54 protein-coding genes (2 of these 54 running past the window's edge) are annotated in these 56,358 nt (G+C 59.7%); 18 read left to right on the forward strand and 36 right to left on the reverse strand.

Annotated elements, in window-relative coordinates; all coding sequences use genetic code 11:
- The 3 genes from C9E91_RS11670 to C9E91_RS11680 form a co-directional block, all read right to left on the reverse strand.
- Positions 1–2,434, reverse strand: the 5' portion of a protein-coding gene (locus C9E91_RS11670; protein WP_107108423.1) for an AsmA family protein. 1,274 nt of this gene lie to the left of the window's left edge; the window shows 2,434 of its 3,708 coding nt (coding positions 1–2,434); the start codon lies at positions 2,432–2,434; its stop codon lies off the left edge, out of view.
- A 252-nt stretch (positions 2,435–2,686) separates the two neighbouring features.
- Positions 2,687–4,099, reverse strand: a complete 1,413-nt coding sequence (locus C9E91_RS11675) for an FAD-binding oxidoreductase (RefSeq protein ID WP_107108424.1) — start codon at positions 4,097–4,099, stop codon at positions 2,687–2,689.
- A gap of 143 nt (positions 4,100–4,242) precedes the next feature.
- Positions 4,243–5,022 (reverse strand): hypothetical protein, encoded by a 780-nt coding sequence (locus tag C9E91_RS11680; RefSeq protein ID WP_107108425.1) that lies wholly within the window; start codon positions 5,020–5,022, stop codon positions 4,243–4,245.
- 306 nt (positions 5,023–5,328) lie between these two features.
- On the opposite strand from C9E91_RS11680, the gene C9E91_RS11685 reads away from it, so the two are divergent.
- The 4 genes from C9E91_RS11685 (at position 5,329) to C9E91_RS11700 (ending at position 8,195) form a co-directional block, all read left to right on the forward strand.
- The gene (locus C9E91_RS11685; protein WP_245407479.1) at positions 5,329–6,102 is read left to right on the forward strand and encodes a transporter substrate-binding domain-containing protein; all 774 of its coding nucleotides are present in this window, start codon (positions 5,329–5,331) and stop codon (positions 6,100–6,102) included.
- 62 nt (positions 6,103–6,164) lie between these two features.
- Positions 6,165–6,836, forward strand: coding sequence for an amino acid ABC transporter permease (locus C9E91_RS11690; protein WP_107108427.1), 672 nt, complete (start codon positions 6,165–6,167; stop codon positions 6,834–6,836).
- Positions 6,833–7,492 carry an amino acid ABC transporter permease gene (locus C9E91_RS11695; protein WP_107108428.1) on the forward strand — a complete coding sequence of 220 codons (660 nt, stop codon included), beginning with the start codon at positions 6,833–6,835 and terminating at the stop codon, positions 7,490–7,492. Before C9E91_RS11690 ends, C9E91_RS11695 begins: the two co-directional genes overlap by 4 nt.
- Complete coding sequence (locus C9E91_RS11700; RefSeq protein ID WP_107108429.1) at positions 7,470–8,195, forward strand: amino acid ABC transporter ATP-binding protein; 726 nt, start codon at positions 7,470–7,472, stop codon at positions 8,193–8,195. Before C9E91_RS11695 ends, C9E91_RS11700 begins: the two co-directional genes overlap by 23 nt.
- Positions 8,196–8,215: 20 nt before the next feature.
- On the opposite strand, the gene C9E91_RS11705 is transcribed toward C9E91_RS11700, so the two are convergent.
- Positions 8,216–9,118, reverse strand: coding sequence for an AraC family transcriptional regulator (locus C9E91_RS11705; RefSeq protein ID WP_414124046.1), 903 nt, complete (start codon positions 9,116–9,118; stop codon positions 8,216–8,218).
- A 14-nt stretch (positions 9,119–9,132) separates the two neighbouring features.
- On the opposite strand from C9E91_RS11705, the gene C9E91_RS11710 reads away from it, so the two are divergent.
- Positions 9,133–9,540, forward strand: coding sequence for a DUF2000 family protein (locus tag C9E91_RS11710; protein ID WP_107108431.1), 408 nt, complete (start codon positions 9,133–9,135; stop codon positions 9,538–9,540).
- A 71-nt stretch (positions 9,541–9,611) separates the two neighbouring features.
- On the opposite strand, the gene C9E91_RS11715 is transcribed toward C9E91_RS11710, so the two are convergent.
- Complete coding sequence (locus tag C9E91_RS11715) at positions 9,612–10,280, reverse strand: YiaD family glycine zipper/OmpA-like lipoprotein (RefSeq protein WP_107108432.1); 669 nt, start codon at positions 10,278–10,280, stop codon at positions 9,612–9,614.
- 203 nt (positions 10,281–10,483) lie between these two features.
- Positions 10,484–11,497 (reverse strand): flagellin N-terminal helical domain-containing protein, encoded by a 1,014-nt coding sequence (locus tag C9E91_RS11720; RefSeq protein WP_107108433.1) that lies wholly within the window; start codon positions 11,495–11,497, stop codon positions 10,484–10,486.
- 456 nt (positions 11,498–11,953) lie between these two features.
- On the opposite strand from C9E91_RS11720, the gene C9E91_RS11725 reads away from it, so the two are divergent.
- The gene (locus tag C9E91_RS11725; protein ID WP_107108434.1) at positions 11,954–14,416 is read left to right on the forward strand and encodes an ATP-dependent helicase; all 2,463 of its coding nucleotides are present in this window, start codon (positions 11,954–11,956) and stop codon (positions 14,414–14,416) included.
- A gap of 68 nt (positions 14,417–14,484) precedes the next feature.
- Here C9E91_RS11725 and C9E91_RS11730 read toward each other — a convergent pair whose 3' ends face one another.
- The gene (locus tag C9E91_RS11730; protein ID WP_245407472.1) at positions 14,485–15,396 is read right to left on the reverse strand and encodes an amino acid ABC transporter substrate-binding protein; all 912 of its coding nucleotides are present in this window, start codon (positions 15,394–15,396) and stop codon (positions 14,485–14,487) included.
- A 376-nt stretch (positions 15,397–15,772) separates the two neighbouring features.
- Between C9E91_RS11730 and pncA the strand changes: the two genes are divergently transcribed.
- Positions 15,773–16,396 carry a bifunctional nicotinamidase/pyrazinamidase gene (gene pncA / locus C9E91_RS11735; RefSeq protein ID WP_107108435.1) on the forward strand — a complete coding sequence of 208 codons (624 nt, stop codon included), beginning with the start codon at positions 15,773–15,775 and terminating at the stop codon, positions 16,394–16,396.
- A gap of 81 nt (positions 16,397–16,477) precedes the next feature.
- A complete protein-coding gene (locus tag C9E91_RS11740) occupies positions 16,478–17,563 on the forward strand; it encodes a glycosyltransferase family 4 protein (protein ID WP_107108436.1) in 1,086 nt (361 codons plus the stop codon).
- Here the strand turns inward: C9E91_RS11740 and C9E91_RS11745 are convergent, their stop codons facing one another.
- On the reverse strand, positions 17,564–18,961 hold the full coding sequence (locus tag C9E91_RS11745) for a polysaccharide biosynthesis protein (protein WP_107108437.1): 1,398 nt from the start codon (positions 18,959–18,961) through the stop codon (positions 17,564–17,566). It lies immediately after the preceding gene.
- 183 nt (positions 18,962–19,144) lie between these two features.
- Here C9E91_RS11745 and panC point away from each other — a divergent pair, with 183 nt between their 5' ends.
- The 3 genes from panC to C9E91_RS11760 all read left to right on the forward strand — a co-directional run bounded on the left by panC (position 19,145) and on the right by C9E91_RS11760 (position 21,682).
- The gene (gene panC, locus C9E91_RS11750) at positions 19,145–20,020 is read left to right on the forward strand and encodes a pantoate--beta-alanine ligase (RefSeq protein ID WP_107108438.1); all 876 of its coding nucleotides are present in this window, start codon (positions 19,145–19,147) and stop codon (positions 20,018–20,020) included.
- Position 20,021: 1 nt separating this feature from the next.
- Complete coding sequence (panB, locus tag C9E91_RS11755; RefSeq protein WP_107108439.1) at positions 20,022–20,843, forward strand: 3-methyl-2-oxobutanoate hydroxymethyltransferase; 822 nt, start codon at positions 20,022–20,024, stop codon at positions 20,841–20,843.
- An 83-nt stretch (positions 20,844–20,926) separates the two neighbouring features.
- A complete protein-coding gene (locus C9E91_RS11760; protein ID WP_107108440.1) occupies positions 20,927–21,682 on the forward strand; it encodes an aminoglycoside phosphotransferase family protein in 756 nt (251 codons plus the stop codon).
- Between the two features lies 1 nt (position 21,683).
- On the opposite strand, the gene C9E91_RS11765 is transcribed toward C9E91_RS11760, so the two are convergent.
- A complete protein-coding gene (locus C9E91_RS11765; protein ID WP_107108441.1) occupies positions 21,684–21,953 on the reverse strand; it encodes a DUF2164 domain-containing protein in 270 nt (89 codons plus the stop codon).
- A 140-nt stretch (positions 21,954–22,093) separates the two neighbouring features.
- On the opposite strand from C9E91_RS11765, the gene C9E91_RS11770 reads away from it, so the two are divergent.
- Both C9E91_RS11770 and C9E91_RS11775 read left to right on the forward strand, forming a co-directional pair.
- Positions 22,094–22,816: an AzlC family ABC transporter permease gene (locus tag C9E91_RS11770; RefSeq protein ID WP_107108442.1), complete on the forward strand. Its 723-nt coding sequence runs from the start codon at positions 22,094–22,096 to the stop codon at positions 22,814–22,816.
- Positions 22,817–22,818: 2 nt separating this feature from the next.
- Positions 22,819–23,130, forward strand: a complete 312-nt coding sequence (locus C9E91_RS11775; protein ID WP_107108443.1) for a branched-chain amino acid transport AzlD family protein — start codon at positions 22,819–22,821, stop codon at positions 23,128–23,130.
- 53 nt (positions 23,131–23,183) lie between these two features.
- Here C9E91_RS11775 and C9E91_RS11780 read toward each other — a convergent pair whose 3' ends face one another.
- Positions 23,184–25,019: an aminopeptidase P family protein gene (locus C9E91_RS11780; RefSeq protein ID WP_107108444.1), complete on the reverse strand. Its 1,836-nt coding sequence runs from the start codon at positions 25,017–25,019 to the stop codon at positions 23,184–23,186.
- Positions 25,020–25,357: 338 nt separating this feature from the next.
- Here C9E91_RS11780 and C9E91_RS19800 point away from each other — a divergent pair, with 338 nt between their 5' ends.
- On the forward strand, positions 25,358–25,498 hold the full coding sequence (locus tag C9E91_RS19800; RefSeq protein WP_181316075.1) for a hypothetical protein: 141 nt from the start codon (positions 25,358–25,360) through the stop codon (positions 25,496–25,498).
- A 239-nt stretch (positions 25,499–25,737) separates the two neighbouring features.
- Here C9E91_RS19800 and C9E91_RS11785 read toward each other — a convergent pair whose 3' ends face one another.
- From C9E91_RS11785 to C9E91_RS19655, 4 genes are all read right to left on the reverse strand, one after another.
- Positions 25,738–26,616, reverse strand: coding sequence for a 50S ribosomal protein L11 methyltransferase (locus C9E91_RS11785; protein WP_107108445.1), 879 nt, complete (start codon positions 26,614–26,616; stop codon positions 25,738–25,740).
- Between the two features lie 20 nt (positions 26,617–26,636).
- Positions 26,637–27,785, reverse strand: coding sequence for an FAD-dependent oxidoreductase (locus C9E91_RS11790; protein ID WP_107108446.1), 1,149 nt, complete (start codon positions 27,783–27,785; stop codon positions 26,637–26,639).
- 9 nt (positions 27,786–27,794) lie between these two features.
- Positions 27,795–28,397 (reverse strand): SCO family protein, encoded by a 603-nt coding sequence (locus C9E91_RS11795; RefSeq protein ID WP_107108447.1) that lies wholly within the window; start codon positions 28,395–28,397, stop codon positions 27,795–27,797.
- Between the two features lie 174 nt (positions 28,398–28,571).
- Positions 28,572–28,835, reverse strand: coding sequence for a hypothetical protein (locus C9E91_RS19655; RefSeq protein WP_146143995.1), 264 nt, complete (start codon positions 28,833–28,835; stop codon positions 28,572–28,574).
- Here C9E91_RS19655 and C9E91_RS11800 point away from each other — a divergent pair.
- Positions 28,815–29,279, forward strand: coding sequence for a chemotaxis protein CheW (locus tag C9E91_RS11800; RefSeq protein ID WP_028752375.1), 465 nt, complete (start codon positions 28,815–28,817; stop codon positions 29,277–29,279). The two genes, C9E91_RS19655 and C9E91_RS11800, sit on opposite strands and share 21 nt — an antisense overlap.
- A gap of 265 nt (positions 29,280–29,544) precedes the next feature.
- Here the strand turns inward: C9E91_RS11800 and C9E91_RS11805 are convergent, their stop codons facing one another.
- The 5 genes from C9E91_RS11805 to C9E91_RS11825 form a co-directional block, all read right to left on the reverse strand.
- Positions 29,545–30,039: a CreA family protein gene (locus C9E91_RS11805; protein ID WP_107108448.1), complete on the reverse strand. Its 495-nt coding sequence runs from the start codon at positions 30,037–30,039 to the stop codon at positions 29,545–29,547.
- Between the two features lie 110 nt (positions 30,040–30,149).
- Complete coding sequence (locus C9E91_RS11810) at positions 30,150–30,596, reverse strand: SRPBCC family protein (protein WP_107108449.1); 447 nt, start codon at positions 30,594–30,596, stop codon at positions 30,150–30,152.
- A gap of 51 nt (positions 30,597–30,647) precedes the next feature.
- Positions 30,648–30,971 carry an ArsR/SmtB family transcription factor gene (locus tag C9E91_RS11815; protein ID WP_107108450.1) on the reverse strand — a complete coding sequence of 108 codons (324 nt, stop codon included), beginning with the start codon at positions 30,969–30,971 and terminating at the stop codon, positions 30,648–30,650.
- A 118-nt stretch (positions 30,972–31,089) separates the two neighbouring features.
- Positions 31,090–32,079: an NAD-dependent epimerase/dehydratase family protein gene (locus C9E91_RS11820; protein ID WP_107108451.1), complete on the reverse strand. Its 990-nt coding sequence runs from the start codon at positions 32,077–32,079 to the stop codon at positions 31,090–31,092.
- Between the two features lie 15 nt (positions 32,080–32,094).
- On the reverse strand, positions 32,095–33,306 hold the full coding sequence (locus C9E91_RS11825) for a glycosyltransferase family 4 protein (RefSeq protein WP_107108452.1): 1,212 nt from the start codon (positions 33,304–33,306) through the stop codon (positions 32,095–32,097).
- 383 nt (positions 33,307–33,689) lie between these two features.
- Here C9E91_RS11825 and C9E91_RS11830 point away from each other — a divergent pair, with 383 nt between their 5' ends.
- On the forward strand, positions 33,690–34,226 hold the full coding sequence (locus C9E91_RS11830) for a GNAT family N-acetyltransferase (RefSeq protein WP_107108453.1): 537 nt from the start codon (positions 33,690–33,692) through the stop codon (positions 34,224–34,226).
- 9 nt (positions 34,227–34,235) lie between these two features.
- Here C9E91_RS11830 and C9E91_RS11835 read toward each other — a convergent pair whose 3' ends face one another.
- The 3 genes from C9E91_RS11835 to ligA are packed head-to-tail and all read right to left on the reverse strand — an operon-like array spanning position 34,236 to position 37,117.
- Positions 34,236–34,613 carry a helix-turn-helix domain-containing protein gene (locus C9E91_RS11835; RefSeq protein ID WP_107108454.1) on the reverse strand — a complete coding sequence of 126 codons (378 nt, stop codon included), beginning with the start codon at positions 34,611–34,613 and terminating at the stop codon, positions 34,236–34,238.
- Positions 34,613–34,909, reverse strand: coding sequence for a type II toxin-antitoxin system HigB family toxin (locus tag C9E91_RS11840; protein WP_107108455.1), 297 nt, complete (start codon positions 34,907–34,909; stop codon positions 34,613–34,615). The genes C9E91_RS11835 and C9E91_RS11840 overlap by 1 nt, the downstream gene beginning before the upstream one ends.
- A 54-nt stretch (positions 34,910–34,963) precedes the next feature.
- Positions 34,964–37,117: an NAD-dependent DNA ligase LigA gene (gene ligA, locus C9E91_RS11845; RefSeq protein WP_107108456.1), complete on the reverse strand. Its 2,154-nt coding sequence runs from the start codon at positions 37,115–37,117 to the stop codon at positions 34,964–34,966.
- Between the two features lie 223 nt (positions 37,118–37,340).
- Between ligA and C9E91_RS11850 the strand changes: the two genes are divergently transcribed.
- The gene (locus tag C9E91_RS11850) at positions 37,341–38,147 is read left to right on the forward strand and encodes a class I SAM-dependent methyltransferase (protein WP_245407473.1); all 807 of its coding nucleotides are present in this window, start codon (positions 37,341–37,343) and stop codon (positions 38,145–38,147) included.
- An 81-nt stretch (positions 38,148–38,228) separates the two neighbouring features.
- Here the strand turns inward: C9E91_RS11850 and recN are convergent, their stop codons facing one another.
- From recN to aqpZ, 8 genes are all read right to left on the reverse strand, one after another.
- Positions 38,229–39,902, reverse strand: coding sequence for a DNA repair protein RecN (gene recN, locus C9E91_RS11855; RefSeq protein ID WP_107108458.1), 1,674 nt, complete (start codon positions 39,900–39,902; stop codon positions 38,229–38,231).
- A gap of 12 nt (positions 39,903–39,914) precedes the next feature.
- Complete coding sequence (locus C9E91_RS11860) at positions 39,915–40,784, reverse strand: outer membrane protein assembly factor BamD (RefSeq protein ID WP_181316068.1); 870 nt, start codon at positions 40,782–40,784, stop codon at positions 39,915–39,917.
- A gap of 289 nt (positions 40,785–41,073) precedes the next feature.
- Positions 41,074–42,030 carry a UDP-3-O-acyl-N-acetylglucosamine deacetylase gene (gene lpxC / locus C9E91_RS11865; RefSeq protein WP_107108460.1) on the reverse strand — a complete coding sequence of 319 codons (957 nt, stop codon included), beginning with the start codon at positions 42,028–42,030 and terminating at the stop codon, positions 41,074–41,076.
- 330 nt (positions 42,031–42,360) lie between these two features.
- Positions 42,361–44,112 carry a cell division protein FtsZ gene (ftsZ, locus tag C9E91_RS11870; protein WP_107108461.1) on the reverse strand — a complete coding sequence of 584 codons (1,752 nt, stop codon included), beginning with the start codon at positions 44,110–44,112 and terminating at the stop codon, positions 42,361–42,363.
- Positions 44,113–44,222: 110 nt separating this feature from the next.
- The gene (gene ftsA / locus C9E91_RS11875) at positions 44,223–45,554 is read right to left on the reverse strand and encodes a cell division protein FtsA (RefSeq protein ID WP_104823556.1); all 1,332 of its coding nucleotides are present in this window, start codon (positions 45,552–45,554) and stop codon (positions 44,223–44,225) included.
- On the reverse strand, positions 45,551–46,483 hold the full coding sequence (locus C9E91_RS11880; RefSeq protein ID WP_107108462.1) for a cell division protein FtsQ/DivIB: 933 nt from the start codon (positions 46,481–46,483) through the stop codon (positions 45,551–45,553). Before C9E91_RS11880 ends, ftsA begins: the two co-directional genes overlap by 4 nt.
- Complete coding sequence (locus tag C9E91_RS11885) at positions 46,471–47,397, reverse strand: D-alanine--D-alanine ligase (protein WP_107108463.1); 927 nt, start codon at positions 47,395–47,397, stop codon at positions 46,471–46,473. The genes C9E91_RS11880 and C9E91_RS11885 overlap by 13 nt, the downstream gene beginning before the upstream one ends.
- A 298-nt stretch (positions 47,398–47,695) precedes the next feature.
- A complete protein-coding gene (gene aqpZ, locus C9E91_RS11890) occupies positions 47,696–48,382 on the reverse strand; it encodes an aquaporin Z (protein ID WP_107108464.1) in 687 nt (228 codons plus the stop codon).
- A 260-nt stretch (positions 48,383–48,642) separates the two neighbouring features.
- On the opposite strand from aqpZ, the gene C9E91_RS11895 reads away from it, so the two are divergent.
- Positions 48,643–49,974 (forward strand): MFS transporter, encoded by a 1,332-nt coding sequence (locus C9E91_RS11895; RefSeq protein ID WP_107108465.1) that lies wholly within the window; start codon positions 48,643–48,645, stop codon positions 49,972–49,974.
- A 92-nt stretch (positions 49,975–50,066) separates the two neighbouring features.
- Here the strand turns inward: C9E91_RS11895 and murB are convergent, their stop codons facing one another.
- The 6 genes from murB to mraY all read right to left on the reverse strand — a co-directional run.
- Entirely contained in the window at positions 50,067–51,041 is a 975-nt protein-coding gene (gene murB / locus C9E91_RS11900; RefSeq protein WP_107108466.1) for a UDP-N-acetylmuramate dehydrogenase, read from the reverse strand.
- Positions 51,038–52,453: a UDP-N-acetylmuramate--L-alanine ligase gene (murC, locus tag C9E91_RS11905; protein ID WP_107108467.1), complete on the reverse strand. Its 1,416-nt coding sequence runs from the start codon at positions 52,451–52,453 to the stop codon at positions 51,038–51,040. The genes murB and murC overlap by 4 nt, the downstream gene beginning before the upstream one ends.
- Positions 52,450–53,571, reverse strand: a complete 1,122-nt coding sequence (gene murG / locus C9E91_RS11910; protein WP_107108468.1) for an undecaprenyldiphospho-muramoylpentapeptide beta-N-acetylglucosaminyltransferase — start codon at positions 53,569–53,571, stop codon at positions 52,450–52,452. The genes murC and murG overlap by 4 nt, the downstream gene beginning before the upstream one ends.
- 177 nt (positions 53,572–53,748) lie before the next feature.
- On the reverse strand, positions 53,749–54,903 hold the full coding sequence (ftsW, locus tag C9E91_RS11915) for a putative lipid II flippase FtsW (RefSeq protein ID WP_107108469.1): 1,155 nt from the start codon (positions 54,901–54,903) through the stop codon (positions 53,749–53,751).
- A gap of 1 nt (position 54,904) precedes the next feature.
- Entirely contained in the window at positions 54,905–56,317 is a 1,413-nt protein-coding gene (gene murD / locus C9E91_RS11920) for a UDP-N-acetylmuramoyl-L-alanine--D-glutamate ligase (RefSeq protein ID WP_107108470.1), read from the reverse strand.
- A gap of 7 nt (positions 56,318–56,324) precedes the next feature.
- Positions 56,325–56,358, reverse strand: partial view of a phospho-N-acetylmuramoyl-pentapeptide-transferase gene (gene mraY / locus C9E91_RS11925; RefSeq protein ID WP_107108471.1) — the 3' end only. Its footprint extends 1,088 nt past the window's final position; only the last 34 of its 1,122 coding nucleotides appear in the window; its start codon lies off the right edge, out of view — the gene reads right to left on this strand; it ends in the stop codon at positions 56,325–56,327.

Here is a 56,358-nt window from a genome sequence, read left to right on the forward strand (position 1 = left end):
TGAGCGCGCCCGAAACATTGTTGTCGGCAAGCTGGCCCTTCATATCGGAAAAAACGACCTTGTCGGCATCGAGCGCAGCGTTTGCCTGGAATTTGACCGGCAAGCCCGTGCCCATTTGCGGTATGCCGATGCCGTTCATGACGAAATAGGGATCGATATCCGCACTCTCGAGCGATAGCGCGATCTTGCCGTTAAGGAAGGTGGCTGGACGCACGTCGACCTTGCCATTCGCGGTAAACGACGTCTTGTCGGTGGCAAAGGTCAGCGCCGCATCCGCCGGATCGGCGCCGTTTGCCGTCACCTTCAGCGTCAGGCGGCCATTGGCATCGGCTTCGACGGGCAACGGATCGAGGCCCGCCTGTCCGAACAGAATCGAGGTCACGGAATTCTCGAGCGTCGCCTCCAGCGTCGTCGTCCCTTTTCCGGTCAGCGCCAACAGGTCGGACATGCGGTAGTCGAGATTGACGCGGCTGCCGTTGGAGACGCCGGCAAGCGTTACCGCCAGTCCATCGGCCTGGTCCCCGCCAAGCGTCAGCGCGCCGCGAAGGGCCGTATTCCCATACCAGGCAGCGTTTCGCACAAGCCGGTCCATCGCCGGATGATGCGGCAGATGCTGGCTCAGCATATCGAAGAAGGGACCGGGATCGGCCGCCTTGAAGGTGATTTCGCCAGAACCCTTGTAGTCCAGTAGCGAACCGTTGGCACGGCCGGTTGCGGTAATCTCGGCCCCGGCGACATTGCGCACGGCAAGCTTGTCGAGCGTCAGCGCGCCATCGGCGATCGAAAACGACGTCTCGACATTATCGGCCTGCACGCCGAAAGCCGCAAATTGATCCGCTTTCAGATGCGCCGTAATCCGGTGATCGAGCAATGTTTCGCCGGCATCCTGGCCGGTAAACAGGCTTGTGAGTGCCCTTAGCGCATCGAGATCAAGCGCATCGCCACTAAGATCGACGGCGAGCCTCGGCGCTTGATTATCGGTCGGCGCCTGCCGGTCGAGCTGGCCCTTAAGCGTTGCAGAGCCGACGGCGATTTCAAGATTTTCGAAACGCTGCTCCTCGTGGCGCAGGCTGACATCGGCGGAAAAACCGGCCTGACGCAACTGCCGGATCGCCGGATCGACCGAACCCACCAGCCAGGATGCCAGGCCGGATGGCTGGTTGGAAGCGACGACGATATTGCCGCTGAAATTTGGATCGCCCTGCAGCATCAAATTGCCCCTGGCCTCGACCTGGGTGCGACCCGGCAGCATGCCGATCGCATGATCGATCTTCCAGCCGGTTCCGGCCGGCTCCAGGTCAAGCTGCACGTCGCGGATGGTCGTGTCGCCGGCAACAATTGCCGGCAGGCGGAAAGTCGCCTTGCCAGGCACCTGCGGCACAGGGATTTCGGCGGCAATGGCAATCAGGCTGTTCAATCGCTGGCGCGCCGAAATGGTGGGATTGCGGTTGGTCTTGCCGTTGGTGCCTTGAGTATTGCCGAGGCGGTTGACATCGATCTGCTGGCCGTCGGCCGTCAGCAGGAACTCCGGCTTGGTGCCGGTGTCCAGCGTCGCCTCCCCGGTCACCACATAGGGATCGTCCGCCGCCCCCACCTCGAGGCGATATTCCGGAATCCGTATGCGCTCATTGGTAAGCTCGAAGCGACCCTTGACGCGAGGCTGAACCTGCTCGTCGGCGGGCTTATGTGTCTGCTTGTCCTCAATCCCCGCCGTGAACATGCCGATATAGTCCGGCTTGCTGCGGACCAGCTTCAACTCGCCGTCGAGATCGACGTTGATGGGATGGCGGTCCGGCAGCAATCTGGTGCGGACGCGCAAGACGCCGTAATCGTCAGGCTGGCTGCTGGAGATGCTGAAATTGCCATGCTCGCCGTCGAGCGCCGCATCGCCATCGATTCGCCAGGGGCCTGCTAGCGACCGGGCGGACATTTGCGCGTTGAGGCCGGTAATGTGCCGGGTGCGGCCGGATTGCTCATCGATGAACTGGATATCGCCACCATCGACATGCACGCCTTCGAGCACCACCGACTTGGCGGGGATTTCCGGCTGGCTGCCACGCATCCAGTCGAGCGTCCCATCCTTCAGCAGTCGCAGACGCACTTTCGGCTCGGAAATGCGCATATCGAAAATCAGAGCTTCGCCGGAGAGAAATGGCGCCAGCTCGGCATCCATGGAGAATTGGGCGATCTGCACCAGCGGTGTTCCGTCGGCTTCCTGGCCGACGCGGACATCATGCAATGTCACGGAAGGAAAAGGCAGAAGGCGAGCGTCGACGGTGCCATGAACGGTCACCTTCTTGCCGATGATCCGACTCGCCTGATCCTCGAAATTCTTGCGAAAATCGGTCCAGTCTATGAAGAGCGGAGCAAGCAGCGCCACGAACAGCACTACTACGAGCACTCCCCCCAGAAAAACCAGGACCCTACCTAACAATGCACACCGTCTCCATTCAGCATTCCAATTACGATATCAAGGCGCCACATAGCGAGGCGGACACGCAAAAGACATTCCAGATCTTCAGCCTAAGCCTGCTTCCTTATCCGAAAACTGCTTCGCAATTTTTGGACCATGCTGCAAATCTAGGGCATCTTCACCGCTTTCCATGACGCCATATGAAAACGGGATGGTCTAGCCTAACGCCATTCACGCCGGGGGCAAGCCAAGATCTTGGCAATATTCCATTTTTCAATGAACATGGAATATCTTGCCGGGGTTGAAAATCGCGTCGGGATCGAGCGCCTGTTTGACCTGGCGCATCAGATCGACGGCGCCGCCAAGCTCCTGCTCGAGAAACGACATCTTGCCCTGCCCGACCCCATGCTCGCCGGTGCAGGTGCCCTCCATCGCAAGCGCCCGTGCGTTCAGGCGCGCAACGAAGGCCTCGACGACAGCGATACCTTCCGGCGTCTTGTCATCGAAGAGCACCAGGACGTGGAAATTGCCATCGCCGGCATGACCGACGATCGGCGCCAGCAACCCATGCTCCTCGATATCAGCCTGAGTTGCCGCCACGCATTCGGCAAGTTTCGAGATCGGCACGCAGACATCCGTCGACAATGCCGCCAGTTCCGGCGCCAGAGCCCGCGACGCCCAATAGGCGTCATGACGCGCTTTCCATAGCTTGTTGCGCTCTTCGAGATTGCTGGTCCAGGCGAATTCACCGCCACCGCATTCGGCTGCGATCTCGGCGAATTGCGCTGACTGCAGCGCGACCGTCTCGTCCGTACCGTGAAACTCCAGGAACAAGGTCGGCTGCTCGTCATAGGTCAAGCCGGAATAACGATTGCAGGCCCGCATCTGGACAGCGTCCAGGAGTTCGATGCGAGCGACAGGAACGCCCATCTGGATGGTCATGATGACCGCATCGCATGCTGCCTTCACGCTCGGAAAGGCGCAGGCACCGCCGGCGATCTTCTGCGGAATGCCTTGCAGGCGCAACGTCACCGAGGTCAGGACCCCCAGCGTTCCCTCGGCACCGACGAAGAGTCTGGTCAGGTCATAGCCGGCGGAGGATTTTCTGGCGCGGCGGGCGGTGCGGATCTCCTCGCCATTGGCGGTGACCGCGGTTACGGCAAGCACATTGTCCTTCATTGTCCCGTAGCGCACCGCATTCGTGCCCGAGGCACGCGTCGAGGCCATGCCGCCGATCGAGGCATTGGCGCCGGGATCGATCGGGAAAAACAGGCCGGTATCGCGCAGATAATTGTTGAGCTGCTCGCGGGTCACGCCAGGCTCGACCGTGCAATCGAGATCTTCGGCATTCACTTCAAGCACACGATTCATCCGGCTGAAATCGATCGAAATTCCGCCCTGCGGCGCGTTCACCTGCCCCTCCAGCGAAGACCCCGTGCCGAAGGCGATCACCGGCACCTTGTGTGCGGCGCAAGCCTTGACGACCGCTTGCACATCCTCACTCGTCTCAGCGAAAACCACGGCGTCGGGTAGCTGGGCCGGGATATAGGTGGTCGTGTGGGCATGCTGGGCTCGAAAGCTCTCGCCGGTCTGGAAACGCTCGCCGAAGGCCTGCTTCAGGATGCCGAGCACGGCAGCAATGCCCGCCTCGTTGCGTATCCCCGCCTTCGCATCAGCCAGAGCCATCTTTCCGATCTCCCTTCGCAAGTCCTAAAGGGATGTTAACCCTTTTCGCGGTTCTATGGGACATCAGGGCGGCGCTGTCCAGTCACGAAAACAACCCGCGTTTCCGCAAAGCGGCTATATCAGCGACGTCAAATCGATCCGCTTCAATTGCTCCCAGCGAGCGGCCGCATCTGTAGATCGAAACTCGACTTCACCACATTGTTGGAAACGATCGCGAGCGTGCTTTTTCCCTGCTGGCAGAGGTCGCTCGCAAGACGATATTCGTAGCCGTTGTTGAGAAACGAAAACTGTCCGGCCATCACGCCGGCCTTGCAGAGATCGGCACCTCCCGCCGGCGCTGCAGCCAAGGGCGCATAGTGGCCGCCGATCTGGATGGCGTTCGATGTCTTCTTGTCGACGCCGATATAGTTCAGGTCGCAAGAAGTCGTGATGCCCGCAACACTGCTCGCGCCGTCTGCATTGCAGGCGCTGTAGATATAGACGTAGTTTTTGTCCGATTCGAACGCGACGCCATTGTTGAACTTCACGTCGCTGGCCTTGCCGTTGAGCTGCGACGGAGTGCCGTCCTGGGATATGCTGAGATTGCCGCCATTGTATTTGAACGCATAGCCGGAAACATGGCTCGGCGAACCGTCCGCCTCATGGCCGTTGACCTCATTGCCGCTATAGATATCCGCCTTGTCGTGCTTATCGTTGAGCACCACCAGCTTCACATCCTTGCAGTCATAATCGCCCCCACAGCGGTCGACGATAAAGGCTTCATGTCCTTCGACTTGCAGGGAAAAGGCGGGACTGCTTGCAAGAAGAGCGGCTGACGATGCAGCGACGGCGAGCGCATGGCGCGGCCTAAAACCAGCACGAAAATTCGCCAGTGCGATACCGGCCTCGCGACCCCTGCCCGCCATCATGCCCATCAAAGCCATCGCATCGATCTCCCTCGCCTGCATGGGTTGTATGGGGCAACAGCCGGCCTGTCCAGCGAGGGATATCGAAGGAAACGAAATACGGCCAGGCGTTGTCATCGATAGGCGATGGCAGATTAGGCGAAGTGTAAGATCTGCAATTTTTTTGAGCATAATTCGATTTACGCAGCACAAAGCGCCCGCAAAAACTGCGCGCTTGACGAGAAATTATGCTCTCCCGCGACTGGCACATGACTTGCGTTTTGCCCGGCAGCTTTGACATAGCCACGATTGGAAGGACATTCGATGAAGCGCAGACAATTGCTCATGGCACTCGGTATGGCGATGCTGACGATGGGGTCACTTTCGAGCCCGCACGCAGCCCGGGCAGACGCCTTGAGCGACATTACTTCGCGGGGCACGCTCCGTGTCGCCGTTCCTCAGGATTTTCCTCCTTTCGGCAGCGTCGGGGCGGATATGGCGCCCATGGGCTACGATATCGACATGGCAAACCTGATCGGCGAAAAGCTCGGCGTGAAAATCGAACTTGTGCCGGTCACCAGCGCCAATCGCATCCCCTACCTTCAGACGAACAAGGTCGACCTCGTCATTTCGAGCCTCGGCAAGAATGCCGAGCGCCAGGCCGTGATCGACTTCACCGATGCCTACGCACCCTTCTTCAACGGCGTCTTCGGTCCCGCCGACGTGACGGCTGCCAAGCCGGAAGATCTTTCCGGCAAGACGATCGGAGTTACTCGTGGCGCCATCGAGGATCTGGCGCTGACGAAAGTCGCGCCGCAGGACGCGACGATCAAGCGCTACGAAGACAACAACGGCACCATCTCCGCCTTCCTCTCGGGCCAGGTTGACCTGATCGCTACCGGCAATGTTGTCGCCGCGGCCATTCTCGCCAAGAACCCGCCAAAGAAGCCGGAGATGAAATTCCTCATCACGAACTCGCCCTGCTTCATCGGCTTGAACAAAAACGAGCCCGCCCTGCAGAAAAAGGTCAACGACATTATCGCCGCCGCCAAGGCCGATGGAACATTGACCAAGATATCGCAGAAGTGGCTGGGCGCCGACCTCCCCGCCGGCTTCTGATCCACGAAGTACCGGCCTTGCCATCTCCATATGGCAAGGCCGGCCGAGCGAGGCACTCTCTTATGCGCTATCACTTCGATTTCGGCTGGCTTGCCGAATACTATCCCGTTCTGATCAAGGGAATTCTCATCACCATAGAGCTGACTATCGTCGGTGCGGTCGTTGGTATCGCCGTTGGCATCGCTTGTGCCTGGGCGCGTGCGCTGGGTCCGCGCTGGCTCAAGCCCTTCGTCGCGGCCTATGTCGAGCTGATCCGCAATACGCCGTTCCTGATCCAGCTTTTTTTCATCTTCTTCGGCCTGCCCGCCGCCGGCATTCACATGAACGAGATCGCCGCCGCCAACCTCGCGATGGTCGTCAATCTCGGCGCCTATAGTTGCGAGATCATTCGTGCCGGCATTCAGGCGACGCCACGCGGTCAGTTCGAGGCGGGAGCCAGCCTCGCTATGACGCCATTCGAGACCTTCCGTCACGTTATCCTCGTCCCCTCGCTCCAGCGCATCTGGCCGGCGCTGTCGTCACAGGTCGTCATCGTCATGCTCGGCTCCTCCGTCGTCTCGCAGATTGCCGCCGAAGACCTGACGTTTGCCGCAAATTTCATCCAGTCGCGCTCCTTCCGCGCCTTCGAAGCCTATTTCGTTTCCACGGCAATCTATCTGGTTCTCGCAGTCATCCTACGGCAGTTGCTTGCTGCCGCCGGCAGGCTGATCTTCCCGCGCAGGGTTCGCCAATGATCCAATTCACCACCTGGGACGTTCTGCGCGGCCTGCTTCTCGCCACACGCTGGACCATTCTGCTCTCGCTCGTTTCCTTCATCGGCGGCGGTGCCGTCGGCGCAATCCTGCTATTCCTGCGCATCGGCAAAAACCGAGCAGCGCGTATCGCGGTCAAGTATTTCGTCGAACTCTTTCAAGGCACGCCCCTGCTGATGCAGCTCTTTCTGGCCTTCTTCGGCCTCGGCCTCTTCGGCATCGATGTGCCGGCGTGGCTGGCCGCCGGCGTTGCCCTGATCCTCTGGTCTGCAGCCTTTCTCACCGAGATATGGCGTGGCTGCGTCGAGGCCGTGGCGAAAGGCCAATGGGAAGCCTCCGCCAGCCTCGGCATGGGCTACATCCAGCAGATGCGCTACGTCATCCTGCCGCAAGCGCTTCGCATTGCCGTGCCGCCGACGGTCGGTTTCTCCGTGCAGGTGGTCAAAGGCACCGCTCTGACCTCGATCATCGGCTTCGTCGAACTTTCGAAGGCCGGCACGGTCATCACCAACGCGACGTTCCAGCCGTTTACCGTCTACGGCTTCGTCGCCCTCATCTATTTCGCCCTATGCTGGCCGCTGTCGAAGAGCAGCCAAATCCTGGAAAGGAAACTCAATGTCGCTCATCGAGGTCACTGAAGTCCGCAAGAGCTTTGGGGCGAACGAGGTACTGAAAGGCATCAACCTCGATGTCGAGCCCGGCGAAGTGATCGCCATCATCGGCAAAAGCGGCTCGGGCAAATCGACGCTGCTGCGCTGCATCAATGGGCTGGAAACGATCGACGACGGCGCAATCTCGGTGGCCGGCGCGCAGCTCCTGCCCGATGATGTGCATCTGAAGGCATTGCGGCTGAAGGTCGGCATGATCTTCCAACAGTTCAATCTCTTTCCGCATCTGAGTGCCGGTCGCAACGTCATGCTGTCGCAAATGGTCGTGAAGAAGGCCACCAAGAACGATGCCGAGGCGATGGCCCGGCGCATGCTCGATCGTGTCGGACTCGGACACAAGTTCGACGCCTATCCCGACGAACTCTCGGGCGGTCAGCAGCAACGCGTCGCCATTGCCAGGGCGCTCGCCATGCAGCCGATCGCGCTCCTTTGCGATGAGATCACCTCGGCGCTCGATCCCGAACTGGTGGCTGAAGTTCTCGCGGTTGTCCGCGAACTTGCCGGTGAAGGGATGACGCTGTTGATGGTGACACACGAAATGAAGTTCGCTCGCGACGTCTGCTCGCGCGTCGTCTTCATGCACCAGGGCCGCGTCCATGAAATCGGCCCGCCGGGCGATGTCTTCGCCAATCCGCAAACACCGGAGCTCAAACAATTCCTCGGCATGCATTGAGAATTGCCGGAGGGTTCCGGCTAGCCTCGCGGCGGCACCCCTGCGGTCTCCAGCATGCCAACCCAAGCGCCCGGCGCCATGCCGAATGCCTTCTTGAAATGCCGGGTCAGATGGCTTTGGTCCGCGAACCCGGTGGCGGCTGCGACTTCGGCGATCGGTTCGCCATCGGCGATCATCGCCTTGGCCCGCTGCAGCCGCCGCATCAGCAGGAAGCGATGCGGGCTGGTGGCGAAAGCAGCACGGAAATGACGTGAGAGCGCAAAGCGGTCGAGGCCGGTGATGCGCTCCAGTTCCTCCGAGCGGACGCCACGCATGGCATGCGCTTCCAGATAATCGCGCGCTGTCTTCACTTGGCTCCAGGCAACGCTTCCCAACGGCTTTTGCGGCAGGCGCGCATGTGAGGCGAGCCCTGCAGCAACCCGTGAGACGAAATCATCGACGAAGAGTTCATCCAGCTCGCGGTCGAGTTCGCCAAGTGCTGCCAGCAGCAGGCCGGCGAGACGATCATCCTCGACCACGGGATCATCGACAAAGGGCAGGCCGATGCGCGCCGCTTCGAGACATTGCATCAGCATCGACGGTTCGAGATAGAGCATGCGGTAGAGCAATCCGTCGTCGGTCGCGGCACCGCCATCATGCAGCTCGTCCGGATGCAGGACGATCACCCGGCCCGGCAGGCTGTAGCGCCGCTCGCCGCGATAGCTGAAGGCCTGCACGCCGCGGATGGTGACGCCGAGCGCATAGGTATCGTGCCGGTGCGGCTCGAACGCGTCGCCACGAAATTGCGCCTGAATGCGCTCGATACCGGGATAAGCGGGTGCGGATACGATGCGGTTTGCTTCCGGCATCGTGCACGAACGTTCAAGACCTTCGAAGATATGGCCGGCAACATCCTCGCGCAAAAGCTCATTCCCAGACTGCATAAGAGAGATCACCAATGTTCAATACCAAAATCGCGATCATTCTGCGAAGCAATCTTGCATCCTGGCAAAAACTGAACGTGACCGCCTTCCTATCGAGCGGCATTGTCGGTCAGTTTCCTGACGTCATCGGCGAGCCCTATCGAGACCGCGCCGGCAACCTCTACAACGCGCTATCGATCCAGCCGATGATCGTCCTATCCGCCGACGAAGAGATGATGAGCACGATTCATCGCCGGTCGCTGGAGCGAAATGTCACCTCCTCGATCTTCATCGAGGAAATGTTTTCGACCGGTCATGATGTCGCCAATCGCGCCGTCTTCTCCGAATTTGCGCCCGAGGACGCCAAAGTGGTCGGCATAGCATTGCGCGCGGACAAGAAGATCGTCGACAAGATCACCAAGGGCGCGACGATGCATTCGTGAATGGGTTGCAGTGAAAACAAAACGGCCGGGTCGCAAAACCCGGCCGTTTTGTTGGAATAGCCAATGTCAGATCAGCCGTTCTGGGTGATCGGCGCGATCTGGATTTCGACGCGGCGGTTCTGCGAACGACCGGCCTCGCTGGCGTTGGTGGCGACCGGCTGGCTCGGGCCGAAGCCGACGGCGGACATGCGGCGCTGGTCGATGCCCTGGCTGCCGAGGTAGCTCGCAACCGAATCGGCGCGGCGTTCGGACAGATCCTGGTTATGCTGCAGGCTGCCGGTCGAATCCGTATGGCCGTTGACGTCGATCAGCGTCCGGTTGAACTTGCGAAGCACGATCGCGACCGAATTCAGCGTCGAGAAGAATTCCGGCTTGATCGCATCCTGGTCGATGTCGAAGGTAATGGCCGACGGCATGTTGAGGATGATGCGGTCGCCGACGCGCGTCACCGAGACGCCCGTGCCCTGCAACTGCGCACGCAGCTCAGATTCCTGCTGGTCCATATAGTTGCCGATGCCGGCACCTGCGAGCGCGCCTACGCCGGCGCCGATCAGCGCCGCATTGCGGCGCGATGCCGGCGAGTGGCCGATGAGGAGGCCGGCAACCGCACCGACGCCAGCGCCGATCGCGGCACCGCCCGCCGTGTTGGATACTTTCTGCTCGCCCGTATAGGGGTCAGTTGTCGTACATGCATTGAGAAAGGCTGCCGAGACGGCAAGGATGGCAAATTTCTTGATCATAGAATCGTCGCTCTCCGGTTCGATGGTCCGCAGGAGATATGAAGCATTGCGGCAATATGATGAAGCGGAATCTTCGCCTACCCACTGCCGATCTGCCGGCACCTTGTTCCGGAGCGTTTTCTCCCCAATTTATGGCTTGCAGGGAACAGGATTCGCTTCGCCGATCCCTCTCTATTCCCGTTGAAATCCAAAGCGTTACGTGATTAGAGGTTCTGGAAGAGCTGTCTCAACGTATCGAAGCTCGCATTGGCAATCGACAACGATTGCAGCCCCAATTGCTGCTGCGTCTGCAGCGCCAATACCCTGCTTGATTGCTTCTCCATATCGGCATCGACCAGCTTGCCGACGCCGCTGGTGAGCGAATCACTGAGATTGCTGGCAAATTGGCTTTGCAGACTGACACGCGATTCCAACGAGCCGAAAGCCGATCCAATAGTGTTCAGTTGATTCAGCATGGCGGTGACCGTGTTGACCATGTCGGTCAAAGCGCCCTGCGTCGTATTGGCGTCGAGCGAGATTTGCACCTGCCCGCTAGTGTCGCCGTTTTGGCTGCTGATCAGCACATAGTTTTGGGCCGCTCCCGCTTCCGTCGCAAAAGCGGTGGAGGTAAGCACGCCATAGCCGCCGGTGCCACTTGACTGATCGTCGATCAAGTATCGTGCATCCGCCGATACGATGGTGCCGCTGGTGGAGCTGACACCCTCATAATTCAGCATGCCGATCGAAACCGTGCCATCGGTATGATGGATGAGGGAGCCCGGGATCTCATGCGGCTCGGTCGGATCCTCACCGTCCTGGAGCACGACCCAGTTGACTCCGTTGAAGCTCGTGGACTGGCCGACGCTGCGAAGCTGGTCCTTGAGTTCGCTGATCTCGTCGTTGAGTTTGGTCTTATCGACGCTGCCCTCGTAGGCCGTCACCAATTTCGACCTGATCTGAGTGACGATGTCGATGGCGCTGTTGACGCCCGTGGAAGCGGTACTGACAGTGGCCGTGGCAAGCCCAAGTGCGTCCTGCACGGCTGAGACGGCGCCGATATCTGTGCGCGTCAGTGTCGAGATCGTCCAATAGGTGGCGTTGTCCTTAGCAGTCTGCACACGCAGACCGGACGACATCTGGCGCTGTGCGACATTCAGATTCGCCTGTGTGTTTCGAAGGACTTCAAGGGCTGTATTGACAGGGGAACTCACCCTTATGAAGGTCGAAAAAATACTCACGACACATGAACTCCGGACGCAACGATACGCAACAAGTACAAGGAGACATTGGAACCATGCCGCGGGCGCTCATGCGCGCGGGCCGACCAAGGTCGGCGAAGGTTGAGCCCGGCAAAAAACAGCGCCTGAAACTCGAGCGGTTACAGGTGCCTATGATTAGCAATCACGCTTAATAAAGCGATAATTGAAACAGACAATTTACCATAAATCGCCCCTCGACCCGAAAATGGTTATCTCGTTCAGGTTGCGATCATTCCACCGCCCTGAGCTTGGCCGCCCTTCGCGCGCAATGCGGAGGCCAACATCTCTTCGCGCAACCGCCGCCCCTCCTGCGACGGCGATTTCGGGCTGCCAAACGGTTATTGAACGGCCGGAACACTCAGAAATGTGCACTTTTTGTTCTATTTACCGGCCGTTTCTTTTGCCTTTCAGGGCAGAATCATTACATTGAGCCGCATGACTATCGGACATGACGACATTCCCTTCTTTGACGAGGAGCCGGAGCACCTGGCCCCGCGTCGGCCTGCCCCTGCCCCCAGCGCCGGTGGCGGTATTGCGGCCCGCGCCATGGCTGCGCGCGATAGCGGCCGCCGGCCCGACTATCTCGCTGGCCTCAACCCGGAGCAGGCGGAAGCGGTCGAGACGCTGGATGGGCCTGTGCTGGTGCTCGCGGGCGCCGGCACTGGCAAAACGCGGGTGCTGACGACCCGCATCGCTCATATCCTGTCCACCAACCGCGCCTTCCCCTCGCAGATCCTCGCCGTCACCTTCACCAACAAGGCCGCCCGCGAGATGAAGGAGCGTATCGCCCTGCTCGTCGGCGGCGCTGTCGAGGGCATGCCGTGGCTCGGCACGTTCCATTCGATCGGCGTCAAGCTGCTGCGCCGTCACTCCGAGCTGGTCGGCCTCTCCTCGAGCTTCACCATTCTCGACACCGACGATGTCGTGCGTTTGCTCAAGCAATTGATCCAAGCCGAGGGCCTAGACGACAAACGTTGGCCGGCTAAGCAATTTGCGGGGATGATCGACACTTGGAAGAACAAGGGCCTCAGCCCGGCCGACATTCCGGAAGGCGATGCACGCGCCTTTGCCAACGGCAAGGGCCGCGAACTCTATGCCGCCTATCAGGCCCGCCTGAAGACGCTGAACGCCTGCGACTTCGGCGACCTTTTGCTGCATCCGATCAACATGTTCCGGCAGAATCCTGATATATTGAAGGATTATCACCAGCGCTTCCGCTACATCCTCGTCGACGAATATCAGGACACCAACACGGCGCAATATATGTGGCTGCGTCTGCTGGCGCAGCGGCCGAAGGGCGAACTGCAAAACGTCTGCTGCGTCGGCGACGACGACCAGTCGATCTACGGCTGGCGCGGCGCTGAGGTGGACAATATCCTGCGCTTCGAAAAGGATTTTCCCGGCGCCAAGGTGATCAAGCTTGAGCGCAACTATCGCTCCACCGAACATATTCTCGGGGCTGCCGCGCATCTCATCGCCCATAACGAGGGTCGCCTCGGCAAGACGCTGTTCACCGACCGCTCCGACCCCGACGATATCAAAGTGCAAGTGCACGCCTCCTGGGATTCGGAGGAAGAAGCGCGTGCGATCGGTGAAGAGATCGAGCAGCTTCAGCGCAACAAGCATAATCTCAATGATATGGCGATCCTCGTGCGCGCCTCTTTCCAGATGCGCGAATTCGAAGATCGTTTCGTCACGCTGGGCCTGAACTATCGTGTCGTCGGCGGCCCTCGCTTCTACGAGCGCCTCGAAATCCGCGACGCCATGGCCTATTTCCGCCTCGTCTGCCAGCCGGCCGACGATCTTGCCTTCGAGCGCATCATCAATACGCCCAAGCGCGGCCTCGGCGACACCACCGTTCGTGCTTTGCACGATTATGCCCGTGAGCGCGACATTCCGATGCTGGCGGCAGCGGCCGATATCATCGAGACGGACGAGATGAAGCCGAAGGCGCGCAAGGCGCTGTTCGACGTCGTGCAGTCCTTCCGTCGCTGGCAGGGCCTGCTTGAAAACACACCGCATACGGAGCTTGCCGAGCAGATTCTCGAAGAATCCGGCTACACCGACATGTGGAAGAACGACAAATCGGCGGAAGCACCCGGACGGTTGGAAAACCTGAAGGAACTCATCCGCTCGATGGATAGTTTCGAATCCATGCGCGGCTTCCTCGAACACGTCGCCCTCGTCATGGACACTGAACAGAACGAGAATCTAGACGCAGTCTCGATCATGACGCTGCACTCCGCCAAGGGTCTGGAATTCGACACCGTTTTCCTGCCCGGCTGGGAGGAAGGCCTTTTCCCGCACCAGCGCTCGCTTGACGAAAGCGGCCGCGCCGGTCTGGAGGAAGAACGCCGCCTCGCCTATGTCGGCCTCACCCGCGCCAAGCGCCGCTGCCACATATGGTTCGTCTCCAACCGCCGCATCCACGGCCTCTGGCAATCGACCATCCCTTCGCGCTTTCTCGACGAACTGCCGGAAACCCATGTCGAAGTCGCGGAAGTGGAGCAATCCTATGGCGGTTACGGCCGCGGCGGCTACGGCCAGTCCCGTTTCGACAAGGCCGATCCCTTCGCCAACTCCTATTCTACCCCCGGCTGGAAACGCGCCCAGGCCAACAAGACCGACGCCACCCGCGACAACTGGGGCTCCCGCTCCGGCCACGCCGTCGAACGCATCGGCTACGGCGAAAGCGGCCCCAAAACCCGCACCATCGACGGCGAACTCGTCGCCAAATCCACCTCCGCCGAACCCTCCCGTTTTTCCATCGGCGACCGCGTCTTCCACATCAAGTTCGGCAACGGCAATGTCTCGGAGATCGAAGGCAACAAGCTGACGATCGATTTCGATCGCGCCGGGCAGAAACGAGTGTTGGATGGTTTTGTGGAGCGGGTTTGAGGGTTGTTGCAGGCATCTGCCGCATCAATCATCTGCTTCGTCAACGCAATACACTTTGCCCCGCCGACCTAGGGTACATGCTCCATCATGATTTGCGTGTGCAACATCGGCGCTTCGCTTCCAAAGTAAGTCTTCAGTAGCGGCAGAAAATCGTCTGATAGATAAAAATCCGTGAGCGCACGGTCGACCACTAGGCGGAAGTCGGCATCGTCGCGCCTCAGAGCGATTGCATATGGTTCGTGCGTGAACAGGCGATCGCCGACTTCGAGCAAGGACGGATCGTGCGCGCGCTGGGCCAAGCTCATCAACAGCACCCGATCGGCAAAATAGGCGTCGATCTTATGTTCCTCCAGCGCCTTAAGTCCGTCTTCGTGCGTGTCGAAATCGGCGATCCGAGTTTTCGACGTCTCGATGCTGCGCGCCTCGCGCAATATTGCATCCGTCGTGGTGTTTGCGCGCACACCAATGACGCTGGTGGATGCGGCACGCTGGCTGACGGAACGAACGGCGGGCGTGTCGAGAAATAGCGCGTGCAGATAGTCGGGCGAGTCCTTGCGCAACAGGGCGCTCGCCCCGGTCAGGAAGATTGGCTGTGAGAAATCAACGAGTTTCCGCCTCTCCAGATTGACGGTGATAGCCCCACAAAGCAGGTCGATCTGACCGTTCTTGACAGCGTCGAAACCATTGGCCAGCGTCATTTCTACATATTCGCGCTTTAACTGCGGAACCGCATGCTCGATTTCGTCGGCGACCTTGCCGCAGAGGTCGATGGCATATCCCGTCGGCTTTTCATTCGGCTTGCTGGAGGAAAACGGTGCCTCGTCGGCGATGTAGCCGATGCGCAGGGTTGTATGCTGGTGAAGCGTGTCGAGCGTCCCGGCGCTGGCTCCGCAGACCGAAAAGAAAACGGCAAGGCCCGTCAGCAGCAACCTTCTCATGCGCTTGGCCAGACCTGTATGCGGGGGCAACGGCACCAGCATTATCCTCGTCTCCGAAAAACGGATGATCGCAAGAGCTGAAAAAGCAGATTATGGCTTCGCGTTCATTTGTCAATCGCGGACACCTCAGCGACGTTGGTGGGAAAAACACCTCTGTTTCCCGAGATTCACCAGATGTCTTCGATGTCCGGCATGTCGCCGCGGACCGTCAGCAGCCTCGACATCTGGCGCGTCGCCACATACCGCCCCGATTGTCCGGCGCACTTCAAGCATTCCCGGGGACCGCCCAAGCCACAAGCCCGCATAGCCCCTCGAAAACCATCGCGCCCCACCTTATATTCAGTGTGAGCATAAAAAGCTTGATCCCCAGCGCAACGCTTGGCATCGTTGCAATGCAACAAAGATGGAAAGACTGGCCATGAAAGCACTGCTGCTGATCGACATCCAGAACGGTTTCTGCCCCGGCGGCAATCTGCCGGTGCCCGATGGGAATCGGGTGGTGCCCGTCGCCAACAGGCTGATCGACAGCGACAAATACGATATGGTCCTCGCTTCGCAAGACTGGCATCCCGCCGGCCACGGCAGCTTTGCCTCCGCCCATCCCGGCAAGAAGCCCTTCGAAATGGGCATACTCTCCGGCAAGCGGCAAATGATGTGGCCGGATCATTGCGTCCAAAATACCGAAGACGCCATGCTTCATCCCGAACTGAATGCCGACGGAATCGACTTCATCCAACAGAAGGGTCAGAATCCTGCTGTCGATAGCTATTCCGCCTTCCGCGACAATGATCACACGGCTTTCACCGGTCTTGCCACGCATCTGCTCGCCGAGGGCGTTACCCAGCTCGACCTCTGCGGGCTCGCGACCGATTACTGCGTGAAATTCTCGGCTCTGGACGCCGTTGAAATGCTGCCGGGTGTAAAGGTCCGCTTCATCGAGGATGCTAGCCGTGGCATCGATCCTGCCGGCGTTGAGGCTGCGATCGACGAAATGCGGACACGCGGCGTTGCCATCATCGACAGCAAAGAAGCGCTTGCCTAAAATTCCTCCTATCGAGCTAAACCTTCCCTAAAGAAAATAGCGCAAACTATTCCCGGTATTGAAGATATTGGGACATTTCGCGTGCAGTCGATCACCATCAACGGTCGTTTCCTCAGCCAGCCTTTGTCGGGCGTGCAACGTTTCGCCCGCGAGCTGACACTGGCGCTGGATCGCAAGATCGCCTCCGGCGCCGTTCCGGCGGCGCTGAAGGGCATCAACTGGCGGCTCGCCGTGCCGCGCGATACGCCCGTCGATATCGGGCTCTCGGCCATCTCGGTCGACGCCTTCAGCTCCGGTCCCGGCCATGTCTGGGAGCAGACGGCGCTGCTCGCCCGTTCCCGCGGCGGCCGGCTGATCGGCTTCGGCGGCAGCGGCCCGCTGTTGCATCGCCGCCAGGCCGTGGTCATCCATGACGTCACGATCTTCCGTCATCCCCAATCCTTCAAGCGCAGCTATCGCCTGCTGCACGGCGCGCTCGGCTCGGTTCTAACCCGCACCGCAAAGATCGGCACCGTGTCGGAATTCTCGCGCAAGGAATTGGCCTCCGTCTTCCATGTTCCTACCGACGGCATCGATGTCGTCTACAATGCCGTCGATCATTTCGCCGCCATCGAGCCGGACGAGTCGATCATCCGGCGCCTGGGCCTTAAAACGAACGGCTTCTTCCTGCTGGTCGGGACGATGAAGCCGAACAAGAACCTCGATTTCGCCATCCGCGCCTTCGAAGCTCTGCGCGATCCCGATCAGAAGCTGGTGGTCGTCGGCGGCACCGCGCCGACCGTGTTCAAATCGGATGGCCCCGAATCGAACGATCACATGCTCTTTCCCGGCCGCCTGAGCGATGCGGAAGTCGCCGCTCTCGAACGCCATGCCACCGCTTTCGTCTTCCCAAGCCTCTATGAAGGTTTCGGCATTCCGCCACTGGAGGCGATGACGCAGGGCTGCCCGGTGCTCGCCGCCGATATCCCCGCAGTACGCGAAGCCTCCGGCACCGCCGCACTCTATTTCGATCCAACGCAACAGGATGAGCTGGTTGCGGCCATGCGCCGGATCGCTGGCGACGAAGCATTGCGTGAAGACCTGCGGCAAAGGGGCCGCGAGAATGTCGCCCGTTTCTCCTGGGACCGCAGCGCCGACCGCGTGCTGTCCATGCTGGAAGATCTTTAGTTACGACACGGCCTGCCGGCGGAACATCTTGACGAAATAGCTGTAAAGGCCAAGCAGACAAAAGGCCGCCCCGCCGGCCATTCCGGCGCCGACTGAAATCCACAGCGAATAGTCGAAGCCGGCTGTTGCCAGCACCGGCACGGCGAGCCCGACTGCTGAAAGCACGACCGGCTGCCAAACAAAATCGAAGGGCAGCGCCATCAGCACTTTCACGCCGATCACCATCGCGATCAGAGCCCCGATCATCGCTCCGGCCATCAGCGCGCCGTCACTGAAGGAAACGAGATAACCGCCCGCGAGTGCGCCGACGTTGAGCAACACGCAATCCACCACGGCCAGCAGAAAGATCGCCAGCAGCCGATGGCGCAGATGCGCCGGCGTTGGCAGCATGTTGAGCGTCAAAGCCCGGCAGACTGACAGGCCGGTGACCAATGGCGCCGCGTGAAGAAAGCCATCGCGCAGGCTCAGAGCGATGACGAAATGACCGACCGGCTGCAGCAGGGCAAAGATCCCCGCCGCCGTCATCAAGGTGAAACCCGTGAGCAGCGAATAGTAGCCGCCGAGCTGCCGCCGGAACGCCACTGTTGCGCCCTCGCGGTCGTAGGTTGCGACCACATCGGGATATTGGATGGCCTGCAGAGCCGAGACGATGAGCACGAAAGGCCGCTGCAGCAAGTCAAGCGCCAGCAGCGCCCCCGCCGCACCGCCCGCGCCCAAAGCCGCCGTCAGGATCGATTTCAACCCAAGCGGCGCCAAAAGCCCGATAACCGAGGCACCGGCCGCAACGCTGCCATAGACAAAATGCTTTCGCATCAGCGGCAGTTGGAGATCCGCTGCCTCTCTCAGGCTGTTGCGGGTCAGGAACATTGCTAGTCCGCTATAGGCGACGTAACCTGCGAGCAGGCCGGCGACCGCATAGGCAAAACTCGGCATGATCGCCGCGCCAGCCAGCGTGCCAACCGCCAGAATGGTGGCCCGCGAACCCTGCAGCCGCGAAAAAGCGCGAAACTCCTGGCGGAAACGCAGCATAGTCAGATGCAGGTCGCTGCCACCCTGAAAGATCGCCACCAGACCGCCAAGCACCGCGATCTCCTTCGGTACTGCGAAGAAGGTCGATGCAAGGGCAGCCAGGATGCAGATCACGGAGCAAGCGGCAAATTCGACGGTTAAAGCCGTACGCTCCGCTGCCTCGCTACCCGGCGCCTGGCCCGGATAGAAACGGCTGCAGGCGAAACGCACCCATTCGAAACAGAAGATCGCCGCGAACTGGCTGATGGAAATGAACAACGAATAGGCGGCATAATCCGCCGGCGACAGCAAATGCGCGACCGCGATCAGCAGCCCGAAAGCCACCGCCGCCTGATAAAAATATGCCGCCAATGCTATGATCTTTGCCATGCCGGCAGCTAACAGCAAAAAGCTGAGAAAAGCGCTAAGCTATATGCGCAACATATAATGGACTTGGGCCGCAGGGGCCTCCCGTGAATTGCCTTTTTGCACCGCACACGTTAGAAGAACCCGCGAAATCAAAGGGGAGACGGAAGGGCGTTGGGCGGCGCCGGTCCGTGGAGGAGTGTCAGCATGGAAACCATCAGCACAATAGCCGCATTGCGCGAGCGCCTTTCCGCTTATCGCAAAGCCGGAAAAAGCATCGGCCTGGTGCCGACCATGGGCTATCTGCACGCCGGCCACATGGAACTGGTTGCCCGCGCCAGGGCCGAAAACGACATTGTTGTCGTGTCGATCTTCGTCAATCCGCTGCAATTCGGCGCCAACGAGGATCTTACAAAATATCCGCGCGATCTTGAGCGCGACAGCACCATGCTGCGCGATGGCAAGGTCCATTTCCTCTTCGCTCCAACCGTGGCTGATATGTATCCGCGACGGATGGAAACGCTGGTCGATGTGCCGAAGCTCGGGATGGAATTGGAGGGCGCGGTTCGCCCGGGCCATTTCTCCGGCGTTGCCACGGTCGTCACCAAGCTTTTCAACATCGTCCAACCCGATAGCGCTTACTTCGGCGAGAAAGACTATCAGCAGGTGGTGATCATCCGCCGCATGGTGGACGATCTGGCCCAGCCGGTCCGCGTCGTGCCGGTACCGACCGTGCGCGATGCCGATGGCTTGGCGCTGTCTTCGCGCAACGTCTATCTCTCGAAGAAAGAACGCGCCGCCGCGGTCATCGTGCCGAAAGCATTGGCCGAGGCCGAGCGGCTCTACGCAGAAGGTGCCGACGATCCAGCCGCTTTCGAGGCGGCACTGCGCGCCTTCATCGCCAACGAGCCGCTGGCGACACCCGAAGTCGCTGCTGTTTGCCATCCCGAAACCCTGGAGCCGCTGACGAGACTGCAGGGACAGCCTATCCTCGTTGCCCTCTTCGTCCGCATCGGCGCTACCCGCCTGCTCGACAACCGCGTCATTGGCCTCAAGCAGGCCGTCAGCGACAAGGCCGCCTGAGATGAGCACGATCGGACAGACAAAGCGTACCACACCCACCCAGATCGAGGCGATGAAGGGCACGCGCCCGATCGTCAGCCTCACGGCCTACACGACACCGATCGCCCGGCTTCTCGACCCGCATTGCGACCTGCTTCTGGTCGGCGATTCCCTCGGCATGGTCCTTTACGGCATGGAAACGACGGTCGGGGTTACGCTGGAGATGATGATCGCCCATGGCCAAGGCGTCATGCGCGGCGCTCAAAAGGCCTGTGTTATCGTCGACCTGCCTTTCGGCTCTTATCAGGAATCGAAGGAACAGGCTTTTCGCAATTCGGCACGCATTTTGAAAGAAACAGGCTGCAACGGCGTCAAGCTGGAGGGTGGCGAGGAGATGGCCGAGACGGTCGCATTCCTGACCAGCCGCGGCGTTCCGGTCTTCGGCCATGTCGGCCTAATGCCGCAAAAGGTCAATACGAGCGGCGGCTATCGCTCGCTCGGCCGCTCCGACGAAGAAGCTGACAAAATCCGGCGCGATGCCAAGGTGATTGCGCAAGCCGGCGCCTTTGCGCTTCTCGTCGAGGGCACTGTGGAGCCCCTCGCCCGTGAAATCACCGCCTCGATCGATATCCCGACCGTCGGCATCGGCGCGTCGCCGGCCTGCGATGGCCAGATTCTAGTATCGGACGATATGTTCGGCCTTTTCAGCGATTTCAAGCCGCGCTTCGTGAAGCATTTTGCCGAGCTGGCGCCGACCATTTCCAAGGCGGCAGAAGCCTATGCAGAGGAAGTGAAGGCAAGGACGTTTCCGGGTCCGGAACATACGTTCCAGGTGAAAAAGTAGCGGGACACGCTACTTGTCGTCCATTGTTCCCAGCTCTTCCGATAGAACGCCTACGAGGCGACAATCGAAACGAGGCCAGTTCAATGATCGGTGTGGAACGTGGAAACCTCCTTGGTGCTGGCAAAGAGGCGGAAGTCTATGAGAGCGGCACGCTGGTTCTAAAGCTATACAAGACGCCCTCATCCAAGGCGTCAGCATTTCGAGAGGCGGCAATCCTCGCAATCCTCGAAGATCTGGGCGTCAACGCTCCGAGGGTGCAGGAAGTCGGCGAAATTGAAGGCCGCTGGGGCCTGACCATGACACGAGCCGAAGGCGGGACATTCGGCGAAGCAATCACCCTGCGGCCGCTGAAGACGCCAGCCTATCTGGATGCTCTGGCGGCCATACATTGCAAAATCCACGAGCATAGCGGCGTCAGACTTCCAAGTCTGAAATCGCGCTTGTCTCACAATATTGAGCGAGCGGCGCAGTTGCAGGAGATCCAACGGCAGCATCTCTTGTCCGGGCTTCGTCGCATGCCAGATGGCGACAGGCTTTGTCACGGAGACTTTCACCCTTGGAATGTGCTTGGATCTCTTGAGCGCGCAGGTACGGTCGATTGGCTTGACGCCTGCAGCGGAGACCCATTTGCAGATGTCTGCCGAAGCTACGTTCTCATACATCACTATGATCGCGACCTGGCCGCAGCTTATGTCGATGCCTATGCGGGTATAAGCGGCGGGAGCCGTGCGGCCATTCTCATCTGGCTTCCTTATGTTGCAGCAGCCCGATTGTCCGAGGGCGTTCCCGATGAGGTCGAGAGTTTGATGAGGATGGTCGAGGGCAGCGCACTGCGCTAAGTCACCGCCTCCCCGGTTGCGAATGGCTTACTGCTTCTCTTTCCAGCAAATAGATCGCCTCGCCAAAATCCTCCATCTTCGTCATCAGCGCCGCATGGGCGTCGCGCAGGCCCTGATTGTAGAAATGCGGCCCGATTTCGGTCGTGAAGAAATCGAGCAGGAATTCCGCCGGCAGCGCGCCGAGCGTCTGGTCGAGTTCATCGGAGAAATATTGCTGAAGGCGGGCGACGATCGCGGCTTTTTCCTCTTTCGGAAAGGCAATCTCTTTCATCTATGATACCCCGGTGTTTTACGAGCAAATCCAATCGGCTAGATCAACGAAATCAATTGTCCTATCAAGGAAATTGAATTGCCGACACTCCGCCCGCAGCTTACAGCTCCATCAGTTTTCCATAAAGGACAGAGCGGGCCATGAGTCGCGGGGATTTTTTTGAAGGCTTGAAAGCGGGCATCCCCATCGGCCTCGCGGCGGCGCCCTTCGGCGCATTGTTCGGTGCTCTGGCGAGCGACCAGGGCATGTCGCTCGGCGAACTCACCCTGATGAGCGGCACCGTCTATGCCGGCGCCAGCCAGATGGTGGGCATTGAGCTATTCGGCCATAATGTCCAGGCGTGGCTGATCGTTCTGTCGATCCTGGCGGTCAATTTCCGTCATGTGCTCTATTCGGCCGCGATCGCCCGTTACATCAGGCGCTTCTCGCCCGTCGAAAAATTCTTCACTTTCTTCCTGCTGGTCGATCCGCAATTTGCCGAAACCATCAAGCGCGCCGAAAGCGGCAAGCCGGTCACCTTTGCCTGGTACTTCGGTTTCGCAGCGATGATCTACGTTCCCTGGGTGGTGATCAGCCTCGTCGGCGGCATGCTTGGCAGCCTGGTCGGCGATCCCAAGACGATCGGCCTCGATATTTTACTGCCAATCTATTTCCTCGGCATCGTCATCGGCTTCCGCAAACGCGACAATTTCCTGCCCGTGGTTATCGCCAGCACCGCCGCCTCGGCCATTGCCTATCGCTATGTCGGTTCGCCCTGGCATGTCAGCATCGGCGCCTTTGCAGGCGTTGCCCTCGCCGCCATGCTGCCGCCGCTCAGATCGAACCGCAAGCCCGACCTCGCCACCGAAAATCACGAGGTCTGACCATGACCGATTTCAATCCGCACATGGTCCTGCTGATTTTCGCTGCCGCTGTCGTCACCTTCCTCACGCGCATCGGCGGCTACATCCTCATTACCAAGATGACCCGCATCCCTCCCCGCGTCGAGGCCGCGCTGAACGCGGTACCGGCCGCCGTCCTCACCACGCTCGTCGCACCCGCCTTTTTCATCGGCGGCTGGGATACGAAGGTGGCGATGGCCGTGGCGCTATTGGTGGGCTTGCGCTTCTCGCCGACATTCATGCTCATCGCCGGCTGGGTGGTCGTGATGGTCTGGAGACATTTCCTCGGCATCTAGCCCGAAGGAAAGCGATGCCTATCCTGCCCTTTACGGGCAGAATAGGCCACTCCTCAGCGACTGAGTTCCAGGGTCGCATTTTCCAGCCAAGCACGGATCTCCTTGTCGTGGATCAGCGGCATCAGCGCTTCGCGGGTTCTGACGTGATAATCGTTCAGCCATTGTAATTCGTCGCGGGTCAGCAGTTCCGGCAGGACGAGGCTACGGTCGATCGGGCAGAAAGTCAGCGTTTCAAAGCCGAGCATCGGCATGTCGCCACCTTCAATCTCCTCCGCATCGCGAATGTAGATCAGATTCTCGATGCGGATGCCGAAATGGCCTGGGCGGTAATAGCCCGGCTCGTTCGACAGGATCATGCCGGGCAGCAGCTCCTGCGTCGATAGCCGCGAGATGCGCTGCGGGCCCTCATGTACCGAAAGATACGAGCCGACGCCATGGCCGGTGCCATGGGCAAAATCCACACCGGATTTCCAGAGCGCGATACGTGCCAGCGGATCGAGATCGCAACCGCGCGAGCCCTTGGGGAAGCGCGCCGTGCTGATGGCGATCATGCCCTTCAACACCAGCGTGAACAGGCGCTTCTGCTCCTCGGAAACAGCACCGATGCCCACGGTGCGGGTAATGTCGGTCGTGCCGTTGATATATTGAGCACCGGAATCGATCAAAAACAGCTCGCCGGCCTGGATCAGCCGATCGCTCGCCGTCGTGACGCGATAGTGCATGATCGCCGCATGTTCACCTGCGCCAGCGATGGTATCGAAGGAGATATCCTTGAGCGGGTTCTGCATGCTCTGACCGACGCGCACGCGGCTTGCCTCCAGCCGTTCGGCAGCGGCGATTTCCGTGATCGTGCCTGGCTTACTGGTCTCCAGCCAATAGAGGAATTCGACCATAGCTGCGCCGTCCTGCAGATGGGCAGCGGCCGAGCCGTTGATTTCGGCGGCATTCTTGCGCGCCCGCGGCAGCCGGGCCGGATCGGTGCCCTCCACCACCTCTCCGCCCTCGCGACGGATGAGGTCGGTCAGCGCATAGGAAGCGAGATCGGGATCGACGAGAATGCGCCCGCCATTTGCGGAGGCGGTAGCCAGTTGCTTGGCGAGATCGGAAGGCGGCAATTGTCTGCAGATCTGCGCTAGATAGGCCTCCGCCTCGACCTTGGTCTTGCGCTTGTCAAGGACGAGCTCCGCTTCGCCCTCGGCATAGATGATGGCGCGGGCCAGAGGATGCGGCGTGTGCGGCACATCGTTGCCGCGAATATTGAAGATCCAGGCGACCGAAGACGGATCGGTGATCAGCGCGGCCTTGAGCTTCTTGGCCTTCAGATCGGCCGCGATGGCTGCCAGCTTGTCCTTGGCGAGAACACCAGCCTGCGCAATATCCTGAATGATGACGGCGCCCAGCGGTTCGGCCGGCCGGTCGCTCCAGAGCTTGTCGAGCGGATTATGCGGCAGGAAGACAAGCTTGCCTCCGATTTCCGCCAGTGCCTTTTCCAGCCGCCGCACCTCCGCGCCGGTGTGCAGCCACGGATCGATGCCGAGCCTGAAGCCCTTGGGCGCATGGCGCGGCAGCCAGACATGCGGCGGCTCGTCGACCAGATCGCCACCGGTAAAGACCGATCCGTCCACCTGCTCGGCAAGCTGCGTCACATAGCGGCCATCGACGAAAACCACGGCCTGCGACTGTGTCACAAGCGCAACACCCGCAGAGCCAGTGAATCCGGTCAACCAGGCCAGACGCTCCGAGCACTTGGGCACATACTCGCCCTGATACTCATCGGCACGGGGTACGAGGAAGCCGTCAATGCCGAGATCGCTGAAGGCGGCCCGCAGACCGGTGACGCGCTCGCGGCCGAATTGCGGGGTGGAAGTGACGTCGAAAGACTGGAACATGGCTTAATCCGAATATGACCCGAGAATCCGCGAAACTGAGCGGCGACAGCATGTTAGAGCATGAGCCCGAGAAGTGTGAAACGATTTTCAGGCCCGATTGCGCACTATTGATCCGAAGAGAACTCCGACCGACGCCCTCAAGGTAAGAGAATCGGACGTTAACGAATTCGCCCATTTCGTGAGCAGGCAGGTTGAATTGTGACATCATCACGACGCGAATTATGCATCAACTGCATAGCTCCCATGAAGCATGCCCCCTGCCACGCAAAAAGGCGAGTCGCTATATGGAGCGCATCAAACGGGGTTCACGACGAACCCACTCAAAAAGGACTATGAAAATGCCTATCTCTCGCTCCGTATATGTTAGCCCGGCGCTGGCAGGCGAGCGTCGCACCGTACGTCACTCCATCGGCGCGCTTCGTCAGCTCGAAGTCGAAACGTCGAAGGCAATCGGCGCAAACCGTGGCGGTCGCCACTAACAGTTACAAGACTACGCGTTCGTATTGGATCGCGGTCCGGAACTCCTCCTCCCTCCCCGGATTGCGACCTGAACGGTAGAGCCCGCTTGAGCACTCCTCCACACGCTCGCGGGCAGGATCGGTCAGATACCGGTCTGCAGGGCGGTGCTTCGGCACCGCCTTTTGCGTTTTAGGTCTCCCACAATAAGGTCTGCTCTCCCCGCGTGCGGGGAGAGGGTTAGGGTAAGCGGCGAAGGATTTTAAGGCCGGTCGAGATGGATGGTGACCCAGCCATTGCGCCAGATGGTGCGCACATGGCGCATCCTTACACCGTTATAGGCGGCCAGCACCTTCCAACGCTGCTGGGCGAGGATGCCGGAAAGAATCACCGAACCGCCGGGCGCGAGATGGGCAACCAGTTGCGGCGCCATTTTGATCAGCGGCCGAGCAAGAATATTGGCGATGATCAGGTCGAAAGGCCCGTGGCGGGAAAAGGCCGTGGAATGAAAGCCGGGCGCCGTCTCCAGCGCGATACCGGAGGCTATGCCGTTGCCGCGAACATTTTCACGGGCAACACGAACCGCAACCGGATCGATATCGGTGGCGAGAACCGGAATATTGCGCAACTTGCGCACGCCGATCGCCAGGACGCCGCTACCCGTGCCGAGATCGAGCGCGTTGCGCACCCGGCGGCTGGCGAGCACTTTTTCGATCGTCTCCAGGCAACCCGCCGTCGTACCGTGATGGCCCGTGCCGAAGGCTTGGCCGGCATCGATCTCGATGGCGATATCGCTGGGCTTCACCTTGTCGCGATCATGCGAGCCATGCACCAGGAAGCGCCCTGCCCGAACCGGCTTAAGCCCCTCCAGCGACTTTGCGATCCAATCGACATCGGGAATGACTTCCCTTTGGATGACGAGTTCCGGAAAAGCTGGCTTCAACACGCCTGCAAATCGGGCGTGCACGTCCTCTTCGTCGTCTGCATAGAGATAGATCGAAGCTTCCCAGATATCCTTCTTCTCATCGATCTCGGTGGTGGCGATCGGCAATTCTTCGTCTTCGAACATCGGCGTCATCAGATCGAGAATCTGTTCGGCCTTTTTCTCGGTCGTCGTTACGTACAGGCGGATTTCACTCAAGTCTTCGTTCTCTCTTGCTCTTATTCGGCCCAGTCGATCCAGGGCGGCTTCGGCGTGCCATAGCCAGCGATATTGTGAAGCAGCTCGTGCCGCACCGGTCCGAAACGCAGAAGCAGCGGCGCGAACAGATTGCGTGCAGCAATCGCCAGCGGATTTTTCATGGTGATTAGGCGGGTCAGGCCATAGGTCTGCTTCAGCACCCGTTTCACGGCTGGAATTCTGAGCGCCGAATACTCCTCTTCGCGGCCTTCCGCAATGAGCCAGGCAAGCCAGCAGGCATCCTCTATGCCGAGATTCATGCCGCGCGCACCAGCCGGGGAATGAATATGCGCCGCATCGCCCGCCAGAAACACGTTACCCCTGGCCATCGGCTCGACATGGCGGAAATTGATACGGAACTGCGAGACCCAGGTCTTTTCGACAACCGCATCGGGATGAACAATGCGGCTTTCGAAATCCTCCAATGTCGAGATGTAGCGCAGTACATCGGAGGACACGGGCAAACGCCCGACCATGCCGGGATCGCAAAGCGTGATCTCGGCGAAATGCGTGTCCACCGGTCTCGCATACCGAAAATCGGCGAGATAGAAATAAGCCTCCAGCGCCTCACCGGGAAAACCGGCGCCAAGCGCTTTGCGAACGGCCGAGTGGGCGCCATCGGCGCCGATCAGTATATCGGGACGAACCGTCTCCGTGGCCCCGTCCGCGCGCCGCAGCATCACCTCCGGCCTGTTAACATCGGCGATGGTTTCCACCAGGATCGCGGTCTGCCACTCCGGTGCAATGCCGTGGGCCGCGAGCGCCTCGATCAGCAACCGCTCGGTCACGCCTTGCGCCAGGCCATGAATCGCGCCGAAGCGTCCCGGCATCCGTCGCGTGTCGACATCGGCAAGGACCTTGGTTCCAGAGCGGATACGGAAATGTGCAATGGGTTGAGCGGCCGCAAGGATGCGCTCGGTAACGCCGGAAGGCGAGAGCAGCGTCAATGTGCGGGCATTGATGCCGAGAGCCCGGCTCTCTTCCAAAGGCGCAGGCCCTTGGCCGTCATCGACGATACGCGGAATGAAACCACGGCGGGCAAGCTCCAGGGCTGCAGTCAAGCCAGCCGGACCGGCACCCGCGATCAGGACGGATCTGGATTTCCTCTCTCCTCCGGCTCCGTCCGCCATCGGTACTCCCTAGCCCTTCTTGATCAGGTTTTGCAACTTCTTGACCGCTACATCCGGGTCTTCCTGATAGGCGATTGTGCCGGCAAAGCGGCCGGCGGAATCGAGCAGGAAGACCGAGGCGGTATGATCCATGGTGTAGTCGCCGTTCGGATCTTTTTCGTCGAGCGGCACCTTCTTGGCATAGACCCTGAAGCCCTTGACCATATCCATCACCTTGTCGGGGTCACCCGAAATGCCGGTGATACGGCTGGAAACGTTGGAGACATATTCCTTTATGATCGCGGGCGTATCGCGTGCCGGATCGACGGTCACGAAATAGGCGTTGAGCTTCGTCCCGTCGGGATCGACCTTCTGCATCCAGCCGTTCAGCTCGAACAAGGTCGTCGGGCAGACATCGGGACAATGCGTATAGCCGAAGAAAAGCGCCGTCGGCTTTCCACGAAACGCCTGCTCGCTGACCGGCTGGCCATTCTGCGCAACCAGCGTGAACGGCACGCCGTATGGTCCCTCGCTGGCAGCTTCTGGCGACTTGGTAACGCCGAAGCTCAACCAACCCAACAGCCCGGCCACGATCACCACGGCTATCCAGACAACAATCCGCACGCTCTTCATCGCTGCTTTTCCTCACCACGCCGGCCGAGGCTCGATAAGCGGGCCGCGCAGGCGATTATTTCAAGGGTTTAGCGGGTTGAAGTGGAGGACGCAATTCAAGAAGATGTTTTTGGGGGCTGCTGAGTAAGGTGAATGCCCCGGTCCGGGCGCAAAGATGCGGAATCCATCGTCGCGTTAAAGCAATTCTAACCACTCCGCGCGAACATCAAAATACAAAGGGGCGAAGTCCGACTCGCCGGCCGCCGAATATGCGGCAAATCGATTTTCTTCCAGAAGGGCATGACGCCCGCCGGAGAGCGAAGCGCGTTTTAAGCGCCAAAGCCACCGGATGCTGTCGCAGCCATCAGCCGCTCCAGCCGATCCTTTTTCAATCGCTACCGCCGCCTGCCGCCGGCGCCAAACGGGAAGTCCTTGACCATGACGAATGCTATCAAACAATCGGGCGCCTATCTGGAGATCGTCTCCTTCCACCTCGGCGATCAGGAATTCTGCATTGACATCATGGCCATCCGCGAAATCCGCGGCTGGGCGCCGGTGACGCCGATGCCGCACACGCCGCCCTACGTGCTTGGCCTCATCAATTTGCGTGGCGCGGTGATCCCGGTCATCGATATGGCCTGCCGCCTCGGCATGAAGATGACCGAGCCGTCCGAACGCTCCGCCATCATCGTCACCGATATCGCCGGCAAGCTCGTCGGCCTGCTGGTCGAACAGGTCTCCGATATGATGAGCATCAAGAGCGAAGATCTGCAGCCGCCGCCGGAAATCATTCCGGAAGCGCAGCGCGCCTTCTGCCGCGGCATCGTCGCGCTGGAGAAGACCATGGTCTGCTTCCTGAACCTCGACACGGTGATTGCGGACGAGCTCGCGCAAGCGGCTTGATTTCCAGACAGCATCGCAAACGAAAATCGCCCTGGAGCAAGCGCTCCAGGGCGATTGTGTTTGAAGGACCGTCGTCGGCAGGGGTGTTGCCGGTGCGCCGGTCGCGCAGGCCGTGAACAGATGGAAGTGGCACTTCCACGTTCGCCCTAGAACTGCACCAAAATGGCGCAATCCGAAAGCGACCGAGAGGCATTCAGTAACCAAAGAGCAGGACTTTTTTTGGTACAAACCCCTTGACGGTTCTCAATGCGGTATCCCGGTAATCTTATTTGGGTTTGCCATTCTTCCAGGTAACATTCTGGCCGAACAACGGAATGGTCGAAATTGCCATTTTCGCCGAACCATCGGTCAATTCGCGTGAATGGATGAGATAGACCAGCGTGTCGTTCTTCTTGTCGTAGATTCGGTCGACCACCAGCTTCTTCCAAATCAGCGACAAGCCGGCGCGAAACACCTCTTCGCCACCCTCCGACAGGCTGATATTGCCGATCTCGATCGGCCCCGTCTGACGGCAGGCAATGGAGTTGTTGGAAGGGTCTTCGAACCAATTGCCGTTCCTCAGCCGGTCGATGACGCTCCGGTCGAAATAGGTGACGTGGCAGGTTACGCCGGATACTTCCGGATCCGGTACGGCATCGACCAGAATGTCGTTGCCGGTCCAATCCACCCCAACCTTGCCGACAATCTCAGCCGAAGCGGAAACAGGCGCCAGCGCCAGGAACGACGCGGCAATAGCGGCATGCAATTTCAGTGACGTCATCGAGCACCCTCCAACATCGCCGCCGATCGAGCCGCGGCCCCGCTAAGGTAAGGTGGCGATCGGGGGATGCAAGGGAGGCCGGGGCGCTCCGTAAGCGCCCCTGCTGTCGCTCATCTGATTTCCTTCAACACGACCTCGCCTGTCTCCAGGAGCGATTTGAGGTTGGAGAGGATTTTCGGCCAGCCGCCGGATACGGCACCGATGAACTTCGCATTTTCCAGCTCCATCGTGTGGGTGACGGTGAGCTTCACCACATCCTCCACCTGCTCGATATCCATGACGCAACGCGACCAGCCTTCCGCCTTCAGTTCAGGCATGAATTCGTTGCGCCATTTGATGGCGAGCCGCTTCGGCGGATCGAACTCCGCGATCTCGCCGGTGTCCGTGATACGACCGTCCGGATAGACCATCTTCCATGGCGAACCGACCTTCCAATCGGTCTCATGCTGGATGTTGAACCAGTATTTCTTGATGAACTCCGGCGTCGTCAGCGCTGACCAAAGCTTGTCGGGTGTGGTGCGGATGAAGGTCACATAAACAAAGCTGCTACCGGTCATGATATTTCTCCTCTTGTAAGGTGATTTCCTAGTGACGGTATCTGGCGGCCGCTACTCGCCGCTATCACCCTCCAGCGCTTTCTTGAGGGCGGAAAGAGCGCTTAATTGGCGGCGCTCGAATTTGTTGATCCAGCGTTCGGCGATGTGGTTGATCGGAACGGGATTGATAAAATGCAGCTTCTCCCGGCCCTGCCGCTGCGCGGATACCAGGTTCGCCTCTGCCAATATGGCAAGATGTTTCGCCACGGCTTGGCGCGTCATCTCCAAGCCCTGGCAGAGTTCGCCGAGCGTCTGGCCATTCTGCTCATACAGTCGGTCCAGCAATTGCCGCCGGCTTGCATCCGCCAAAGCTCGAAAAACCGCATCGTCGTTCATGCAAACACGGAACCATTTAGTTGCCTATTGGTGATCTTATAGGCAACTATTTGGTTGCATGTCAAGTGACATGAACTGATGTCGCGGCGAAAACCTGCGTGAGAGGAGAGGTCGCGCGTCAGATAGCGATGTCGTACTGCTCCTGCTCCATACGCAGATGATTGAGCATTCGCGCAATTCCCTCCTCCAGGCTGACGCGCGGCGCGAGCCCATAGGAACGCTGCAGAGCCGTATCGCCGCAGCGATAGAAGACGCCTTCAGGGCGATCGCAGAGGCCGTTCACGACAGGATTCCAGCCAATTTGCCGAGCAATGGTCTCCGCCAGCTCCATAAAGGAGGTAGCCAGGCCGGTCGAAAGGTTGAGGCTTGCGCCATCCGGCAATAGTTCCTTGGTTTGCCAGATGAAATCGACGCAATCATCAATATGGATGAAGTCCCGGCATTGCCGGCCCGACCCCCAGACGAAAACTTCCGGCGCGCCTCTTTCGTTAAGCAAGCGGCGACAAATGGCCGGGAATGGATAGGCCAGATCCTGATCTTCGCCATAGCCGCTGAACGGCCGATATGCGACCGCCCGATGGCCGTAGCGTTCGACATAGAGCTTCATCAGATATTCGCCGGTCAGTTTCGCCCAGCCATAGCTGAGATCCGGCACGCCAATGGCGGCCTCGAAAGAAATCATATCTTCCGAAAGCAGCCGGTGGTTAGCGACCGTCTGCAGCGAGACGGGATAGGCCGCACTGGAGCTGAAGAACACGACGCAGCCAGGCTTGGCGCGTGCCGCCCATTTCCACAATTCCGTATCCACCGCCAGATCCTCGGCAACGTCCAGCGTGCGCGCCTCCAGCGTCACGCGGCCTCCGACCAGCGCGGCAAGGTGGAAAACATAGTCGAAACGTTCCGCAGGGCGGAGAAAGAAAGTGCGACAATCCTCCTCGAAAAACGTAAAGCGCGATCCAGGAAAGCGCTGCCAGAGATCGGGATGCCGTGCCCCCGTCCCTTCCACCAATTGATCGACGCACACAACATCCAACCCCTCGGTCAAAAGCCGCTTGATCAGATGCCTCCCCACAAAACCACAGCCCCCCGTTACCAACGCCCGCGCCATGTCATTGCCCCCTTTTCAATGAGCGAAGAAGCCGCTCCTGCCTGTATAGATATCGACCATGCGCCGACCCCATTCTGCTTTGCTGGGTGCAATCCGCTGGCCAAGTGCTAACGCGCCTTCGCATAATTTCTGCATCAGTCTGTCGTCATCCGTGCTCGCGAGGCGTTCCGCCAGCGAGCCGGCATCGCCGCTTTTAAAGACCAGTCCCGCGCCGTGCCGCTCTACTTCGGCGGCTATCAGCGCATTGCTGCTGACGATGACGGGAATGCCGGACATCAGCGCCTCGGCGGCCACCAGTCCGTAGGGTTCGGGCATGCGGGACGGCATGATGAAGACGCGCGCTTCCCCGGCCAGCGTCGTCACCTCCTCGTCGGCCAGCCAACCCGGCACCCAACAATGCGGCAACGCCCGCTGCATCTCGTCGAGCAGCGGTCCACGGCCGATCAGCGTCGCCGTTCGCCCGGTCTTGTTCAATGCGTCGGCGAGCGTGCGAACACCCTTTTCCCAGCACATACGCCCCAAGAAGACGGTGCGGTGATTGCGCCAAGCCTCCACGGGCGTTGGCGTCAATGGCTCCGTCGGTGTGCGCAAGGTCAGAAAATGCTGCAACGGGCCGGAATTCAAATAGGGTTCCATGCTCTCATGCGCCAACACGATGCCGACGCGGCTCCAGAACTCCTCGCCGACGCCGCGTTGGGTCAGCGTGCGGCGGAAGCGCCAGAGTTTGTGGAGATAATTTCGCTTGTCGCAATTGGTCGTCAGACATCCTGCCGACAGCGGGCGGACATCGCAGACCGTTCCGCTCTGGAAATTGATCAGCCCTCCGTTCGGACAAGTCAGGAAGAAATCATGCGCCGTGATGATGACCTTGGCCTTGTGTTTGGCGAGTGCGTAGAAGATCGACGGCGAGAGAATTTGCGACCAGCCGTGCACATGCACGACAGTCTCCTCGTCCGTTTCCTTCAGCAGACCGTCCAGCGCCTCGTAGGCACGCTTGTTGTAATTCTTCTCGAAGACATCGGTGAAAGTAGGCCCGTCGCGAAGGGGTCGTTCGCCGAGCGCGACCGTGCGGATGCCGGCAAAGCGCGGCTTCAGTCCTTCGCCGTCATCGCCGACCAGGATGGCGCAATTCAGCCCTGCTTGCCTGCTCGCATCAATGCATTGCAACGCCACCTTTGTCGCACCGCCGCGAATGATTGAGACGTCGTTGACAAGTATCAAACGCATTGAACCCGGCGCCCACTAACCCATATTGCGCGGGACCGGACGAAAGGGATTCGCCTTTTACATCATGCCCCTGATGGTATTCAGCGGCCTGCGCGACGCCAATTCAATTCATCCTTTCGCATTAAGGCGAGTGGTCGACACGGTATGCGGGAAATACCATGCAAATCGGTTGTTAAAGGCAACCCATTGACTTCCGCGCAAAGCACCGGAAGTTGTTGCCATGATCGCAAACCGCACCACCGTGATGCATACTCTCACCACCTCACCCCTTGCAGGGCGAGCGGGAGCGGCGTCGCGTTGAGCTGATTGCGGTCCCTTTCAACCCTGCCGAGGCGAGCAGGGTTTGAAGGCTCTGCTCTCCTCTTGAACCTTAAGGAGAGCACATGAATTCCGAACAACAAGATTCAGACGAACGACGATCCCGAAAACCGGGCACAGTGGAAATCCGCGCCGCACGGCTGTCCGATGCCGAAGCGGTAGCCTTTATTGCCAATCTGCCCGGATATCGCGCCGGCACACTACGCCTACCCTTCCAGAGCATCGAAGAAACCCGGCAGTGGATGGAAAAAACCCTACCCGGCTCGATCAATCTCGTCGCCGTGCTCGACGGGCAAGTCGTCGGCAATGCCGGCCTGCGCCGCCATTCCGGCCGGCAGATCCACACCGGCCACCTCGGCATGGGCGTCCACGACGATTTCACCGGCCGGGGCATCGGCTCGGCGTTGCTCACCGCCCTCATCGACGCCGCCGACAATTGGCTGGCGATCAAACGCTTGGAACTGACGGTCTATGTCGACAATGGACGGGCGATCCGGCTTTACGAGAAATTCGGTTTCGAAACCGAGGGACGGCTCAAAGCCTTTGCGTTTCGCAACGGTGAATATGTGGATGCATTCACGATGGCGCGCGTGAGGATGTAGCCCTCACACTCATGCAACCAAGGCATAGGGCCGCACGAGGCAATCGGCGGGAATGCCCCACTCTTCCTTAAGTTTGAAAATCATATCAAGCGTCAATGCCCGCTTCCGGCCAAGGATTTCCGAGGCACGGGAGCGGGAGCCCAGAAGCTCAGCTAGATCAGACTGACTCCGACCCGTCATTTCCATGAATGCCCGCAGAAGCTCAACCGGTTCTGGATCTTCGACCGTGAAATGCCGGTTTTCATAGGCTTCGATTAAATCCGTCAGCACGTCGAAACGATCCGCTTCCGCTGTTCCATCCTCCGGTGGATTGTCGAAATAAGGAGCGATCTCCGCAAGAGCCCATTCAAGATCCGCATCTGTCTTGATCGGTTTGATATCCCTCATCACACTGTCTCCGGATCAATTCTGTCATAGTCCGCATGAGTGCCGACAAATTTGATCAGCACGCGCCTATGCTTGTAGACGATATGAACAACCAATCGGTATTTGTTGCCGGCAATATCGAAGATCACGCGGTTGTCACCGATAAAATCCACGTTAGCACCAAACATCTTTTTGATGTCAGCCGGCCCGCTCCATTCGGTTTTGCTGACGACCGAATACCATGTTGCAAGGGGAACTCTCGCTTGCGGGTGGCGCTCCCAAAATCTACGAAGCGTCGTTTTTGCAACGATATTCATTGACAACAATTATTCCCAAAACGGGAACAAATCAACCTCGCAATCAAAACCACGTTAGCCCCCAATCAGCGCCAGCCACTCATCCTCGGTCATGACCTGCACATTGAATTCCCGTGCCTTGTCGAGCTTCGATCCCGCACCGGGTCCGGCGACGACAATGTCGGTCTTTTTCGAAACTGAGCCGGAAACCTTGGCACCGAGGCTCTCGGCCTTGGCCTTGGCTTCATCGCGGGTAAATTTCTCGAGTGAACCGGTGAAAACCACCGTCTTGCCGACAACAGGGCTGCCCGATGTGGTCGGTTGTTCCGCCTCTTGCGGCCGCACCTCTTCGAGCAGCTTCGAGATCACGGCGATGTTGCGCGGCTCCTTGTAGAATTCGACGATAGCGCGCGCCACGACCTCACCGATGCCCTCGATATTGTTGAGGTCGTTCCATGCGTCTCCCGAAAGAGGCGCCGCCTCCTTCATTGCCACCTCGAAGGCTTCATAGCTGCCATAGGAGCGCGCCAGGAGCTTCGCCGTCGTCTCGCCGACATGGCGGATACCGAGCGCGAAGATGAAGCGGTGCAGAGCGATATCGCGCCGCTCGTTGATCGCCGCATAGAGCTTGGAAACGCTGACCTTACCGAAGCCATCGATATTCTCCAGCTTGGCAAGCGAAGACTGCTGACGCTTTTCCAGCGTGAAGATGTCAGGCGCGGTGCGCACCTGCAGCGCCGCATCCTCGTTCTCAAAGAAGAAATCGATCTGCTTCGAACCCAGGCCCTCGATATCGAAAGCATTGCGTGACACGAAATGCTTCAAATGCTCCGTTGCCTGCGCCCGGCAAATGAAGCCGCCTGTGCAGCGCGTTACTGCATCGACCTTACCGGTCTTCTCGTTGATGTCACGCACCGCATGGCTGCCGCAGACCGGGCACACCTTGGGAAATTCGTAAGGAAGGCTTGACGTTTCCCGCTTCTCCAGCACGACATCGACGATCTGCGGAATGACATCGCCGGCGCGCTGCACGATCACCATGTCGCCAACCCGGATGTCGCGGCTATCGCGGATCGGCTCACCCTTGTTGCCGATGCCCTTGATGTAATCGGCATTGTGCAGCGTCGCATTGGTCACCACGACGCCGCCGACTGTGATCGGCTCCAGCCGCGCGACCGGCGTCAGTGCCCCCGTGCGGCCCACCTGTATGTCGATGCCCATCAGCCGGGTGAATGCCTGCTCCGCCGGAAACTTATGTGCCGTCGCCCAGCGCGGCGAGCGCGACCGGAAACCGAGTCGAGCCTGCAACTCCAGACTGTCGACCTTATAGACGACGCCGTCGATATCATAATCGAGATCCGGACGCTGAAGGCCGATCTCATCATAATGCGCGAGGATGTCGGCGACCGAATTCAGCCGCTTCATCAGCGGATTGACCGGAAAACCCCATTTCCCGAATGTCTGCACCATACCGAACTGCGTGTCGGCCGGCATGTCTGACATCTCGCCCCAAGCATAGGCGAAGAATTTCAGCTTGCGGCTGGCCGTCACCTTCGCATCGAGCTGGCGCAGCGAGCCGGCCGCCGTATTGCGCGGGTTGACATATGTCTGCTTGCCCTCCGCTTCCATTTGCGCGTTCAGCGCCAGGAAATCGCTCTTGGCCATATAGACCTCGCCGCGCACTTCCACGACCGCAGGCGCGCCGGCGGGCAAGGTCTGCGGGATTTCCTTGATGGTGCGGATATTGGCGGTGACGTTTTCGCCGGTCGTGCCGTCGCCGCGGGTTGCCGCGCTCACCATCCGGCCGTTCTCATAGCGGATCGACATGGAAAGCCCGTCGATCTTCGGCTCGGCAGTAAAGGCAATCGATTGATCGGGCAGCCGGCCAAGGAAACGATAGACGCCGGCGACGAAATCCTGCACGTCTTCCTGCGAGAAGGTGTTGTCGAGCGAGAGCATCGGCCTTGCATGCACGACAGGCGCAAAGGTTTCCGACGGCGCGGCACCCACCCGCCGTGACGGGCTGTCGGCGCGAACCAACGCTGGGAAGCGTGCCTCGATGGCATCATTGCGCCGCTTCAGCGCATCATATTCCGCATCTGAAATCCGAGGCGCGTCCTGGCCATGATAGAGCGCGTCATTGCGCGCAATCTCCGCTGCCAGATAGGCGAGCGCCGCGGCCGCTTCTTCTTCGGTCAAATCCTCGACGGGCGTCTGTTCGGTGCTCATGAATCTACTCCCCGATTTCGGAGATGTTTTAGAGCACTTCCAAGAAAAGTGCGAAGCGGTTTTTCCATCCGCGGCGCGTAAATACAAAGAGAAAAATCCGGAATTCGGCGGCAGAGGTGAACAACCGTGACGGTGGCGTCTAAGGCAACTTTGCGGCAATTGCTGTCATCGTATCGATTGGTCTATGGTTCGGCGCGAACGGAATTACTGGGTGGACCAGTCCATGGCAGAGGCAAGCATCGATAGTTTGAGCCCACGGCAATTACATGCCAAGGCCTGGGCTGGCGAATACGAACTTATTGATCGGCAGCTCTCTCCGCTCGGTTTAAGAGCCATGAAAGAGTTGCATCTCGCTCCAGCCAGTACGGTGATCGATGTTGGCTGCGGGACAGGGCAGACGATCTTACAGTTGGCGGACCGGGTCGGTGACGAAGGATTGATCTACGGCGTTGATATTGCGGAAGAGCTTCTGAGTGTCGCCAATCAACGCACGAGCCACCTCAAGTGTGTTCAGCTTATCAACGCTGATGCCCAAGCTTTAGAGCTTCCCTCCAACAGTGCGGATGCGATTTTCTCTCGTTTCGGCGTGATGGCATTTGATGATCCAATCCTTGCCTTCTCGAATTTTCATCGCTTACTGAAACCCAATGGAAGGATCGCATTCTGCTGTTGGCGCGCTTTCTGCGATAACGAATTGGATAGGTTTCCATTACTTGCAGCGGGATTTCGATCGCCATCGGATGAAACGCCGTTCAGTTTTTCCGACGCTGCGTACGTCCGCAACGTCCTTGCTTCTGCCGGATTCAAGAATATCGAGATCGCATCCTACGACGAAGCGGTGACAAGCGGTGACGTGGATGCAATGACGCGCGTCCTTCTAAGCGTTGGCCCGCTGGGAAAGATCGCCCGCGAAAATCCCGCCGTAAAGTCGGCGGCCGAGCCAAAGTTACGAGAAGGACTCCGTAGCCTTGGCAATGGGACGAGCGTAGCGTTGGTCGCCTCGGTATGGATAGTGTCGGCGGTGGCCTAATCGGCTAAGGAATCTCCAGCCGACTATCTCACGATGGCCGCTTCGGGCCGAAAATAGCCATCGCTGGTATCTGTGCAGCAATCAGCCATTGCCCGCCAACAGCCGCTTGGCGGCCGCCCTCGCCTCCTCCGTGACCGAAGCGCCGGCGAGCATGCGGGCGATTTCCTCGGTGCGGTCTTTGTGGGCCATGGTGGCGACGCGGGTGGAGATCTTCTCGGAACCGTCCGAGACCGGGCCCTTGGAGATCAGCAGATGCGTTGCGGCGCGCGCCGCGACCTGCGGAGCATGGGTGACGGAAAGCACCTGCACACGCTCGGAAAGGCGCTTCAGCCGCTGACCGATGGCATCGGCGACCGCGCCGCCGACACCGGTGTCGATTTCGTCGAAAACCAAGGTCGGCGCCGAACCGCGATCGGCAAGCGCCACCTTCAGCGCCAGCAGAAAACGAGAAAGCTCGCCACCCGAGGCCACCTTCATGATCGGTCCCGGCCGCGTGCCCGGATTGGTCTGCACATGGAATTCAATGACATCGATACCTTCGGCTGTCGCCTCGTCGGCATTAGTGGTGATCTCCACCATGAAGCGCGCCCGCTCCAGCTTGAGCGCCGGCAGCTCGGCCATGACAGCGTCGGCAAGCGCCTCGCCGGCGTTATGACGCTTGTCGGAAAGGCTGCGCGCGGCAGCATCATAGTCCGCCTTGGCAACGGCCAGCTCGGCATCCAGCCGTGTCAGCCTCTCTTCGCCAGCATCCAGATCGGCGAGTTCGGCGACCATCTTTTCGGCCAGCGCCGGCAGGCCGGTCACCGGCACGGAATATTTGCGCGAGGCAGCGCGCAGCGCAAACAGCCGCTCCTCGACGCGCTCCAGCTCCCTCGGATCATATTCAGTCTTGCGGAGCGCCGCCTCCACTTCCATCTGCGCATTGGAGAGCTGATCCAGCGCCGCGTCGAGCAGCGCCACGGTGTCTTCTAATAGGCCCGGCGCCTCATGGCTCTTGCGCTCCAACCGCCGTACCAGCGAGGCGATGTGTGGCACCGGCGAAGCATTGCCATTGAGGAACTCGGACGCTTCAGAGATGTCGCCGGCGATGCGCTCCGCCTTCATCATCCGCGAGCGGCGATCCGCCAGCTCGTCCTCTTCGCCGTCCTGCGGCGACAGCTTTTCCAGCTCCTCGACCGAAGCCCGGAGATAATCGGCCTCGCGCGCAGCTTTTTCCACCTGCTCCCGCTGCTTCTTCAGCGTCCGCTCGGTATCGCGCCAGATCTTATAGAGCCGCCCGACAGCCTGTGTTTCCTCTGCAATGCCCGCGAAGGCGTCGAGAAGCATGCGGTGCGCGTCGGTATCGACCAGGGCGCGGTCGTCGTGCTGTCCATGGATTTCAACAAGAAGCTGCCCCGCCTGGCGCATCAACTGGACGCTGAGTGGCTGGTCGTTGACGAAAGCCTTGGTACGGCCGTCCGCGGACTGAATACGGCGGAAAATCAGGTCGCCGTCATCGTCGATGCCATTTTCGCGTAAAAGCTTGCGGGCGGCATGCTGCATGCCGACGTCGAAGACCGCCGTCACCTGACCGCGATCCTCTCCATGACGCACGAGATCGCCATCGCCGCGCCCACCGAGGGCCAGCGAGAGACTGTCAAGCAGAATGGATTTGCCCGCACCCGTCTCGCCGGTTAGCACCGAAAGCCCAGTTTCGAAGGCAAGATCCAGCCGCTCGATCAGAACGATATCGCGGATCGAAAGCTGGACCAGCATGTGCGCTCAATCTCACGTCCCAAGAAGAAGTTTCTTACCCGCTCTCGAAATCCAGGAGCCTTCGTTTTCACGGGGCTCGACACCACTGGTCCTCAGAAGCTTATAGGAATCTGCGTACCAGCGGCTGTCCGGATAGTTGTGGCCGAGAACGGCGGCTGCCGTCTGCGCTTCCTGAACGATGCCCATGGCGTAATAGGCTTCGACCAAGCGTGCCAGCGCCTCTTCAATCTGGTTCGTCGTCGGATATTGCTCAACGACGATACGGAAGCGGGCGATGGCTGCAAGGTAATCCTTGCGCTCAAGATAATAGCGGCCGACCTGCATTTCCTTGCCGGCGAGCTGGTCGCGGGCAAAGCGGATCTTCGCCTGCCCGTCGCTGACATATTGCGAGTTCGGATAGTTGCTGACGAGCTTGTTCATCGCTTCGATCGTCTGCTGCGCGGCGCGCTGATCCTGCGTCACGTCGACGATCTGCTTGGCATAGGACGAACCGACGAGATACTGAACGTAGTCAGCATCTTCGGAGCCGGGATACTGCTTGAGGTAGCTATTGCCCGTCTGGACGGCGTCGTCATATTGGCCGGTGCGATATTTGACGAAGGTGCTCATCACCAGTGCTTTGCGCGCCCATTCGGAGAAGGGCTGCTGCTTGTTGATGGCATCGAACTTCTTGCCGGCTTCCGTCATATTGCCGGCCTTGATATTGGCCAGACCCTGATTGTAGAGGGTTTCCGGAGGATCGCTCTCGACACCAAGCTTGGTGATGTCGATATCCTTGTCGGTATTACAACCCGTTACCACCGCACCGGTACCGGCCAGGAGAAGCGATACGAGCAAAGCCCGTGCTGTAATCTTCATGCTTTCAGACCCTGCAAAACCCATCGGATGACTTGTCCCAATAGCCGTCGTTGCGGAAACGGCGTTCTCTCGCTGGCGTTTCTAGCCGCAAAAGCACCATGAGGGCAACGCAATGATGATGCATTAACGCATTTTTGTGGCAAAGACTGCGCAACGGCAGGCTTTAACCGCTGTATTGACAAGAGATTTCGCTTCCTGGCTACCCGAACGCGACCCTCTGGCCGGCTTTGAAAGCGCCACTGACGAATCTCCCGTCAAAAAAAGAGCCGCCCCCTTTCGGGAGCGGCGACTATGCCACCTGGGTTTCTGGAGGTCACGCAGACCAGGGGGCGAATTCGGGAGCATTCACGGCAACGAATTCGCGGCTATGTGCGCGCTGACGCGGTGCGGAAGTCTCTACGACATCGTAGGCCGAAGGATCGCTCAGCAGCGCCTTCAATGCATTGGCGTTCATGCGATGGCCGCCGCGATAGGAGCGGTAGCAGCCGATGAACTGAGCACCGGCCAGCGCCAGATCGCCAACGGCATCCAACGCCTTGTGACGGACGAATTCGTCCTTGGCGTAGCGCAGGCCTTCGACGTTGATCACCGTGTTGTCGTCGGAGATGACGACGGAATTTTCGAGAGAAGAGCCGAGAGCATGACCCGAAGCCCAGAGACGCTCGACATCACGCATGAAGCCGAAGGTGCGCGCCCGCGACAGTTCGGACTTGAAGGTCTTGGCAGTCAGATCGCCTTCCCACTTCTGTCGGCCGATCAGCGGGCATTCGAAATCGATCTCGACTTCGAAGCGCGTGCCGTCATAGGGCCGGAACTCGCACCAGGAACCGCCTGCCTCGATTCGCACCGGCTTGGTGACGCGGATATAGCGGCGCTTGACGCCGAGCGAGACGATACCGACCTGCTCGATCGCTTCGATGAAAGGATAGGCGCTGCCGTCCATGATCGGCATTTCCGCACCGGAGGCTTCGACGATGACATTGTCCAGGCCGATCGCATAGATCGCTGCCATGACATGCTCGACCGTCGCGACGGAACGCGCCGGAGAGAAACCGAGAACTGTGCAAAGATCGGTATTGCCAACCTGCGAAGAAACGGCACGCAGCTCCGTCACATCGCCATTGTCATGCATGCGCTGGAAGATGACACCCGTATCAGCCTCGGCTGGATAAAGCGTAATCGACACATTGGCGCCAGAATGAACGCCGATACCCGAGAGTGTCACAGGGCTTGCAATGGTGGTCTGAAAACCTAGCAATCCGATTGCCATATAAAATCTGCCTTCGTCTATCTGTTCCAGACCGGGCGGTCATCTTTGGATCCTGCCCTCATCGCTGGTTCAGTCTGTTACCTACTCTGCGAAATCCACATGCAATGATTGCTGGATGCGATTCCGCTGACTCGCTTGCTACCTAAATACGCGCGCGGGCACCGCATTCCAAATCACTGTTTCTTTCGCTTTGTTACGAAACCAGACGATTGAATTTGCTAGGTAATTTTAGAATTAAAGAGAGGCCGAAAATAAAGAAATCCGGGACCGTTAAGCCCCGGATTCGATAAACATGGTTAGTATCCTATTAAAAGGATGCCTAATACCGGATCAGTTCGATTGCCGGCGTAGGAAAGCCGGAATTTCAAGCTGGTCGTCTTCCTGGCTTGCCATGCGCGCCTGCGGAACCTGACGGCCCTGATCGTCGAGCTGGCCACGACGCGGTGCGTAGAGGCTTGCTTCCGGCGACAGCGGCCGGCGCTGCTGCGAAGCGGCATTCGGAGCCGAAGCCGTCATGTCGTTGAAAGCTGCGTCCTCTTCGCGGCGGCCGAGCGAGTTGGTGATTCGCTTCAGCAAGCCCATCGGACCGCGCTCTTCAGTAGCCTGAGCGGCGACCGGCTGAGCACGATGTTCCATCTCGGCCTTAACGACCGGAGGGAAATCCTCGACCTTCGGCATACGGACCTGCTCCGGAGCCTGACGGATGATGGGCTCCTGGCGCACCGGCTGCTGCATCTGCATGGGAGCCGGCTGCTGCATCACAGGCTGCTGATGCATGACCGGGGCCGGCTGCTGCTGAACCGGAGCCTGACGTACCGGCTGTGCCTCAGGTGCTGCGAAGATGCGGCTCTGGGGACGGAAGCTTTCCTCCTGAGCGACCGGCTGCTGTTGCATGACCGGCTGCTGCTGGCGGACAGAATGGATTTCCAATTCGCGCTCCATTTCGGCTTCCGCCATACGGATGGTCTGCGCGATTGGATCGACAACGGCCTTAGGTGCCTGCGCGACATGGGCAGGCTGAGCTGCGGCCGCTGCCGGAGCAACGGCCGCGGAGGGACGGACAGCCGGCTTTGCGACCGGACGGAATTCCATGGCCTTGTCGGCCGCTTCGTTCATCGCACGATCGATGCCTGTTGCGACGACGGAAACGCGGATGATGCCTTCGAGCGATTCGTCGAAGGTGGCGCCCAAGATGATGTTGGCGTCCGGATCGACTTCTTCGCGGATGCGGGTCGCAGCTTCGTCGACTTCGAACAGGGTGAGGTCACGACCGCCGGTGATCGAGATCAGCAGGCCCTGCGCGCCCTTCATCGAGGTTTCGTCGAGCAGCGGGTTGGCAATGGCGGCCTCAGCAGCCTGCATTGCGCGGCCCTGACCCGAAGCCTCGCCGGTGCCCATCATGGCGCGGCCCATTTCGCGCATGACCGAACGGACGTCGGCGAAGTCGAGGTTGATGAGACCTTCCTTCACCATCAGATCGGTGATGCAGGCAACGCCCGAATAGAGAACCTGGTCGGCCATCGAGAACGCGTCCGCAAAGGTCGTCTTGTCGTTGGCGATACGGAACAGGTTCTGGTTCGGAATGACGATCAGCGTGTCGACCGACTTCTGCAGTTCCTGGATGCCCATTTCGGCAAGCCGCATGCGGCGGCCGCCTTCGAAATGGAACGGCTTGGTGACGACGCCGACGGTCAGGATGCCCTTGTTGCGGGCGGCCTGTGCAACGACCGGCGCAGCACCCGTGCCGGTGCCGCCGCCCATGCCGGCGGTGACGAAGCACATGTGGGTACCGTTCAGGTGATCGATGATCTCGTCAATGCACTCTTCAGCAGCCGCGCGGCCGACTTCCGGCTGCGAACCTGCGCCGAGGCCTTCGGTCACGTTAACGCCGAGCTGGATGATCCGCTCTGCCTTCGTCATCGTCAAAGCCTGTGCATCCGTATTGGCGACGACGAAATCGACGCCCTGCAAGCCTGCCGTGATCATGTTGTTGACGGCATTGCCGCCACCACCACCGACACCGAACACGGTAATCCGCGGCTTCAGCTCGGTGATATCTGGCTTATGCAGCTTGATAGTCATGGTACCCGTTCCTTCTCTTTATGGCCGCATCGCCACGCCGGCCAATTCACTATATTTCACTTGCCTGACCCCTGCCCGGAAAGCGCTTGCCGCGATCCGGGATCAGGCACTCAAAAACTCTCCTTCAGCCATTGGCCAACGCGGCCGATACGGCTGTTGTTACCCCCAAGCGACGAGAGCAGACCGCTGCCCGCCGCATGTGTCTCCATGTCCGCAACCTGCGGATAGATCATCAGTCCCACCGCCGTCGAAAAGGCGGGCCCCTTGGCCGCGGTCGGCAAGCCGGATACGCCCATCGGGCGGCCGATGCGGACGTTGCGGGCAAGAATGCGCCGCGCCACATCCGGCAGACCGGTCAACTGGCTGGCTCCGCCGGTGAGTACGACACGCTTGCCGACGATCGGGCTGAAGCCGGAGCGCTGAATGCGATCGCGGATCAGCTCCAGCGTCTCTTCGATGCGTGCCTTGACGATGCGCGACACCAGCGCCTTCGGCACCTGCGTCGGCTGGTCGCGTTCATCCTCGCCGATCGGCGGGATGGAAATCAGTTCGCGCTCTTCCGAAGAATTCGCGAGCGCCGAAGCATGAACCACCTTCAGCCGCTCGGCATCCTCGATGCGGGTCGAAAGACCGCGTGCAAGGTCGGTGGTGACATGATGGCCGCCGAGACTGACGGCGTCGGTGTGCACCAGCTTGCCTTCGGCAAAGACCGAGATCGTCGTCGTGCCGCCACCCATATCGATTGCGGCGCAGCCGAGTTCGACTTCGTCGTCGACGAGAGCGGCGAGACCGCTGGCATAAGGCGTTGCCACCATGCCCTCGACCGAAAGATGCGCGCGGTTGATGCAGAGTTCGAGGTTGCGAAGGGCCGCGCGTTCCGCCGTGACCACATGCATATCGACGCCCAGTGCATCGCCGAACATCGCCAGAGGATCGCGGATGCCGCGTTCGCCGTCCAGCGAGTAGCCCGTAGCCAGCGAATGCAGCACGGCGCGTTCCTGACGGAGCGACTGCTGGCAAGCGGCGGCAAGCACTTTCTTCAGATCGTTTGCTTCGACTTCCTGGCCGCCCAAATCGATGGTGGCCGTGTAGATGTCGCTGCCGAGACGACCGGCGGAAACATTGACGATCAGGCTGTCGACGGTAAGGCCGGCCATGCGTTCGGCGGCGTCGACGGAGAGACGGACGACATTTTCCAGTGCGTCGAGATCGGCGATCACACCGGTCTTGATGCCGCGCGAACGCTGATGGCCGATGCCGATGATCTCGATATTATGCGTGCGGTTCGGGAGAACCTGGCTTTCCTCGCGCGGCGTCAGCCGGCCGATCATGCAGACGACCTTCGTCGAGCCGATATCGAGGACGGATACGATGTGCGACCGCTTGGAGGACAGCGGCTTCAGGCGCGGCAGACCGAAATGGGACGAACTGAATAAGCTCATGTATCCTGCCCTGCTTTCTTCAAAGCCTTGGTTCTGGCATCCAACGCCGCCTGGCGGCGAAGCGCTGCGTCCGGGGTCAATTCAATGGCGGTACGATCGTCAAGACGAAGGTCGACGGCAGCAATATCGCGCTGCAGAAGGTTCTGGTCCTTGTCGAGCTTGGTGAGCCGCGCGAGCGCACCATCGATATTGTCTTCCGGCAATTTGATGATCACGCCATTGTCGAGGTAGAGATCCCAACGACGACCGGCGACGCGCACGAATGCCTTCACATGACCACGAACGTCAGGCCAGTTGGCAAACTCGTCATCGATGGACGCTGCGGCCGTTTCCGCATCACGACCGACGAAAAGCGGCAGCTTGGCGAATTTGTTGTCGCGCAGCGGCGCAATCACGCTGCCGTCCTTCTGGATCAGCGAAAGTTCGGAGCCGTGCTGCCAGATGGCATAAGCCTTGCGCTCCGTGAGCTTCACTTCGATCGCCTTCGGATAGACCTTGCGGACTTCGACGCTCTGCACCCAAGGCAGGCTTGCGATCTTCTGGCGAGCCGCGTCGGCGTCGAGCGCCACCAGCGACGTCGTGCCGTCGAGACCAAGAAGCTGCAGGATCTCGATTTCCGAAGTCTGATCGTTGCCGGAGACCTTCACATCTTCGATGGCGAAGCCGGCAGCCGATGTCGTCGCCTGGGCGACATCCTGCGTGTGACCACCAATCGACATGCCGTAAAGGCCTGTCGCAGCAAAAAGAGCGAGAGCGGAAACCGTACCCGTATGGGCCGGAATATTGACACGCCCGGAGCTGAGGCTCACGAGGAAACGCACAACGCGGCGCAGCGGACGCGGCAGCACGAACGCATCTTCGACATCGTCGATCGCGAGCGGAACGCGGTGGCGGGACCGCCTCATATTTTTGACCGTCAGCGCAAACAAGACGCGTCCTCCACCATCCACCGGAGAAATTCGCCAAAAGAGTAGCCGGCGTGAGCGGCCATTTCGGGCACCAGCGAGGTAGGCGTCATGCCCGGTTGGGTATTGATTTCCAACCAGACAAGCTCACCCTCTTCGGAAAAGCGATCGTCATAACGGAAGTCAGATCGACTGACGCCACGGCAGCCGATAGCTTGATGCGCCCTTAGCGCTAATGTTTGTATCTTTTGGTAAAGATTCGGTGAAATTCTGGCAGGGATGACGTGTTTTGATCCACCATCCGCGTATTTGGAATCGTAGTCGTAGAAGCTATGCCCCTGCGGGACAATCTCGGTTACGCCGAGCGCCGTATCGCCCATGACGCCACACGTCAGCTCCCGACCGTAGATGTAACGCTCGACCATCACCTCATCGCCGTAGCGCCACTCGGAAGAGGTAATGACCTGCGGCGGATGCGTTTGATCTTCCTTGACGATCACGACACCGAAGCTCGAACCTTCACGCACCGGCTTCACGACATAAGGCGGCCGCATCGGATGCTCGCCAGTAATGGCGAAGCGGTTCATCACACGCGAATCAGCCACCGGAATGCCGGCGCCATCAGCCACCTTCTTGGCGCGTGACTTATCCATAGCAAGCGCCGAGGCCAGCACGCCGGAATGCGTATAAGGGATCTGCAGATATTCAAGAATGCCCTGAATGGTGCCGTCTTCGCCGAACGGACCATGCAGCGCATTGAAAACGACATCGGGCTTCAAATCGGCAAGGCGCGCAGACACATCGCGCTCCACATCGATACGTGTGACTTGGAAGCCTTCGGCTTCGAGGGCGTCAGCGCATGCCTTCCCCGAAGACAGGCTAACCGGCCTCTCCGAGGAAAATCCGCCCAAAAGGACAGCCACATGCTTGCCACCCATCAATACCCCCAATTCACCATCTGCAATCGACATTTGCTCGATACGCTGAGCAGCGATTCTCGCCACATCTTGTAGGCTCCATTAGAACAACATTAAGGTTAATGAAGCGTTTACTTTCGTTAACTTTCGACCGCTCTCATGGCGGTCAATTTTCACGAATCAAATCGACTTGAAGAATTCTGCCATTGGAATCAGAGAGTTGCTACATTTGAATATCCACCTTTAGAAAATTTTAAACAAATAGGCCCGCACCGGGGTCTCCGGCGCGGGCCATCGCAAGGCTTATTGGGTCCCTGAATCAGTCGCGATCGCCGAGCAGTTTCCAGACGATACCACCAAGCGCGCCACCAACGATCGGGGCCACCCAGAACAGCCAAAGCTGCTGCAGCGCCCAGCCGCCGACGAACAAAGCCTGGCCGGTGGAACGGGCCGGATTGACCGAGGTATTGGTGATCGGGATCGAGATCAGGTGGATCAGCGTCAGTGCGAGACCAATGGCGATCGGCGCGAACCCGGCCGGCACCCGGCTGCTGGTCGAACCGAGAATCACGATCAGGAAGAACAGGGTCAACACGCTTTCAGCAATGAGCGCCGATACCAGCGAATAGCCGCCCGGTGAATGCTCGCCATAACCATTGGCCGCAAAGCCGCCGAGCTGGAAATCAGCCTTGCCGCTTGCGATCAGGTAAAGAACGGCAGCAGCGACGATCGCGCCGACGACCTGAGCGATGATGTAAGGAATGAGTTGCGAGCCGGGGAAGCGACCGGCAACCGTGAGCCCGACCGAAACTGCCGGATTGAAATGGCCACCCGACACACCGCTAACCGCAAAGGCCATGGTGAGTACGGTCAACCCAAACGCGAAAGCAACACCTAGAAAGCCAATACCGAGGCTCGGGAAAGCTGCCGCAAAGATTGCACTTCCGCAGCCGCCAAATACTAGCCAAAACGTTCCCAAAAATTCCGCAATCAATTTTTTCTGCATAAATTTATCTCCACCGCTCTCAACCAGAGCGAAAGTAGGACATTTACGAGAAAGAGATTCTGGTCAAGACTTTGCCGGGTAAACATCTATCAGAACGGGAAACGTGCTGTCATTCCGTTCTCAAAGCGGCGATTGCAGCAAAGGATTGGCGTATAGGTGTCGGTTTCTTGCTTCTTAAACGCTTGCGCCGAACGAAAATTGCGCTAAGGACAGAGATTGTCTGTTAAGACAACTTTAACATCATCAAAATTGGTGGGACCATGACTGACGCGATATCTCCTTTATCGCCGACACCCTCGTCATCAAACAGCGTTGTTGCGAATTCCCCGGCACGCGTTCTGATCGCGAGCCTTATCGGTACAACGATCGAGTTTTTCGACTTTTACGTTTATGCGACGGCGGCTGTTATCGTCTTCCCGAAGCTGTTTTTCCCTGCCAGCGATCCGACCTCGGCAACGCTGCAGTCCTTTGCAACCTTCTCGATCGCCTTCTTCGCACGCCCGATCGGCGCAATGATCTTCGGTCACTTCGGAGACCGGGTCGGCCGCAAGGCAACGCTTGTTGCGGCTCTGATGACCATGGGTCTCTCGACGGTCGTGATCGGCATGTTGCCGACCTATGAGTCGATCGGCGTTCTCGCGCCGATACTGCTGGCGCTTTGCCGCCTCGGTCAGGGTCTTGGTCTCGGCGGCGAATGGGGTGGCGCGGTATTGCTGGCGACGGAAAACGCTCCAGAAGGCAAGCGAAGCTGGTATGCGATGTTCCCGCAACTCGGCGCTCCGATCGGCTTTATCTTCTCCGCCGGCCTTTTCCTGATTCTGCGCGAAAGCATGGCTGATGCGGACTTCCTAAACTATGGTTGGCGCGTTCCCTTCCTGATCAGCATCGTGCTCGTTGCCGTCGGCCTCTATGTCCGCCTGAAGATCACGGAAACCCCGGAATTCCAGCGCGCAATCGAGAAGGAGGAACGCGTTTCGGTTCCGATCGCGGTCATCTTCCGCTCGCATCTCCGCAGCCTGATTCTCGGCACCATTATCGCTGTTGCGACTTTCGTGCTGTTCTATCTGATGACGGCCTTCACCCTGAGCTGGGGCACCAGGCCTCCGGGTACCGGACCGCTGCCGGCAGGTCTCGGCTACTCGCAGGGCCAGTTCCTCGTCGTCCAGCTCGTCGGCGTCGTGTTCTTCGGCCTGATGATACCGGTCTCCGGCCTGTTGTCGGATCGTTATTCGCGCAAGCTGGTTCTGATACTGACGACGATCGGCATTTTCATTTTCGGCCTGTTCTATGCATCGCTGCTGACGGCCGGCCTTGCCGGTGCCTTCGCCTGCTCGATCATTGGTCTCGCCCTGATGGGCTTCACCTACGGCCCGATCGGTGCCGCGCTGGCAGCACCTTTCCCGACCACCGTGCGCTACACCGGCGCATCGATGACCTTCAATCTTGCTGGCATTGTCGGTGCGTCCCTGGCTCCCTACATCGCCACATCGCTCGCGACGACCTACGGCCTGGTTTATGTCGGCTACTATCTGGCGGGCGCAGCACTGCTCTCGCTGATCGGCATCTTGCTTTCGGGCAATGACGAAGTCTGAAGACTTCACGATAACCAATTGAAAAGGCCGGGCAAAAAACCGGCCTTTTTGTTGAATCATTTTATGAAGTTTGAGCCGATTGCAGCGTAAACCTACTCTGTGGTGACACCCTGGAAGGGGCGAACTTCCCGGCCGGGCATGAAGCAACCGAGGCGCTTGATTTCCCATTCCAGCTTGATGCCGGACTTCTCGAAAACCTCGCGGCGCACCTGCTCGCCAAGATATTCAAGATCGTAGCCGGTCGCCTGCCCCATATTGATCATGAAATTGCAATGCAGCGACGACATCTGGGCGCCGCCGATAACCAGGCCGCGGCAGCCGGCTTCATCGATCAGCTTCCAGGCGGAATGCCCTTCTGGGTTCTTGAATGTCGAACCACCGGTCTTTTCGCGAATGGGCTGCACAGTCTCGCGATGCGCCCGCACGGCATCCATCTCGGCCCGGATCTGAGCCTTATCCTCGGGATATCCCTCGAAAAGAACATGCGTGAAGATCAGGTCGTCCGATGCCGTCGAATGGCGATAGGTGTAGCCCATCTCGGCATTGGTCAGCACATGTTTCTTGCCCTTGCGGTCGACCGCATGCACCTCGACGACGCGATCACGCGTCTCGGAGCCGTTGGCGCCGGCATTCATACGCGCCGCGCCACCGATGCCGCCGGGAATGCCGTAGTAAAAATGAAAACCGCCGATACCGTTGTCCATAGCCATCGCGGCAACATGCTTATCCGGGCAAATGGCGCCTGCCATGATGCGATTCTCACCGGCAAGCTCGACCGAGCCGAAGCCCTTCGCCGACAGGCGCAGAACGACGCCGGGAATGCCGCCGTCGCGCACCAGGATGTTCGAACCGACGCCCACCACCGTCAACGGCACTTCGGCCGGCAGGACCTTCAGGAAAGCGATCAGATCGTCCGTATCATGCGGCTGGAACATCAGCTCCGCCAGCCCGCCGGCGCGAAACCATGTGACGCGATCCATCGGCGCGTCCGGCGTTAACCGGCCACGAATATCCTTTACGCTGTCGCCGAGCGACGCCAGAAGCTTTTCCCCATTCACCTGTTTCATGCGGACTTACCCGAGAGGCCTTCCAATTCCTTTGGCAATGAAGCTGCCCAATACGTGATGCTCCCAGCCCCCAAGAGAACCACAAAATCACCTGGCCGCGCAATCTCCGCGACCATTTGCGCAAGCTCCTCTTGCGACGGCAGATAGCGCGCATCGCGATGGCCGCCCGCCTTGATGCGCGACACCAGAGCCTGCGAATCCGCGCCTTCGATCGGGTCCTCACCGGCTGCATAGACCGGCGCCAGGAAAATGCTGTCGGCATCGTTGAAGCAGGCAGCGAATTCCTCAAACAGACTCGACAGACGCGTGTAACGATGTGGCTGGTGAACGGCGATGATGCGGCCCTGGCAGGCCTCGCGCGCCGCCCTAAGCACGGCCTTGATCTCCACCGGATGATGGCCGTAATCGTCGAAGACCTTCACGCCGTTCCATTCGCCCGTGAGCGTGAAGCGACGCTTGACGCCACCGAAGGAGGCGAGCCCCCTGGCGATCGCCTCATTGGAGATGCCAAGCCGGTTGGCGACGGCGATCGCCGCAGTCGCATTGGAAATATTGTGCCGGCCGGGCATCGGCATGACGAGATCCTTGATCTCGAAAACCTTCCCCGTTCGGCGCCTGCGAATTTGGATATCGAACAGCGAGCGCGTACCGTCGATGCGCACATTCATGAAGCGCACATCCGCCTGCGGATTTTCGCCGTAGGTGATGACCTTGCGGTCTTCGATGCGGCCGACCAGCGACTGCACTTCCGGATGATCGAGGCACATGACACCGAAACCGTAGAACGGCACATTCTCGACGAACTGCCGGAAGGCGGCACGTACCGCGTCGAAATTGCCGTAGTGATCCAGATGCTCCGGATCGATATTGGTAACGACGGCAACGTCGGCGGGCAGCTTCAGGAAGGTGCCATCCGATTCATCGGCCTCCACCACCATCCACTCGCCCTCGCCCATGCGGGCATTCGTGCCGTAGGCGTTGATGATGCCGCCGTTGATGACGGTCGGGTCAAGTCCGCCGGCTTCGAGCAGGGTTGCGACCAGCGAGGTGGTCGTCGTCTTGCCATGCGTGCCGCCAATAGCGATAGCATTGCGGAAGCGCATCAGCTCGGCCAGCATTTCGGCGCGACGCACAACCGGCAGCAGCTTTTCGCGGGCGGCGGCGAGTTCCGGATTGCTCTTCTTGATGGCGGTGGAAACCACTACGACTTCCGCGTCGCCGAGATTCTCTGCCTTGTGACCGATATGGACCGCGATGCCCTTTTCGCGCAGCCGCTGCACGTTGGCGCTCTCCGACTGGTCCGACCCCTGCACGCGATGGCCGAGATTGTGCAGCACTTCAGCGATGCCGCTCATCCCGATACCGCCGATACCGATAAAATGTACGAGGCCGATAGCCTTCGGCAGCTTCATACGCCCGCCCCCTTGAATTCCTGAATTGAACGTTTCGCGGCAATAGCCTCAACCATATCGGCGAGCAAGCTCGCGGCATCCGGTTTGCCGGCCTGTTTGGCCGCAGCCGCCATCTTCGCCAGTTTCTCCGGCATCGTCATCGCGCCGCGCAGGATCGTCGAGAGCTTTTCCGGCGTAAGTTCGGCTTGCGCGATGACCTTGACGCCACCCGTTGCCGCAAGGGCCGCCGCATTGGCAGCCTGGTCGTGGTCCAGGGCATAGGGATAGGGCACCAGGATCGCCGGGCGACCGATGACGGCGAGTTCCGATACAGTTGACGCGCCGGAGCGGCAGAGGACGAGATGAGCGGCACCTATGCGCTCGGCCATGTCGGTGAAGAACGGCGCGACATCGGCGCCCATCTCCAGCCTCCTGGCGCAGCTATTGACCGTCTCCATATCCTCGGGGCGCACCTGTTGCGTAATCCGCAGGCGCTTGCGCAGCGGCTCCTCCAACAGGCTGATCGCTGTCGGCACTGCCTTGGAGAAATATTGAGCACCCTGGCTGCCGCCGAAGACGACCAGATTGAAAGGATCATCCGGGCCAGATGGCACATAGGGCCGCTTGGCCGCTTCGATCACGGCCGGACGCACGGGGTTGCCGGTCGTCACCGTCTTCTCCGGAAACGCGCCACCCTTCTCCAGAAAACCACCGGCGATCGCCTGAACGCGGGCGGCAAGCGCCTTGTTCGCGCGTCCCATCACGGCGTTCTGCTCATGGAGCATCGCCGGCACGCCCATACGAGTGGCGGCAAGCAGCGGCGGCACGGTCGGATAACCACCGAAGCCAACGACGCAAAGCGGCTTGATATTGCGGATCAGCTTGCGAGCGGCGCGCATGCCCATCCACAGCGTCCAAAGCGACTTTGCGACCTTGATCGGATTCTTCGAACCGATCGTTGCCGACGGCACCACATGAATCTCATCCGCCGGAAACTTGCCGGCATAACGTTCCGCGCGGCTGTCGGTGACGAGGTGCACGGAATAACCGCGCTCCCTGAGCTTATAGGCCAGCGCTTCGGCCGGAAATACGTGGCCGCCGGTTCCGCCGGCGGCAAGCAGAATAATACCTTTACTCATGATCTTCGCTCCCGCGAACAGCCCCTGCGCGGGGCATCTCCCTAATATAGGAAGCCGCCATGCCCGCGTCACTGAAGCGCGTCAAGCTTCCTTCATAGACCCCCGTCTTCGCGAAAGCGAACGAAGAATAAGCGTAATCCGGGAGATGGGAACGAAGCGCAGATAGGTCCAAAACGATCACTCCGCCGGCAATCCATGCGTCACGCGAAAGAGGCTGCGGTCCTGCGCTCTCTTTTCCGGCCGATGACGCGTCAGGGCCAGAATAAAGCCCGCCGTCACACAGATGGCGGTCATCGACGAGCCGCCATAGGAGATCAGCGGCAGGGTCATGCCCTTGGCCGGCAGCAATTGCAGGTTCACGCCGACATTGATGATCGACTGAATACCGATCTGCAGCACCAGGCCGGCAACGGCAAAACGGTTGAAATCGTTCTTTTCCTTATAGGCATGCGACAGGCCGCGCAGCACCAGAAAGGCGAAGATGCAGACGAGCACCATGCAGAAGACGACACCAAATTCCTCGGCTGCCACCGAGAAGATGAAGTCGGTATGGGCGTCCGGAATGATGCGCTTGACGATGCCTTCACCCGGCCCCACACCGAACCAATTGCCGTGAATGATCGCTTCCTTGGCGGTATCGACCTGGAACGTGTCGCCTTCGCCGGTCAAGAACTTGTCGACGCGAAGTGCTACGTGGGGAAAGACGTAATAGGCCGTCACGAAGCCGCCGACGCCGAGGCCGCCGAGCACCCCGATCCACAGCCAGGGCATGCCGGCCATGAAGAACATGCCACCCCAGACGGCGGTGGTAAGGATCGTCTGCCCAAGGTCGGGCTGAGCAACGAGGAGTGCGGCGACGATGCCGAAGAGGATGATAGCGAAGAGATTGCCCGGAATTTCCGGCTGGCGCGCATGCTCGGCAAACAGCCAGGCGCAGACGACGACGAAGGCCGGCTTCATGAATTCCGACGGCTGGATGGAGAGCGCTGCGATGTTGACCCAACGCCGCGACCCCTTGACCTCGACACCGAAGAACAATGCGAACAGCATCATCGCCAGCGAAACGATCAGCAGGATGACCGCAGTGCGCCGCACCTGCCTCGGTGTCATAAAGGAAATGCCGATCATCGCTGCGATCGCCGGAACAAGGAAAAGGGCGTGGCGCTTGACGAAGTGGAAAGGCTCGAGCCCAATGCGTTCCGCCACTGCGGGCGAAGCCGCAAAAGAAAGCATGAAGCCAATGCCAATCAACAGGATGAAAAGAGAGAGAAATACACGGTCGATGGTCCAGAACCATTCGGCCAAGGCCCCACGCTCAACGCGGCTTACCATATCAATCGCCTCCTGTTGCTGAACTGACCAACATGGTGACGCCTTCGACCGCAGCCACGTGGCTGACGAAGGCATCACCCCTGACCTCGAAATTCTTGTACTGATCGAAGCTTGCGCAAGCCGGTGACAACATCACCGCCGCCGTCTCATGTTCGCCCTTGTCGGCATCGGCTGCCGCATGTGCGACCGCGCGCTCCAAAGTGCCCGATATTTCGTAGGGCACCTGCTCGCCGAGCGTCGCTGCGAAGGCGGGTGCCGCTTCGCCGATGAGATAGGCCTTCGCGATGCGCGGGAAGAGCGGCGCCAGCGTCGTGATACCGCCCTCTTTCGGCAAGCCGCCGGCGATCCAATAGATATGATCGTAGCTCGAAAGCGCCGGTGCGGCGGCATCCGCATTGGTGGCCTTTGAATCGTTGACGAACACGACACGGCCGCGCCGGCCGACCGGCTGCATGCGATGCTTGAGGCCGGGAAAGGATTTGAGCCCGGCGCGAATATCGTCAGCGGAAATGCCGACGGCCAGACATGCGGCAATCGCGGCCGCTGCGTTTTGTGCATTGTGGCCGCCGCGCAGCGTCTGGATGCCGTCGAGATCGGCGATCTCCGAGGTCGCGCCGGTCGATGCCTGGATGATGCGGCTGCCTTCGGCATAAAGCCCGTCAGCCAGCACATGCCGGCGCGAGATGCGGGTAACCTTGCCACCCGCCCGTTCGACGCGATCGGCAATCAGCGAAGAATAGCTGTCGTCGACGCCGATGACGGCAACGCCGCTGCCGGCCACCAGCCGTTCCTTGATATCGGCATAATGCTGCATCGTACCGTGCCGATCGAGATGATCGGGCGTCAGATTGAGCAGAATGCCGGCGGAAGGATTGAGGGTCGGGGCAAGATCGATCTGGTAGGAAGAGCATTCGACGACGTAGTAGCGCTCCGCCTTCGGCGGCTCCAGCGTCAGGATGGCTGTTCCAATATTGCCGCCAAGCTGCGTATCGCGACCGCTCGATTGCAGGATATGGGCAATCAATGCCGTCGTCGTCGATTTGCCGTTGGTGCCGGTGATGGCAATGAAAGGGCAATCCGGTGCATGTGCCCGCCGCTCTCGGACGAAGAGCTCGACGTCGCCGATGACTTCGACGCCGGCTGCGTGAGCGAGATCGACGGTCCAATGCGGCCTCGGATGCGTCAGTGGTACGCCGGGCGACAGCACGAATGCCGAGAGCCCATTCCAATCGATCGTTCTGAGATCGGCGACCGGGATACCTTCGGCCGCAGCCTTCACCACGCTATCGGGATTGTCGTCCCAGGCGGTCACCTCGGCACCACCGGCGACAAGCGCCCGCGCGGTGGCAAAACCCGAGCCGCCGAGGCCGAACAATGCGACCTTCTTCCCCTTGAGCGTGGTGACAGGGATCATCGCCGCCTCACCGGAGCTTGAGAGTGGAGAGGCCGATCATC

This window comes from Rhizobium sp. SEMIA4064 (assembly GCF_003025035.1).
Taxonomy (GTDB): Bacteria; Pseudomonadota; Alphaproteobacteria; order Rhizobiales; family Rhizobiaceae; genus Rhizobium; species Rhizobium paranaense.

What these genes read in the sequence shown, in the direction of transcription:
- recN (WP_107108458.1), bottom strand. Translation starts at nt 39,902, where the DNA reads ATGCTGGTCCAGCTTTCGATCCGCGATATCGTTCTGATCGAGCGGCTG.
- C9E91_RS11835 (WP_107108454.1), bottom strand. Translation starts at nt 34,613, where the DNA reads ATGAGGGATATCAAACCGATCAAGACAGATGCGGATCTTGAATGGGCT.
- C9E91_RS11700 (WP_107108429.1), top strand. Translation starts at nt 7,470, where the DNA reads ATGTCGCTCATCGAGGTCACTGAAGTCCGCAAGAGCTTTGGGGCGAAC.
- C9E91_RS11715 (WP_107108432.1), bottom strand. Translation starts at nt 10,280, where the DNA reads ATGATCAAGAAATTTGCCATCCTTGCCGTCTCGGCAGCCTTTCTCAAT.
- aqpZ (WP_107108464.1), bottom strand. Translation starts at nt 48,382, where the DNA reads ATGCAGAAAAAATTGATTGCGGAATTTTTGGGAACGTTTTGGCTAGTA.
- ligA (WP_107108456.1), bottom strand. Translation starts at nt 37,117, where the DNA reads ATGAGCACCGAACAGACGCCCGTCGAGGATTTGACCGAAGAAGAAGCG.
- pncA (WP_107108435.1), top strand. Translation starts at nt 15,773, where the DNA reads ATGAAAGCACTGCTGCTGATCGACATCCAGAACGGTTTCTGCCCCGGC.
- C9E91_RS11885 (WP_107108463.1), bottom strand. Translation starts at nt 47,397, where the DNA reads ATGGGTGGCAAGCATGTGGCTGTCCTTTTGGGCGGATTTTCCTCGGAG.
- C9E91_RS11705 (WP_414124046.1), bottom strand. Translation starts at nt 9,118, where the DNA reads ATGCAGTCTGGGAATGAGCTTTTGCGCGAGGATGTTGCCGGCCATATC.
- C9E91_RS11770 (WP_107108442.1), top strand. Translation starts at nt 22,094, where the DNA reads ATGAGTCGCGGGGATTTTTTTGAAGGCTTGAAAGCGGGCATCCCCATC.
- C9E91_RS11815 (WP_107108450.1), bottom strand. Translation starts at nt 30,971, where the DNA reads ATGAACGACGATGCGGTTTTTCGAGCTTTGGCGGATGCAAGCCGGCGG.
- C9E91_RS11795 (WP_107108447.1), bottom strand. Translation starts at nt 28,397, where the DNA reads ATGAAGAGCGTGCGGATTGTTGTCTGGATAGCCGTGGTGATCGTGGCC.
- C9E91_RS11760 (WP_107108440.1), top strand. Translation starts at nt 20,927, where the DNA reads ATGATCGGTGTGGAACGTGGAAACCTCCTTGGTGCTGGCAAAGAGGCG.
- C9E91_RS11765 (WP_107108441.1), bottom strand. Translation starts at nt 21,953, where the DNA reads ATGAAAGAGATTGCCTTTCCGAAAGAGGAAAAAGCCGCGATCGTCGCC.
- C9E91_RS11860 (WP_181316068.1), bottom strand. Translation starts at nt 40,784, where the DNA reads ATGGGTTTTGCAGGGTCTGAAAGCATGAAGATTACAGCACGGGCTTTG.
- C9E91_RS11825 (WP_107108452.1), bottom strand. Translation starts at nt 33,306, where the DNA reads ATGCGTTTGATACTTGTCAACGACGTCTCAATCATTCGCGGCGGTGCG.
- C9E91_RS11695 (WP_107108428.1), top strand. Translation starts at nt 6,833, where the DNA reads ATGATCCAATTCACCACCTGGGACGTTCTGCGCGGCCTGCTTCTCGCC.
- C9E91_RS11780 (WP_107108444.1), bottom strand. Translation starts at nt 25,019, where the DNA reads ATGTTCCAGTCTTTCGACGTCACTTCCACCCCGCAATTCGGCCGCGAG.
- panB (WP_107108439.1), top strand. Translation starts at nt 20,022, where the DNA reads ATGAGCACGATCGGACAGACAAAGCGTACCACACCCACCCAGATCGAG.
- lpxC (WP_107108460.1), bottom strand. Translation starts at nt 42,030, where the DNA reads ATGGCAATCGGATTGCTAGGTTTTCAGACCACCATTGCAAGCCCTGTG.
- C9E91_RS11800 (WP_028752375.1), top strand. Translation starts at nt 28,815, where the DNA reads ATGACGAATGCTATCAAACAATCGGGCGCCTATCTGGAGATCGTCTCC.
- C9E91_RS11675 (WP_107108424.1), bottom strand. Translation starts at nt 4,099, where the DNA reads ATGGCTCTGGCTGATGCGAAGGCGGGGATACGCAACGAGGCGGGCATT.
- C9E91_RS11810 (WP_107108449.1), bottom strand. Translation starts at nt 30,596, where the DNA reads ATGACCGGTAGCAGCTTTGTTTATGTGACCTTCATCCGCACCACACCC.
- ftsA (WP_104823556.1), bottom strand. Translation starts at nt 45,554, where the DNA reads ATGAGCTTATTCAGTTCGTCCCATTTCGGTCTGCCGCGCCTGAAGCCG.
- C9E91_RS11820 (WP_107108451.1), bottom strand. Translation starts at nt 32,079, where the DNA reads ATGGCGCGGGCGTTGGTAACGGGGGGCTGTGGTTTTGTGGGGAGGCAT.
- C9E91_RS11730 (WP_245407472.1), bottom strand. Translation starts at nt 15,396, where the DNA reads ATGCTGGTGCCGTTGCCCCCGCATACAGGTCTGGCCAAGCGCATGAGA.
- C9E91_RS11850 (WP_245407473.1), top strand. Translation starts at nt 37,341, where the DNA reads ATGGCAGAGGCAAGCATCGATAGTTTGAGCCCACGGCAATTACATGCC.
- C9E91_RS11680 (WP_107108425.1), bottom strand. Translation starts at nt 5,022, where the DNA reads ATGGCTTTGATGGGCATGATGGCGGGCAGGGGTCGCGAGGCCGGTATC.
- C9E91_RS11775 (WP_107108443.1), top strand. Translation starts at nt 22,819, where the DNA reads ATGACCGATTTCAATCCGCACATGGTCCTGCTGATTTTCGCTGCCGCT.
- C9E91_RS11790 (WP_107108446.1), bottom strand. Translation starts at nt 27,785, where the DNA reads ATGGCGGACGGAGCCGGAGGAGAGAGGAAATCCAGATCCGTCCTGATC.
- panC (WP_107108438.1), top strand. Translation starts at nt 19,145, where the DNA reads ATGGAAACCATCAGCACAATAGCCGCATTGCGCGAGCGCCTTTCCGCT.
- C9E91_RS11710 (WP_107108431.1), top strand. Translation starts at nt 9,133, where the DNA reads ATGTTCAATACCAAAATCGCGATCATTCTGCGAAGCAATCTTGCATCC.
- C9E91_RS11745 (WP_107108437.1), bottom strand. Translation starts at nt 18,961, where the DNA reads ATGGCAAAGATCATAGCATTGGCGGCATATTTTTATCAGGCGGCGGTG.
- C9E91_RS11725 (WP_107108434.1), top strand. Translation starts at nt 11,954, where the DNA reads ATGACTATCGGACATGACGACATTCCCTTCTTTGACGAGGAGCCGGAG.
- murD (WP_107108470.1), bottom strand. Translation starts at nt 56,317, where the DNA reads ATGATCCCTGTCACCACGCTCAAGGGGAAGAAGGTCGCATTGTTCGGC.
- C9E91_RS11830 (WP_107108453.1), top strand. Translation starts at nt 33,690, where the DNA reads ATGAATTCCGAACAACAAGATTCAGACGAACGACGATCCCGAAAACCG.
- murG (WP_107108468.1), bottom strand. Translation starts at nt 53,571, where the DNA reads ATGAGTAAAGGTATTATTCTGCTTGCCGCCGGCGGAACCGGCGGCCAC.
- C9E91_RS11805 (WP_107108448.1), bottom strand. Translation starts at nt 30,039, where the DNA reads ATGACGTCACTGAAATTGCATGCCGCTATTGCCGCGTCGTTCCTGGCG.
- C9E91_RS11690 (WP_107108427.1), top strand. Translation starts at nt 6,165, where the DNA reads ATGCGCTATCACTTCGATTTCGGCTGGCTTGCCGAATACTATCCCGTT.
- ftsW (WP_107108469.1), bottom strand. Translation starts at nt 54,903, where the DNA reads ATGGTAAGCCGCGTTGAGCGTGGGGCCTTGGCCGAATGGTTCTGGACC.
- murB (WP_107108466.1), bottom strand. Translation starts at nt 51,041, where the DNA reads ATGAAACAGGTGAATGGGGAAAAGCTTCTGGCGTCGCTCGGCGACAGC.
- ftsZ (WP_107108461.1), bottom strand. Translation starts at nt 44,112, where the DNA reads ATGACTATCAAGCTGCATAAGCCAGATATCACCGAGCTGAAGCCGCGG.
- C9E91_RS11895 (WP_107108465.1), top strand. Translation starts at nt 48,643, where the DNA reads ATGACTGACGCGATATCTCCTTTATCGCCGACACCCTCGTCATCAAAC.
- C9E91_RS19800 (WP_181316075.1), top strand. Translation starts at nt 25,358, where the DNA reads ATGCCTATCTCTCGCTCCGTATATGTTAGCCCGGCGCTGGCAGGCGAG.
- C9E91_RS11685 (WP_245407479.1), top strand. Translation starts at nt 5,329, where the DNA reads ATGGCACTCGGTATGGCGATGCTGACGATGGGGTCACTTTCGAGCCCG.
- murC (WP_107108467.1), bottom strand. Translation starts at nt 52,453, where the DNA reads ATGAAGCTGCCGAAGGCTATCGGCCTCGTACATTTTATCGGTATCGGC.
- C9E91_RS11840 (WP_107108455.1), bottom strand. Translation starts at nt 34,909, where the DNA reads ATGAATATCGTTGCAAAAACGACGCTTCGTAGATTTTGGGAGCGCCAC.